Raw genomic sequence first — 57,671 nt, forward strand, 5'->3', positions numbered from 1 at the left:
ACCAGGCGCGGCAGAGCGTCGAGCAGCTCCGCGACACGCTCGTCGAGCGGTGCGCCGGGACCGTGGGCGACCTGACCGAGACCCTCAACCACCACCACGCGGCCGTGGGTGACCGCGTCGAGGCCGAGGCCGCCGCCGACCGCGCCTGCGCCGAGTACGCCGAGCAGGCCGCCGCCCTGACCGAGCTGGCCGGGGCGGTGGGCGGCGAGGCGCAGCAGGTCGCCGACCAGCTCGCCGCGCTGGAGGACCAGCGGCGGCAGCTCCGCCGCGACCTCCCGGCGGCGCGGGAGCGGGTGGCGAGCCTGCGGGAGCAGGTCACCAAGGCGGAGACGCTGCTGGAGACCCGCAGGGGACAGCTCGGCGGACGCGAGGAGGACGCCCGGCGCGCCGAGGAGGACTTCCTCGCCACGCTCGCGGCGCCGGGCGTGTGGACCGCGGCCGTCGGCCCGGCGAGCACCGAGGAGCCGGACGGGGACGGCGGCCAGGCCGCCGAGCTGGCCGGTCCGCCGCTCGACGACCTCGACGCCGCGGTGGCCGCCCTGGCCGCCGCGCCGGACCAGCGGGTCGCCTCCGAGGGCACGGTGATCACCAAGCTCCAGTCGCTCCAGACCGCGCTCGCCGGCACGCACGACATCGCCGCCGAGACGCACGCCGGGGTGCTCACGGTGACCGTGACCGGCGAGGAGGGGCCGCGCCCGGTGGCCGAGGCCGCGCACCAGGTGGCGACCCGGCTCGCCGAGCAGCGCGGCTTCCTGGGCGAGCGCTACCAGGAGATCTTCGCGACCTACCTGATCCGCGACCTCGCGGAGCGACTGCGCGGGCAGATCGCGGTGGCCGAGGACCTGTGCCGGCGGATGAACGAGGTGCTGGAGCGGGCCCGTTCCAGCCAGGGCGTGCACGTGCGGCTGGAGTGGCGGCCGTCGGCGGCCCTGGACGAGGGCACGCGGCAGGCGCTGGACCTGGTGCGGATGCCGTTCGCCCAGCGGACGGCCGAACAGGACGACGCCCTGCGCCGGGTGTTCACCGAGCGGATCGAGGCCGAGCGGGACGCCCACTCCGCCGGCTACGCCGAGATCCTGGCCCGTGCGCTGGACTACCGCACCTGGTACTCGTTCACCGTGCGGGTGCGGGACACCGGCCCCGACGGGCGGCCGCGAGACCGGCGGCTGCGCCAACTCTCGTCCGGCGAGACCCGACTGGTGTCCTACGTGACCCTCTTCGCCGCCGCCGCGTCCTTCTACGACGCCGTGGGCGCCACCCCGGCCGCGGAGGGCGCGACCCCGTCGCCGGGAGAGGGGATGGCGGGCCCGCTGCGGCTCGTGCTGCTGGACGAGGCGTTCGAGCGGCTCGACGACCCGACCATCGCCCGGCTGCTCGGCCTGCTCGTCGACCTCGACATGGACTGGATCATCACCTGGCCCAGCGGGTGGGGCGTGTCGCCCAAGATCCCCCGCATGCACATCTACGACGTCCTGCGGCCCAAGAGCGGCCGGGGCATCGCCTGCACCCACACCACGTGGGACGGCGCCGGCCTGGACCGCGAGGACCTGTGAGCGCGCCGGAGGTGGACCGGCCGGAGCTGGCGGGCCTGTGGGCGCTGGCGCGCGACGCCCTCGCCACGAACCGCACGGCGCTGCGGCTGGAGATCCCGGACCAGGCCACGGCGGACGCGGTGGGCGCCCTCCTCGGGCGCCCACTGCGCCACCCCGGCCGCATCTCGCTCTCCCTGAAGGTGCTGCGCGACCGGCTCGCCACCCACGGTCTCGACCTCGACCAGGTCCTGGCGGCCGTGCACGGCGCACCGGTCGCCGCCGCCTCGTTCGGCCGCCCCGGCGACGAACGCTGGCACCGCACGGAGGCCCTGCTCCGCACCGCCCTGGCCGACCACGGCCTCGCCGACGAACCCTGGGTCGACCAGTGGATCGACGGCGTCTACCGGTACGGCAAGCTCCTGCCCCAGGACCTCGCGATCCTCGCCGGCCCCCTCGCGGCGGTACTCGCCGTCCTCCACCTCGACCCGTCGACCCCGCCACCCCGCCGGATCGACCGCGCCGAACTGGTGGCCCTCCCCGAGGTGGCCGCCCTCGACGACGAGGCCCGCCAGGCCCTTCACCGCGAAGTCCTGCGCGCCGCCGCCCTCGCGCACGGCGTGCCCAACCCCCAGTCCACCACCGACCGCCGCCACCTCTGGTCCCACTGTGGCGTCACCGACCCGCACTAACAGAGAAGCCACATCTCACGGCACCCGGCCGGCGGCCGAGGGCGCGACCAAGGAGGAATCGCCGCAACGGCACCTCATCGGAGAATCACAACCGGCCTTTCGCGGCTACCAGTTGTTGCTTCCGATCAGCGCCATGCGTTGGCGCGATCGACAAACGAGAACGTGGCGAGGACGTCCATTGCCGTGTCGAGGTCGCGCCCCTCGGAATCACAGCCGGAGACCATGCGCGGCACCGCCTTGACCGTGTCCTGCGGAGGCTTGGCGCCCATGGGCTCTTGTGCGGCGGCGAGCCCCCCTTCATCGAAATCCACACCGCTGCGATCCTCACCGGCCGCAAAGGACCGGTGCTGCCTGCGGATGCGCACGTCTCACCAACTCCTACTTGGCGTTGCGATCCTCACCGGGTGCTGCGTGTTGTAGCCGTCCCACCCGTCCAGGGTGGATAGTTGCGATCCTCATCGACCCCGAAGGGCCGGTGCTGCCAGGGGACCCCTCCGGCCTGCCCGCGACCTGGAAGGTTGCGATCCTCACCGACCCCCAAGGGCTGGTGCTGCCGCGAGCGGGAGGTGGCCGAGATCAGCCGCGCGCTGTTGCGATCCTCATCGACCCCGAAGGGCCGGTGCTGCCCTGCCCGAGCAGCAGGGACGGGTTTCTCCACAGGAGAAAAACCGGAACTCAGCGTACTCGCGCCACCAACACGCCGGCGACGGACTTCGGAACCTCCCGGCATGTTGTGCAGCACTGGGCGTTCCGAAGCTGGCACAACCCTTCTTGGTTACACCAGAAACGAAGGACCAACAGTCGCTGGTAAGGCGAGGGGGGGACCACGCTGGGTCGGGAGGAGCTCGCACCGTGGGGGGTATGGGGGGGCTCGGCCCCCCAACAACATGACGGACGAGCAGGTCCGCGCTCTCCGCGGACACACATCCCCCGAGGACGTGGGCGCAGCAGGGTTCGAACCTGCGACCCCTTGCTTGTAAGGCAAGTGCTCTTCCGCTGAGCTATGCGCCCGGACGTCGGGGGCGGTGGCGGGCACCGACCCCCGACGCGGAAAACCTCAGGCCGACAGCGACGCGATCGCCTTCTTCCAGGCGTTCTGGTCGCGGGCCTCGCCCGGCTGGTTCACCTCGGCGAACCGGACGACGCCCTGCTTGTCCACCAGGAAGGTGCCCCGGTTGGCCATGCCGGCCTTGTCGTTGAACACGCCGTAGATCTTGGCGACCTCGCCGTGCGGCCAGAAGTCCGACAGCAGCGGGAAGGTGTAGCCCTGCTGCTCGGCCCACGCCTTGAGGCTGAACGGGGTGTCCACGGACACACCGATCACCTGCACGTCGTCGTTCTGGAACTCGGCGATCTCGTCCCGGACCTGGCAGAGCTCACCCTGGCAGATCCCGCTGAACGCGAACGGGTAGAAGACAAGCAGCACGTTCTTCCCGCCCCGGAACGAGGACAGGGTCACCTGCTCCCTGTTGTAGTCCGGGAGCGTGAAGTCCGGAGCCTCGGCACCGACCTCGATCGGCATGGAAGCACTCTCCTCTTGGTCTCACGGCTGGCTGCCAGCGCCAGCCTAGAGGCTGGGTCGTCCCGTCACGTCCTGGCGGTTGCGCTGGCGGCTCAGCGCCTGGTCTTCGGCTTCGCCTTCGCGCCGACCAGCCGGGTCCCCGACCAGTCCTCGGAGACCGAGACGGTGGAGGTGGGCGACAGGCCGGCGGTCTTGGCCGCGTCGGCGATGTCGCTGGGCTCCACGTAGCCCGATCGACCGGTCTTCGGGGTGAGCACCCAGACCACGCCGTCGTCCGCGAGCGGGCCGATCGCGTCGACCAGGTCGTCGGCGAGGTCGCCGTCACCCTCCCGCCACCACAGCAGGACGACGTCCATCACGTCCTGGGCGTCCTCGTCGAGGAGCTCGCTCCCGCACCGCTCCTCGATGGCGGCTCGAACCTCGTCGTCGACGTCCTCGTCCCAGCCGAGTTCCTGGACCACCATGTCAGGCTCGATGCCGAGCTTCTCGGCGACACCGATCTTGCCGGCGTCTCCCGCGGCGACCACGCCTTCTCACTCCTCCTAGTGCGCCAGTGCGGCGGCACTGCACCCCTGGGGCAGGTGGCCGCCGCACCTGTCGGTCGAAATCGGTCGCGGTTAGCGAACACTGGCAGTGGCCACCTGCGCAACCGCTCAGCCAGGGACACGCCGGACGGGTTCTCCCCGGGCGCCCCACGGGCGGGAGGACCACCCCTCGATCGGCCGATTGACAGTTACCCACGAGTAATGTCGCACCCGCTCGCTACGCGCGCGCGATAAGAGGGATGATGGACCGGATGGGCACCTGCCTATCCGTGCACAAGTCGACGACGCAGGCGAGGAGAACCCTTGGCCCCGCAGAACAACGGCGCCGGTAGCGCGGGCACCCCGGAGCGGGTGCGCGTCATCCGCGACGGACTGGCCGCCCACCTCCCGGACATCGACCCGGAGGAGACGGCCGAGTGGCTGGAGTCCTTCGACGCGATGCTGGAGGGTTCCGGCCAGCAGCGCGCCCGTTACCTGATGCTCCGGTTGCTGGAGCGCGCCAGGGAGAACCGGGTCGGTGTCCCGTCGCTGACCAGCACCGACTACGTCAACACGATCCCCACCGAGCAGGAGCCCTGGTTCCCCGGCGACGAGGAGACCGAGCGCCGCTACCGGGCGTGGATCCGGTGGAACGCCGCCATCACGGTCCACCGGGCGCAGCGCCCCGGGGTGGGTGTCGGCGGTCACATCTCGACCTACGCCTCCTCGGCGTCGTTGTACGAGGTCGGTTTCAACTGGTTCTTCCGCGGCAAGAACCACCCCGGCGGGGGTGACCAGATCTTCGTCCAGGGCCACGCCTCGCCGGGCATCTACGCCAGGGCGTTCCTGGAGGGCCGGCTCACCGCCGACCAGCTCGACGGCTTCCGCCAGGAGTACTCGCACGCCGGTCCCGGCGGCGGTCTGCCGTCCTACCCGCACCCCCGGCTGATGCCGGACTTCTGGGAGTTCCCGACCGTCTCGATGGGCCTCGGCCCGATGAACGCGATCTACCAGGCCCGGTTCAACCGGTACCTGCACGACCGCGGCATCAAGGACACCTCGCAGCAGCGGGTGTGGGCCTTCCTCGGCGACGGCGAGATGGACGAGCCGGAGTCGCGCGGCCTGGTGCACGTCGCGGCCAACGAGGGCCTGGACAACCTGACCTTCGTGGTGAACTGCAACCTCCAGCGGCTGGACGGCCCGGTCCGGGGCAACAGCAAGATCATCCAGGAGCTGGAGGCGTTCTTCCGCGGCGCCGGCTGGAACGTCATCAAGGTCATCTGGGGCCGGGAGTGGGACGCGCTGCTGCACGCCGACCGCGACGGCGCCCTGGTCAACCTGATGAACGTCACCCCTGACGGCGACTACCAGACCTACAAGGCCAACGACGGCGCCTACGTCCGCGAGCACTTCTTCGGCCGCGACCCGCGGACCAAGGAGCTCGTGGCGCACATGAGCGACCAGGACATCTGGAACCTCAAGCGGGGCGGCCACGACTACCGCAAGGTCTACGCGGCGTACAAGGCGGCCAGCGAGCACGTGGGCCAGCCGACGGTCATCCTGGCCAAGACCATCAAGGGCTACGGCCTCGGGCCGACCTTCGAGGCGCGCAACGCCACGCACCAGATGAAGAAGTTCACCCTGGACGACCTCAAGAAGTTCAGGGACACGCTGCGCATCCCGATCTCGGACGCCGAGCTGGAGCGCGACCCCTACCGGCCGCCGTACTACAACCCGGGACCGGACGCTCCGGAGATCCAGTACCTCCAGGAGCGGCGGCGCCAGCTCGGCGGCTACCTGCCGGAGCGCCGCGCCAAGGCCAAGCCGCTGGTGCTGCCGGGCGACAAGGTCTACGACGTGATCCGCCGGGGGTCGGGCAAGCAGGAGGTCGCCACGACGATGGCGTTCGTCCGGCTGCTCAAGGACCTGGCCAAGGACCCGGAGATCGGCCCGAGGTTCGTGCCGATCATCCCGGACGAGGCCAGGACCTTCGGCATGGACTCGATGTTCCCGACGCAGAAGATCTACAACCCGCACGGGCAGCTCTACACGTCGGTGGACGCCAAGCTCATGCTCGCCTACAAGGAGAGCGAGGGCGGGCAGATCCTGCACGAGGGCATCAACGAGGCGGGCTCGACCGCGTCGTTCACCGCCGCCGGCACGGCCTACGCCACGCACGGCGAGCCGATGATCCCGATCTACATCTTCTACTCGATGTTCGGGTTCCAGCGGACCGGTGACGGCCTGTGGGCCGCGGCCGACCAGATGGCGCGCGGGTTCGTGCTGGGCGCCACCGCCGGCCGCACCACGCTGACCGGTGAGGGCCTCCAGCACAACGACGGCCACTCGCTGCTGCTGGCGCACACCAACCCGGCCGTGGTCGCCTACGACCCCGCGTGGGCGTTCGAGGTGGCGCACATCGTCAAGGACGGTCTGCGCCGGATGTACGGCGAGAACGCCGAGGACATCTTCTACTACCTCACCGTCTACAACGAGCCGTACCAGCAGCCGGCGGAGCCGGCGGACCTCGACGTCGAGGGCCTGCTGCGCGGTCTCTACCGGTTCCGGCCGGCCGAGGGCTCCGGGCCGCGCGCCCAGCTCCTGGCCTCCGGTGTGGCGATGCCGTGGGCGCTCAAGGCGCAGCAGATGCTGGCCGAGGAGTGGGGTGTGCACGCCGACGTGTGGTCGGCGACCTCGTGGGGCGAGCTGCGCCGCGAGGCGGTCGAGTGCGACCGGCACAACCTGCTGCACCCGCAGGCCGAGCAGCGCGTGCCGTACGTGACCCGTGTGCTGGCCGAGTCGCACGGCCCGGTCGTGGCGGTCTCGGACTGGATGCGGGCCGTTCCGGACCTGATCCGGCCGTACGTGCCGACCGACATGGTCACCCTGGGCACCGACGGGTTCGGCTTCTCCGACACCCGGCCGGCGGCCCGGCGTCACTTCCTGGTGGACGCCGAGTCGATCACGGTGGCCACGCTGGCGGCCCTCGCCCGGCGCGGCGAGGTCGACAGGGCCAGGGTGGTCGAGGCCGCGCAGCGCTACCGGATCGACGACGTGCAGGCCGCCGGCCCGCAGACGTCCGACCCGGGCGTGGCCTGATCCCGGCCAGAAGGCCATGACCTGACGGCCCGCGCGTCCTCGTGACGCGCGGGCCGTCCGCGTTCCGCCCCCAACCGGCTCCCTGGCGTCCCCGGTTTTCCGGGTGACGCCGTCGCACCTGGTGGGCGAGGATCGGGTGGTGGCGGCGGGAACGGACCGCAGAGACGCCGGTGTGCCATGAGCCAACGGGACGGAGACCCGGAGGGCGGGCACGGGCCGGACGACGTGGTCGGTGGCGTCGACGGCGCGCGCGGCGGTTGGGTCCTGGCCGTGGTGCTCGGCCCGGAACGCGTGCTGTGGCATCTGGCCGGTGACGCCGGGGAGGTCCTCGCCCACGCGAGGTCCTGTGCGGTGTTGGGTGTCGACATCCCGATGGGCCTGCCCGAGCGCGGACGCCGCTCCTGCGACGTGGAGGCGGCCCGCCGGCTCGGGTCCGCCCGGTCGTCGGTGTTCCCCGCGCCGGTCAGGAGCGTGCTCGACCAACGCGACCACGAGGCGGCGTGCCGGGCGTCCCGTGTCGTGACCGGTAAGGCGATCAGCCTCCAGACGTGGAACATCATCCCGAGGATCAGGGAGTGGGACCGCCGCCTCCTGCCGACTGACCAGGACCGGATCGTGGAGGTGCACCCCGAGCTGTCGTTCAGGGCCATGGCGCCGTCGACGGCGTTCGCGGCCAAACGCACGGCGCGCGGCGTGGGGCAGCGGTTGGCCGCGCTGCGCCCGTTCGTGGACAGCGGCGTGGTGCTCCAGGATCTCCCGGGCGGCGTGGCTCTGGACGACGCCCTCGACGCGCTCGCGGCGGCCTGGTCCGCGCGCCGCTGGCGACAGGGACGCGCGGAAGCCCTCGGCGAGCCCGACGAGGTGGACGGGCGCGGCCTGCGGATGCGGATCGTGGTGTAGGCGCGAGCCAGGAGAGGACGCGGATGGAGCGAGGACGCTGGGTGGAGGTCGCGGACGGTGTGTTCGCGCGCCGGTACGTCGAGCTGGACCAGACGCTCGGCCTGGTCGTCGGCGGGGAGCGGTGCCTGGTGGTCGACACCGGCGGCAACGACCCGCAGGGCGAGGAGCTGGCGGCGGCGGTGCGGGAGGTGACGCCGCTGCCGTGGTCGGTGGTGGTCACCCACGCGCACTGGGACCACTTCTTCGGCACGGCCGCGTTCGGCCCCTGCGACGTGTGGGCGCATCCCCGCTGTCAGGAGGCGATGGCGAACTCCGCCGAGGCGCAGCGCGCCGACTGGGCGCGGCGCTACCAGGACGAGGGCAGGTCGGAGTTGGCCGACGCGCTGCTGAGCGCCACGCTGGTCCTGCCGGACCGGGAGGTCACGTCGAGGGTCGACCTGGACCTCGGCGGCCGGACGGTGACGTTGCTCCACCCGGGACGCGGGCACACCGACAACGACGTCGTCGTGCACGTCCCTGACGTGGCGGCGGTCTTCGCCGGCGACCTGGTGGAACAGGGCGCTCCGCCCTCGATCGGCGAGGACGCGTATCCGCTGGAGTGGCCCTCGGCGCTGGACGCCGTGCTCGCGATGGACCCCGTCGTGGTGCTGCCGGGGCATGGCGAGCCGGTCGACCGGGCGTTCACCGAGGCCCAACGCGACGAACTCGCGGCGCTCGCCGACCTGCTCCGCGCGGTCCGGGCCGGTGAGCTGTCACTCGACGCGGCGCTGCGCCGCTCCCCCTACCCCGACGACGTCACGCGTCCGGTGTTGGAGCAGGCGACCCCGGCATGACACCGGCATGACACCGGCATCACGCGGCACGGCGCCGCCGTCGACGTCCGGCGGACGTCGACGGCGGCGCCTCCCACCGACCCCTCGGTCGACCGCTCAGCGCTGGATCGCCTTGACCTCGGTGAACTCCTCCATGCCGTGCCGGCCGAACTCCCGGCCGTTCCCGGACTGCTTGTAGCCGCCGAAGGGCGCCTGGGTGTTGAACGCGCCGCCGTTGATGTCGATCGAGCCGGCGCGCAGCCGCCGGGCCACCGCCATGGCCCGCTCGGTGTCGGCGGAGAACACGCCGGCCGCCAGGCCGTAGATCGTGGAGTTGGCGATGCGCACCGCCTCGTCCTCGTCCCGGTAGGGGATCACCGACAGCACCGGCCCGAAGATCTCCTCCTGGGCGATGGTCATCTCGGGCGAGACGTCGCCGAAGACGGTGGGCCGCACGAAGTAGCCGCGCTCCACGCCCTCCGGGGCCTCCGGCCCGCCGAGGGCCAGCGTGGCGCCCTCCTCGACGCCCTTGCGGATGTAGCCGACGACCCGCTCGCGCTGCGCGGCGGAGACGACCGGGCCGAGCCGGGTCTCCGGGCTGGCCGGGTCGCCGGGCGCGTACTTGGCCGCCGCGGCGGCCGCGATCTCGACCGCCTCGTCGTGCCGGTCGGCCGGCACGAGCATCCGGCTCCACGCGGTGCACGCCTGGCCGTTGTTGAGGTAGCAGTAGGCGACGCCCAGCTTGACGGACCTGGCCAGGTCGGCGTCGTCGAGGATCACGTTGGCGGACTTGCCGCCCAGCTCCAGCGCCACGCGCTTGACGCTCTCGGCGGCCAGGGCGGAGACCCTGCGGCCGGCCCCGGTCGACCCGGTGAACGAGACCATGTCGACCAGCGGGTGGCTGACCAGCGCCTCGCCGACGACCGGGCCGGTGCCGTGCACGACGTTGAACACCCCGGCCGGCACGCCGGCCGCCTCGACGATCTCGGCGAGCAGGCCGGCGGTCAGCGGCGCCACCTCGCTGGGCTTGAGCACGACGGTGCAGCCCACGGCGAGCGCGGGAACGATCTTGGCGACGATCTGCTGCAACGGGAAGTTCCACGGCGTGATCGCCGCGACCACGCCGACCGGCTCGCGGACGACCAGCGAGTTGCCGATCTCCTCCTCGGCGGGGAAGCCGGCGGCCAGCTCGGCGAGGACGCCCTTGGCGATGCCCAGCGGGTTGGGCACCTGCGCCTTGCTGGCGAAGGTGATGGGCGTGCCGACCTCGGCGGTGATGGTGGCGGCCAGCTCGTCGAACCGCTCCTTCATGCCCTCGCGGACGCGGGCGAGGATCGCGGCGCGCTCGGCGACCGGGGTGGCCGCCCAGGCGGGGAACGCCTCGGCCGCGGCGCGCACGGCGGCGTCGGCCTCCTCGGCGGTCCCGGCCGGCACCGAGGCGATGACCTCCTCGGTCGCCGGATTGACGACGTCGATCCGTTCCCCGGAGCCGGTGATCCGCTCACCGCCGATCAGGTGGTCGGTGCGCGCAGTGACCGGAGCCGCCATGGATCCTCCCGTGGGCTTGTAACACATGACGCGGAGACAGCGACGAGAGTGTCACATCCGAGGGGGGTGCGCATCCACCCTCCCGGGGGACGACGGGACCGCACGCGCGCACCCGTGGCGGCACCACGGCGGGACAGATGTCGACATGACGACCCCGGGCAGCGCGCCGGCACGACCAGCGGGGACACGACGACGCGAAGGGCGGGGCCGCGGGCGGTGAGCCCCGCGACCCCGCCCCGTCGGCGGTCAGCGACCCCGGCCGGGGCCGGGGGCGTCCTCAGTCGAAGACCGGGTCCTCGGTCCGGGTGCGCTTCAGCTCGAAGAAGTGCGGGTAGCCGGCCAGCAGCCGGGCGCCGTCGAACACCCGGCCGGCGTCCTCGCCGCGCGGGATCCTGGACAGCACCGGTCCGAAGAAGGCCACGTCGTCGACGTGCACGACCGGGGTGCCCACGTCCATCCCGACCGGGGCCATGCCCCGCTCGTGGCTGGCCCGCAGCTCCTCGTCGTGGTCGGTGCCGGCGGCGGCCTCCGCCAGCTCGGCCGGCAGCCCGACCTCGGCCAGCGCGTCGCGGATCACCGCGTCGAAGTCCTTGACGCCCTCGTTGTGGATCCGGGTGCCCATCGCGGTGTAGAGCGGGCGCAGCACCTGCTCCCCGTGGTGCTTGGCGGCCGCGATCGCCACCCGCACGGGCCCCCACGCCCTCTCCATGATCTCCCGGTACTCCTCGGGCAGGTCCCGGCCCTCGTTGAGCACCGACAGGCTCATCACGTGGAAGTTCAGGTCGATGTCCCGGACCTTCTCGACCTCCAGCAGCCAGCGGGAGGTGATCCACGCCCACGGGCACAGCGGGTCGAACCACAGGTCAACCCGGAAGCGGTGGTCAGGGGTCGTAGCGGTCATGGGCCGGTCTCTCCGTTTCACCAGGCACGACGGTCACGTCGGGCGTCGGCACCCGCCCGAGGGGTGCTCCGTGCGTGTCCAACCACCGGCCGCCGCGCCGTGTTCCCGCCGGAACCCGAGCGCGCCAGGGGGACGGATCGTGATTGGATGCGCGCGGAAGCGAGTCGACCTGGACGAACGAGGTGGAACGTGGCGGCCCCGAACCTGACCCGCGAGCAGGCGCGGCAACGCGCCGAGCTGCTCGAGGTGGAGTCCTACGCCATCGAGCTGGACCTCACCGACGGCGCGGGACGCCCCGGCGAGGGCACCTTCCGCTCGACCACCACCGTGCGGTTCCGCGGCCGGCGGCCCGGCGCGTCGAGCTGGATCGACCTGGTCGCCGCCGGGGTGGACCGGGCGGTGCTCAACGGCGTCGAGCTGGACGTCGCCGACTACCGCGAGGACGACGGCATCGCCCTGCACGACCTCGCCGAGCACAACGAGCTGCTGGTCCAGGCGGACTGCCGGTACATGAACACCGGCGAGGGCCTGCACCGGTTCGTCGACCCGGTCGACGGCGGGGTGTACCTGTACACCCAGTTCGAGACCGCCGACGCCAAACGGATGTTCGCCTGTTTCGACCAGCCCGACCTCAAGGCGGTCCACGACATCGCGGTGATCGCCCCCGCCGACTGGAAGGTGATCTCGAACGCGCCGGTGGCGCGCACCGAGCCCGCCGCCGGCGGCGCGGTCCGGCACGTGTTCGCAACCACCCAGCCGATGTCGACCTACCTGGTGGCCCTGGTCGCCGGTCCGTACGCGGAGTGGCGGGACGAGTTCAGCGACGGCGAGGGCACGATCCCGCTGGGCCTGTACTGCCGGGCCTCGCTGGCCGAGCACATGGACGCCGAGCGGCTGTTCACCGAGACCAAGCAGGGCTTCGCGTTCTTCCACCGCGCCTTCGGCGTGCGCTACCCCTTCGGCAAGTACGACCAGTGCTTCGTGCCGGAGTTCAACGCCGGCGCCATGGAGAACGCCGGCTGCGTGACCTTCCTGGAGGACTTCGTCTTCCGCAGCCGGGTCACCTCCTACATGTACGAGCGGCGCGCCGAGACCGTCCTGCACGAGATGGCGCACATGTGGTTCGGCGACCTGGTCACCATGCGGTGGTGGGACGACCTGTGGCTCAACGAGTCGTTCGCCACGTGGGCCAGCGTGCTGGCCCAGGCCGAGGCCACCGAGTACCGCCACGCCTGGACCACGTTCGCCAGCATCGAGAAGGCGTGGGCCTACCGGCAGGACCAGATGCCGTCCACCCACCCCATCGCCTGCGACATCCCCGACCTCCAGGCCGTGGAGGTCAACTTCGACGGCATCACCTACGCCAAGGGCGCCAGCGTCCTCAAGCAGCTCGTGGCCTACGTGGGGCTGGAGAACTTCCTCGCCGGCCTGCGCGTGTACTTCGACAAGCACGCGTGGGGCAACGCGACCCTGGCCGACCTGCTGTCGGCGTTGGAGGCCGCCTCCGGCCGCGACCTGTCGTGGTGGAGCGCGCAGTGGCTGGAGACCACCGGCCTGAACCTGCTGCGCCCGAGGTTCGCCGTCGACGAGGAGGGCCGGTTCACCGAGTTCGCGGTGCTCCAGGGCCCGGCGCGCCCCGGGAGGGGCGAGCTGCGCACGCACCGGCTGGCGGTCGGCGTCTACGACGAGGACCCCGCGACCGGCAAGCTGGTGCGCACCCACCGGGTGGAGCTGGACGTCAGCGGTGACCGCACCGACGTGCCCGAGCTGGTCGGGAAGCCGCGCGGCAAGCTCGTCCTGGTCAACGACGACGACCTGACCTACTGCACCATGCGGCTGGACCCGGGGTCGCTGGCGACGCTGGTGGACCGGATCGGCGACATCGCGGACCCGCTGCCGCGCACGCTGTGCTGGTCGGCGGCGTGGGAGATGACCCGCGAGGCCGAGCTGAAGGCCAGGGACTTCGTGACCCTGGTGCTCGGCGGGGTGGGCGCCGAGAGCGAGGTGGGCGTGGTCCAGCGCCTGCTGCTCCAGGCCCAGACCGCGTTGAACTCCTACACCGACCCGTCGTGGACGGCCGAGGGCTGGCGCCGGTTCTCCGCGAGGGTGCTGGAGCTGGCCGTGGGCGCGGAGCCCGGCTCGGACCACCAGCTCGCGTTCGTCAACGCGCTGGCCGGCTCGGTGCTCGGCGACGAGCAGGTCGCGGCGCTGCGCGGGTGGCTGGACGGCTCCGCGGCGCTGCCCGGCCTGGTGGTCGACACCGACCTGCGGTGGCGGCTGCTCCAGGCGCTGGTCGCGCACGGCGCCGCGGACGAGGCCGAGATCGCGGCCGAGGAGGAGCGGGACCGCACCGCCACCGGCCGCCGGCAGGCGGAGCGGGCCAGGGCGCTGGTGCCGACCGCCGAGGCCAAGGCGGAGGCGTGGCGTCGCGCGGTGCATGACGACGAGCTGCCCAACGCCGTGAACGAGGCGATCATCAGCGGGTTCTCCCACCCGGCGCAGAAGGAGCTGCTCGCCCCGTACGTGGAGCGGTACTTCGCCGACGTCGCCGGCGTGTGGCGGCGGCGGTCCAGCGAGCGGGCGCAGCCGACGGTGGTCGGGCTGTTCCCGGCGTGGGCCGTGGACAGGGCCACGTTGGTCGCGGCGCACGAGTGGCTGGCCGACGAGCACCCTCCGGCGCTGCGGCGCCTGGTCACCGAGGGCAGCTCGGGGATCGAGCGGGCGCTGGCCGCCCGGGCCTTCGACCGGTCCTGACGTCCTGACGTCCTGATGCCGGGGCGCGGCCCCGGTTCCCCGGGCCGGCACTGACGCGTGGTGTGGTGGGTTCTCCCGCGAACGGGGGACCCACCACACCAATTTCCGGTAACGGCCCTACTACAGAGCGTAAGCTGGCGGCATGGCCGAGGTCGCGTCGCTGGTGTCGGCGTTCGCCAGCCTCCTGTGGCCGGTGCTCGTGCTCACGGCGCTGTTGCTGTTCCGTGGCCCACTGGCCAGGATCGTGCGCGCCGCGGCCCACCGGGAGGTGGAGATCGAGATCGGCGGCCAGCGGCTGACCATGCGGGAGCTGAACCACCAGCAGAACGAGCTGATCCAGGACCTCCAGCGGCAGGTCTCGACGCTACGCAAGGCGCTGGACGGGGCGGGCACGGCGCCCGCCGCTCCCGAAACCGCTCCCCCGGCGCCCGCGTGCGGTGAGCCGGTCGAGCTTCCCGCGCCCCGACCCGAGGGGGAGCCGTTCGCCGTGTTGTGGGTGGACGACAAGCCCGAGACCAAGGCGCTGCTGGTCGAGCAGCTCCGGGGCAACGGGGTCAGGGTCGACGTCACCAACAGCACCAGCGACGCGATGAACCTGTTGTCCCGCCGGCGTTATCGCCTGATCGTGACGGACATGGGCAGGGAGGAGAACGGCTCCTTCCAGCCGGACGCCGGGCTGGAGCTGCTCAGGGAGGCCAGGGACACCGGCGTGGACACCCCGGTCGTCGTCTACTGCATGCCGCACAACGGCACCCAGTACGGGGTCCAGGCGCACGGGCTGGGCGCCGTGGGCGTCACGTCCTCGGCGGTGGAGCTGTTCGACTACTTCCAGCGCTTCGGCCTGCTCTGAGGCTCGGCCAGCTCTCAGGCCCCCGGCGACACCGCCCCCTCAGTGGCTCAACGGCCGGGACGGCTGGTGGCCCGCCGGCCGTTCCCACGAACGAGAAGCGCCGTGCCCGTCGACAACGGACACGGCGCCGAAAGAACGCGAGGGTGGTCAGCGCCGCCGCTCGGGCGCGCGCCCGGCCTGGTCGCCGAGCATGCGCACGCCGCTCAGCAGACCGCCGGCCAGGTCGCCCTCCTTGAAGAACGCGACCATGCCCATCACGGCCAGGGTGCAGCCCCGGTCGGGCAGCCGCCGGTGCGCCTCCTCGCCGGTCACCACCTCGACCACGCGCTGGCCGGGCGACACCGCGATGAGCACGGCCCGCGAGGCGCCGTGGCCGATGCTGGCGTGCAGCGCCTCCGCCCTGGCCCTGCTGTCCTCGCCGAGGTCGCCGAGGTAGATGCTGAAGTCGAGCCCGGTGACCCTGCTGGTCACCGTCAGCGCCTCGTCGATCTGCGAGAGCTGCTGCGGGGTGAACGGCAGCCGGGGGCGGCCGGGCACGATCCGGCGGGCGACCGAGACGCGCCCGGTGGCCATCACGGCCTCGCCAGGGCCCAGCTCGGCCTCGTCGACCGGCTGACGCTCGCGGATCTCACCAGCTCCCACGGGCACCTCCCCGAGCGGTTCCGGCCGGCTCCCCGGCCGTCAGGGTCTCCTCGGCCGGCTCCGCGCCGGGCGCCGACGATCCCGCCGCGGCGCCGTGCCCCCCGGCGGACGCGCCGAGACCGGCCGGGTTGGCGGTCCACCACACCGGCTCGTACTCCCACTCCTGGCCAGGACGGTAACGCGGCCCACGAGTGAACTTCGGCCACAACGTCAACAGCGTGATCACGCCGTAGATGCCCAGCGGGATCAGCGCGAAGACGACGACGGTCTCCACGACGCTCACGGCCCGTACCGTAGCTGATCCACCACACCCTCGGCCGCTCGGACCCGCCGGAGGCGACGCCGACGTTCCCGCGACCCGGTCAGGTCGCGGCCCCGCCGACGGGGGTCGGCGGGCCGACGGGCCACGGCCGCGCCCGTTCCAGCTCGGCCGCCAACGCGAGCAGGACGGCCTCCCCCGCCGGTCGTCCGACGAGCTGCACGGCGACGGGCAGGCCGGCCCCGCTCCCCCCGGTCCTGCCCAGCGGCAGCACCACGGCGGGTTGCCCGGTGAGGTTGTAACCGGTCGTGAACGGGGTGAACCGCTCCTGCCTGGCGAAGTCCTCGGCGGGGTCGCCGGAGCCGGAGAACCAGCCGACGGCGGGCGGGAGGTGGGCCAGCGCCGGCGTGAGCACGACGTCGTGGGCCTGGTGTGCGGTCACGGCCGCCCTGGCCACGGTCTGCGTGACCTGGAGGGCGCGCAGGAAGTCGGGCGCGCTGGTCGCGCTCCCCCGCGCGCGCAGCCACCGGGTGAAGGGCAGAAGCTCGTCCTCCCTCGCGGGGTCGACGGGCACCGCGTGGGCGAGCACCGCCCACACCGTCTCGACCGCGGCGACGGCGTGCTCCGGGAACGGCGGCTCGACGTCCACGACCTCGTGGCCGAGGTCGACCAGCAGGTCCGTGGCCTCCGCCCACACCCGCAGGCACTCCGGGGCCACCTCCGCCCCTGGCACGGGCGGCCGGGCGTACCGGCCCACGCGGAGCCGGCCGGGTGGGCGACGCGCGTGGTCGAGGAAGGACCCGCCCGAGGGCAGCGGCGCCGTCCACGGCTCCCCCGGACGGTCGACGGCCATGGCGTCGAGCATCGCGGCGGCGTCAGCGACCGTGCGGGCGAGCGGGCCGATGACCGCCATCCCGGTGACGTCGCCGGCGAGCGGCCCCCTCGGCACGCGCCCCCTGGTCGGTTTGAGCCCGACGACGCCGCAGCAGGCCGCGGGGACGCGGATGGAGCCCGCGCCGTCGCTGCCCTGGGCGACCGGGAGCAGGCCGGCCGCCACGGCCGTCGCGGCGCCGCCGGAGGAGCCCCCTGCGGTGCGGGTCGGGTCGTGCGGGGTGACGGCCGGCGGCTGACCGGCGGGCTCGGTGTAGCAGGTGAGCCCGAACTCGGGTGTGCTGGTCTTGCCGAGGCTGACGGTGCCGGCGCGGTGGAGCGCCACGACGACGTCGTCGTCCACGGTCGGCACGAAGTCGCGGTAGACGGCCGAGCCGAAGGCGGTGCGGACGCCGGCGGTGAGGTTGAGGTCCTTGACGCCGGTTGGCACGCCGACCAGCGGGGGCAGCTCGGCGGGGTCGCCGGCCGCCATCACCGCGCGGCGCGCCTCCCTGGCCCGCTCGATCGCCCGGTCGGGGGTGAGGAGGGCGAACGCGCCGAGCCCGGCGTGGGCCTCGGCGCGGCGCAGGTGGTGCTCCACCAGCTCGACGGGGTCGAGTTGGCGACGGCGGACCGCGTCGGCCTGCTCCAGCGCGGTCAGCTCGTGCGGGTCGGCCATGCCACCTCCGTCGACGGGAGTCGAACAGGGGCTCGAACGGGAGAAGGATGACGCGGTCGTGATCCCGGACACACCCCCTCGGCAACAAGTTACCCGTCAGTAGCCGTTGCTGCGACAATCACCGCCATGCGAGCCCGCCGCCTCCGCCGGATGATGAACCTCTGGCCGCCGTTCCTGTTCGCCGGCGTCCGGGTCCTGGAGCTGTCCGACGACTTCCGCCACGCGCGGGTCCGGCTGCGCCAGCACCGGTGGAACAGCAACTACGTCGGCACCCACTTCGGCGGCTCGCTGTTCGCGATGACCGACCCGTTCTGGATGCTGCTGGTGCTGCGCAACCTCGGCCGCGACTACGTCGTGTGGGACAAGGCCGGGGAGGTCACCTTCGTGCGCCCGGGGCGCGGCGACGTCTTCGCCGAGTTCCGGCTCACCGACGAGCACCTGGCCGAGATCCGGGAGCGGACCGACGCCGACGGCAAGGGCCTGTTCTGGTTCGACACGGACGTGGTCGCCGCCGACGGGACGGTCGTGACGAAGGTGCGCAAGCAGGTCTACGTCCGGCGCAAGGACAGGGGCGCGATCCGACCCCGCGCGTCCAGCTCCGCCTGACGCTCGTCGGGACCGCGACCGGCCCCGGGAGCGGAGCGGACCTAGGTTGTGTCCTCAACGCTGGTGTGGCTGCTCTGGTGTGATCCCGCACGGTGGTGCGTGGGCACGAGTTGACCGACGAGCAGTGGCAGGCGATCGAACCGCTGTTGCCCGCCTCCGGGACGAAGGGGCGTCCACGGGGGGACGGCCGCCGGGTGATCAACGGGATTGCTTTTCAGGGCGACGACGGGTGGCGTGACGTGACCCCGGAACGGCATGGGCCGGGGAAGAGGTGTCGACCACCGGTTCTGGCGGTGGTCACGCACCGGAACCCTGACCACTCTGGGCCGACCCGCCACCCGCCGAGCCGGTGGTCGCGGTCAACGGCTACCCCAGCCGATCCGCTCCTCCCTGCGCCGACGACATCTCTCAGGCGACGATTCCCGAACGCCGTGACCAGCAGGCCCACCGACTGCGCCGCGGCCGGACAGGGGGGCGCCCACGCGCCCACCGGCCTTCGACCGCACTGCCTACCACCGCCGCACTGTGGTTGAGCGGTGCGTCAACCCGTCTCACGCGGTTCCGCGCGATCGCGACCCGGTTCGACAAGACCGCGACCTCCTACCAGGGCGTGATCGATCTGGCCACGCTGCTCATCACGCTGTGAGGCCACGCCCTAGGCCCGCTCCGGCGCGTCCGCCCCCGTCCTGGCCAGGGGCACGCCCGCCACCAGGGCCGTCACGGCGACCAGCCCTCCGGCCAGCACGAACACCGTGCCGAGCGACGTCGCCTTGGCCAACGGCCCGGCCAGCCCCGCGCCGAGCGGCATCAGACCCCAGGTCAACACCCGGTAGGTGCTGGAGACCCTGCCCATCATGTGGCCGGGGGTCAGCCGCTGCCGCCGGGTCGCGGACAGCACGTTCCACACGCCGACGCCCGCGCCGACGACGAGGTAGCCGGCCCAGGCCGTCACCGGGTGCGGCGCCAGCCCCAGGACGACGAACCCGGCGGCGAGCACCACCAACGCGGAGATCATCACCCGGGACTCGCCGAGCCGGGCGACCAGCCCCGGCACCGCCCGCGCCGCGCCGATCGTGCCCACGGCCATCGCCACCATCAGCGTCGGCACCAGCGCCTCCGGGATCGCCAGCACCTCGATGGCGTACAGGGCGGTGACCGCGTTCACCGCGCTCGCGGCGATCGCCGCCGCGACGACGACGCCCACCAGCGCCCGCAGGCCCCGGTGCCCCAGCAGGTAGCGCCCGCCCTCCACGATCTGGGCACGCAGCCGCGCGCCGCCGCCTGTCGGCTCGCGGTCGGGCACCACATCGGGCAGGCTGGCCACCAGTGCCGCGGCCACGACGAAGGACAGCCCGTCCACGGCGAAGCAGGTCGCGGGCTCCCAGGCGAACAACAGGGTCGCCGCCAGCGGCCCCGCCAGGTCGACGCCGACGGTCTCCGCGCCGATGAAGCGCCCGTTGGCCGCGTCAAGATCGGCCGGCCCGGCGATCTCGACCAGCAGGAGCTGGGACGCCGAGTCGGCGAAGGTCTCCGCGGAGGTCAGCACGAACGCGACGCACACGAGCGCCCACACCCCGGCGTGGCCGGTGAACGCCGCCGCGGCCAGGCCGAGGGTGACCACGGCCCGCACCGCGTGGGCGATGAGCACGACGCGCCGGGGCCGCCAGCGGTCGACCAGCGCCCCGGCCGGCAGGGCGACGAGCAGCCAGGGCAGCACCTCGGCGACGGCCACCGCCGACACGGCCAGGGGATCCCTGGTGGTCACCGCCGCGAACAACGGCAGCGCGACGACGCGGACGCCGTCGCCGACGAGCGACACCGTCCACGCCGCGAGCAGGCGGCGGAAGGCCGGCGTGCGCACGCCGCGCGCGGCCGGCGCGGCGTCGAGGGAGCCGGCGGAGGAGGAGTCGCCGGAAGCAGCTGCCGAGCCCGGCGCTCCGGCGTCCGGCGTGCCGGACACCGCGCCCGACTCGGTGCCCGACTGGGTGCCCGACGCGCTGGCGGGCGCGGCACCGGGCGCGGTCTCGGGGGCGGCGTCTGGTGGCGGTCCTGCGCTGTCCGCCCGGACCCCGGCGTCCGTGCCCCGCTCGCCCATTCCGCACCCACCCCGCCGTCGTCCGCCACTCGCGCGCCGCCCGGCGGGCCCGCGCCCGCCGGACCGACCCGATGTCTGTCCAGCGCCTGTCGACCGTACCTGGGGGCGACAGCGCGCTTGCGCAGAGTTACCGGCCTTCACTCGACCAGCCCACTCGCCGAGCCGAACGGCCCCGGGCCGGACGGCGGCGAACGGCGGGCAGGTTGGCGGCTTGTCCCCCGACTTCCCGGCTCCTAGCTTTTCACCTGTCCGGGTCTTGCGGAATGACGCGAGAGATCCTCAGTACGACTGCTGCCCCCAGGAGGACCGGCTATGCGGATCGTGACGTCCACCGTTCAGAGCAACCTTTTCACCCGTTCGGGGTTTGCCCTTCCCGCCGGCGACGACGCGTCGCGCCCCGGCGGAAGCAGGCCCTCCCTGGACCGTTCGGCCGCGACCGCCGTCGCCCACGCCAGCCGGGGCGTCCGGATCCACGCCCTCGCCGACACCGCCGACACCGCCGCCGTTGAGCGCGGCGTACGCATCCACGCCACCACCGACAACACCGACATCACCGCGGAGAGCGGCGTACGCATCCACTCCGGAGTGAGGATTCACGCCGGAGTGAGGATTCACGCGGGGGTGAGGATCCACGCCGGTGTGCGCATCCACCGGTCGCGTGGAGTTCGCATCCACTCGGGTGTCCGCATCCACCGCGCGGAGGAGCGCGGGGTCCGCATCCACGCGGACCTCACCCGGGGCGTCCGGATCCACGCCCACGCCGCCGACACCCGGCGGGGTGTCCGCATCCACGCCGCCGCGCGCGGCGTGCGCATCCACGGCGCGCGCGGGGACTTCGCGCTCGCCGCATGACGCCGGCGGCGTGCCGCCGCCGGCCCGGCCGATTCTGGGGTGAGGCCGGTCAGGCGGCGGGCTCGCCGAGGTAGGGCAGCCAGAGCGGATCGGCGTCGGGCACTCCGGCGAGCAGCCGCCAGTGCGGCCCCCTGGGCGCGGTCGGGGTCACCCGCAGCCGCCAGCCCAGCTCCGACAACAGCTTGTCCGCCTTCCTGTGGTTGCACCGGGCGCAACTGGCCACGCAGTTCTCCCACGAGTGCGCGCCACCCCGGCTGCGCGGCACCACGTGGTCGATGGTCTCGGCCCGGCCCCCGCAGTAGGCGCACCGGTACCGGTCGCGGTGCATCAGCCCCGCCCTGGTCAACGGCACCCTGGCCCGGTAGGGCACCCGGACGAACGTGCTCAGCCGGATGACCGAGGGCACCAGGATGCTGTCGGTGGCCGAGTGCAGCACCAGGCCGGCGGGGTCGCCGTGCACCACCTCGGCCTTGCCGCACACCACGAGGACGATCGCGCGGCGCAGCGGCAGCGCCGTGAGCGGCTCGAAGGTTGTGTTCAACAGGAGGACGCGCCGCCGGCCCCACGCGGGGGCCCCACTGGCCGTGGCCTTGTCCGCGACGATCCCGGCCACCGGCCCCGTGGTCAGCGTCGGGGGACGGGGCTGCGGGCACGCCAGGGTCCGCGGCGCCGGCCCTCCGGGGGCGCCGATTCGGGTCGGTTGTCGGTCGGGCACGCGACCACCTCCACCGGTCCCGGGGCTGGAGGGCGCGGAACGATCCGCACCCGAGCCAGCACCCCGTGCCGGAGGACCCATCCCGCGTGGGACAGGCCCACCGGTGCTGCCGCCTAGTCGACCACAAACCAGCCCCGAAACGCACGCGCGATCCGGGACGTGTCGAGCAGGCCACACCGAACGCGGGGAGAATGCCGCGTTGGCGTCCCCCTCGGCCCCTCCCCCTGGCTAGGGTCGGTCGCGTGACCGACGCGCCCGCCTCCGACGTGACCTACCCGCCCGCCGAGCGGCTCGACCTCGTCGAGGACCTGCACGGCCACCCGGTCGCCGACCCGTACCGCTGGTTGGAGGACCCGAGCGACCAGCGCACCGCGGCGTGGTCCGCCGCGCAGGACGAGCTGACCAGGGCCCGGCTCGACGCGCTGCCCGGCAGGGAGCGGGCCGCGGCGCGGCTGACCGAGCTGGTCAGCGCCGGCTCCGTGACCGTGCCGCTGTGGCGCGCCGGCCGCGCCTTCTTCCTGCGCCGCGAGCCCGGCCAGGAGCACGCGGTGCTGTACGTGCGGGAGCCGGACGGCGTCGAACGGGCGCTGCTCGACCCGATGGCGATGGACCCGTCCGGGCTGACCACCCTCGACAGTTGGGCGCCGAGCCTGGAGGGCAGGCTGCTCGCCTACCAGGTGTCGGTGGGCGGCGACGAGGAGTCCCGGCTGTCCGTGCTCGACATCGACACCGGCGAGCTGGTCGAGGGCCCGATCGACCGGTGCCGCTACTCCGACGTCGCCTGGCTGCCCGGCGGCGAGGAGTACTTCTACGTGCGCCGGCTGGCCCCGAGCCTGGTCCCGCCGGACGAGGAGCAGTTCCACCGCCGCGTGTGGCGGCACCGGGTGGGCTCCGACCCGGACGCCGAGGACGTGATGGTGCACGGCGAGGGCCTGCACCACACCTACTACTACGGCGTGCGCGTCTCGCGTGACGGCCGCTGGCTCGTGGTCAGCGGCAGCAAGGGCACGGCGCGCCGCGACGCCGTCTGGATCGCCGACCTGGCCGCCGCCGACGGCCCCGCGCCCGCGATGCGCGAGGTGATCAGTGACGAGCGCGACGTGCGGTGCGGCGCGTGGGTGGAGCGGGACGGCCGGCTGTACCTGATGACCACGCTCGACGCGCCCCGGTGGCGGCTGTGCGTGGCCGACCCGGCGACCCCGGGGCCCGAGCACTGGACCGAGCTGGTCGCCGAGGAGCCCGACTCGGTGCTCGACGCGGTCCGCTGGCTGCCGGGGACGCCGGACACCGGCCCCCGCCTGGCGGTGCTGCGCACCCGGCACGCGGTCGCCGAGGTGCACCTGCACGACCCGGTGAGCGGGGAGCGCACGGAGACCGTGGCGCTGCCCGGCACCGGGTCGCTGACCGGGCTGACCACGGTGGACGACGCCACGGACCACAGCGCCGACGTACTGTGGCTGGGCTGGACGGACTTCCTCACCCCGCCCTGCGTGCACCGGCACCGGCTCGGCGACGAGGGCACCGAGCTGGTGGAGGCCGCGCCGGGCGCCGTGCCCGCGCCCCCGCTGCGCACCCGCCAGGTCGAGTACGCCTCGGCCGACGGCACGGTCGTGCGGATGTTCCTGATCACCCCGACCGAGCGCCCCGACCAGCCGCGCCCGGCGATGCTCACCGGCTACGGCGGCTTCTCGCTCAGCCAGGAGCCCGCCTACCGCCCCACCGCGCTGGCCTGGGTCGCCGCCGGGGGCGTGTGGGCGCTGGCCTCGCTGCGCGGCGGCGGCGAGGAGGGCGAGGAGTGGCACCAGGCGGGCATGCGGGAGCGCAAGCAGAACGTCTTCGACGACTTCCACGCCGCGGCCGAGCACCTCGTCGCGACCGGGTGGACCACCCCGGAGCGGCTGGCGATCGTGGGCGGCTCGAACGGCGGCCTGCTGGTCGGCGCGGCGCTCACCCAGCGGCCGGAGCTGTACCGGGCGGTGGTCTGCTCGGCGCCGCTGCTCGACATGGCGCGGTATGAGAAGTTCCTCATCGGCCGGATCTGGCACGAGGAGTACGGCAGCGCCGACGACCCCGAGGCGTTGGCCTGGCTGCTGGCGTACTCGCCGTACCACAATGTGCGGCCCGGGGTGAAGTACCCGTCGGTGCTGTTCACGGTTTTCGACTCCGACTCGCGGGTGGACCCGGCGCATGCGCGCAAAATGTGCGCTGCGCTGCAACACGCGACCGCGGCGCACCCCGACGAGCACCCGGTGCTGCTGCGGAGGGAGACCGACGTGGGCCACTCCTCACGCTCGGTGAGCCGGACCGTCGCGCTCGCGGTGGACCAGCTCGTCTTCCTCGCCGACGCCACCGGCCTTGACCTGGAGAGACCCTGACCGTGCCGACCGACCAGATCGACGTCCCGAACGTGGACCTCAACGGCGTGACCAAGGCCGCGCAGGACCCGGAGAAGGTCGTCAGCTACCTGGCTGCCAACCTCCCCGGCCTGATCATGAACGCCGGCCAGATCGTGCTGATCATCGTCATCGCGTTCCTGGTGCGGTACCTGATCCACCGCCTGATCAACCGGCTGACCAGCGGCCGGTCCGACGGCAAGGCCCCGCTGCTGCTGGCCCCGCTGAAGGAGCGGGCGACCGAGGGCCTCGGCCCGCTGCTGTCCGAGCGGCGGGCGCAGCGCGTGAGAACCATCGGCTCCGTCCTGAAGTCGCTGACGTCGTTCCTGGTCCTCGGCATGGCCGCGCTGATGGTGCTGGACAAGCTGGGCATCCCGCTCGCGCCGATCCTCGCCTCGGTCAGCGTCGCCGGCATCGCGCTCGGTTTCGGCGCGCAGAACCTCATCAAGGACTTCCTGTCCGGGATGTTCATGATGATGGAGGACCAGTACGGCGTGGGCGACGTCGTCGACCTCGGCCCGGCCACCGGCACCGTGGAGGCGGTGGGCCTGCGGGTCACCACGGTCAGGGACGTCAACGGCACCGTCTGGTACGTACGCAACGGCGAGATCCTGCGGGTCGGCAACTCCAGCCAGGGCTACGCCGTGGCCGTGGTGGACCTGCCGGTCTCGCACAGCACCAACGTGGGCCGGGCCACCGAGCTGGCGGGGGCGGCGGCCGCCGAGGCGACCGGGCAGGCCCCGCTGTCGGAGGACGTCCTGGAGCCGGTCGAGGTGCTCGGCGTGGAGAAGGTGACCGCGGAGAGCATCACCCTCCGGCTGACGGTGAAGGTGCGGCCGGGCCGGCAGTGGGCCGTGCAGCGGGCGTTGCGCGCCCGCATCAAGGCCGCGTTCGACGAGGCCGGGTTCGAGCCGCCGATCGCGGTCACGCGGGGAGGCTGAGGCCCGCCAGATCCCGAGGGGGCCGTCGTCGATCCCATGATCGGCGGCGGCCCCGTCCATCGGACTCTCGTCTCTGGGCTTCCCTCCCTGGGGCTTCCGCCCGCGGGCCCCTCCGTGCGGCTCCCGTCCTCGGACCTCCTCCCGTGGGACTCCCGTCCTCGGACTTCCTCCCGTAGGGCTCCCGCTCTCGGGCTTCCTCCCGTAGGGGTCCCGCTCTCGGCTTCCGCCCTCGGGCCTCCCTCCGTGCGGCTTCCGTGCGTGCGGCTCCCGCTCTCGGCTCCCGCCCTGCGGCTTCCGTCCGTGCGGCTCCCGCTCTCGGCTCCCGCCCTCCGGCTCCGTCCGTGCGGCTCCCGCCCTGATCGAGCACAAGGTCACGCCGCACCCGGCGGGACGGCCACCCACGCCGCACGTCCCCGCACGTTCTGCCAACAACCCCACGAGAAGGCCCGCGCTGGCCGCCGAACGGCACACACTGCCCGCGGATTCGCCCAAAACACCGTTACCTAGGGGGACCCCCTGATTTCACGATGGCAGGTGGGGCTGACGTTTCCGGGGCACCGGGCCGTCGCCGGAAGGGTGAACGTGGGGCCGGTCGCATCGCGGGGCAGGAGGGAAATGTTCTTGTGGCCGCCCACGTTGACCTCTCGACGACGTCGTAGGCAAGGATGGGGAATCGTGGGCGCTCCGGAGAACTTCTACCTGGCCGTGGGTGGCGAGCCGACCTTCCGCCGCATCGTCTCCCGCTTCTACGCCGAGGTGGCCCGGGACGAGCTGCTGCGGCCGATGTACCCCGAGGAGGACCTCGGCCCCGCCGAGGAGCGCCTGCTGCTGTTCCTCATGCAGTACTGGGGCGGCCCGCACACCTACTCGGAGCGTCGCGGCCACCCCCGGCTGCGGATGCGCCACGTGCCGTTCAAGATCGGCCCGCTCGAGCGCGACGCCTGGCTGCGCTGCATGCGGATCGCCGTGGACGAGGCCGGCCTCGACGAGGAGCACCGCGCCCAGCTCTGGACGTACCTGGAGACCGCGGCGAACAGCCTCATGAACTCCTGGATCTGACGTCGCGGAGCGGTCTCGCACGCCCCGAGAAGAGTGGCGCTGGTCACGGAACGGACGCAAGGTTGATCACCCGGACGGGGCGAGCGAGATCGGGTTCTGATGGCAGGATGACTCACCGTGCGACGATCGGCCGACCTACGCAACGAGATCGCCGACGACCCGACCTGGTGGCGGAACGCGATCTTCTACCAGGTGTACGTCCGCTCGTTCGCCGACTCCGACGCCGACGGCGTCGGTGACCTGGAGGGCATCCGCGGCCGGCTCGGCTACCTCGAACTGCTCGGGGTGGACGCCCTGTGGCTCAGCCCGTTCTTCCGGTCGCCGATGGTCGACCACGGCTACGACGTCACCGACCCGAGGGACGTGGACCCGCTCTTCGGCGACCTGGCCGCCCTCGACCGGCTGGTGGCCGACGCCCACGCCCACGGCATGCGGGTGACACTCGACCTGGTGCCCAACCGCACCAGCGACCAGCACGCGTGGTTCCAGGCGGCGCTGCGGTCCGCCCCCGGCTCGCCCGAGCGCGGCCGCTACGTCTTCCGGGACGGGCGCGGCGCCGGCGGCGAGCTGCCCCCGAACGACTGGACCAGCATGGTGGGCGGGCCGGCGTGGACCCGGCTGCCGGACGGGCAGTGGTTCCTGCACCTGTTCACCCCGCGCCAGCCCGACCTCAACTGGGCGCACCCGGACGTGTGGACGGACCTGGAACGCACCCTGCGGTTCTGGCTCGACCTCGGGATCGACGGGTTCCGCGTCGACGTCGCGCACGGCATGGCCGGCGCGGTGGACGCGCCCGAGGGCGCGGGGGGCCTGTTGGTGGCCGCCGAGACCCCGACCGGTTCGCCGGAGGACGACGCGCCGCGGTTCGACGTCGACGGCGTCCACGAGATCCATCGCCGGGTCCGCGCGGTGCTCGACGAGTACCCGGGGCGCGTCGCCACCGGGGAGGTCCGGGCCGACGGGGGCGGCGCGCTCCCCCTGCCGGACGGGCTGCACCTGGGCTTCGACTTCCGCCTGCTGGCGACGCCGTTCGACGCCGACGCGGCGCGGGAGGCGATCGAGCGCTCGCTCGCCGCGGCCTCGGCCACCGGCCGCCCGCCCACGTGGACGCTGTCCAACCACGACGTGGGCCGGCACGTGTCCCGCTACGGCGGGGGCGACGCGGGCACCCGGCGGGCCAGGGCGATGGCGTTGGTGGAGCTGGCGCTGCCCGGGGTCGTCTACCTCTACAACGGCGAGGAGCTGGGCCTGCCGGACGTGGACCTGGCCGGGTGGGCCCGGCAGGACCCGATCTTCCACGGCACCGGGGGCGCGCGGCGGGGCAGGGACGGCGCGCGCGTGCCGCTGCCGTGGGAGGGCGAGGTCGCGCCCTACGGGTTCACCACGGGCGCGAGCACCTGGCTGCCCATGCCCGAGGACTGGGGCCGGCTCACGGCCGAGGCCCAGTTGGAGGACCCCGACTCGATGCTGTCGTTGTACCGGCAGGCGATCGAGCTGCGGCGGACGCACCCGGCGTTCGAGGGCGACGAGATCGAGTGGTACGGCGCTCCGCCCGGTTGTTTCGCCTTCCGCCGCAAGGGCGGCGGGCTGATCTGCGCGTTGAACACCTCGGGTGGCCTGGTGCCGCTTCCCCCCGGCGATGTGGTGCTGGGCAGCGGTCCGCTGGAGGACGGGCAGCTCCCGCCGGATACCGCCGTGTGGCTCGTCTGACGGGGTTCGGGGCCGCCCGACCGCCTGCGGCTCGCCGCTCAACGCTCGGCGCTTGTCGCCCTCGGTCGGTGCGCGCCGCGCCTGACGCGATCTCGTCGGGCGCGATCCGTCGGGCGCGATCTCGTCGGGTGGCACAGCGTGAGCTGGCGCGTGCCGCGCGCTGACACGGCGTGAGCAGGCGCGCGGACGCGTCCGAAGGGTGGGAAAACCGCTCGCCCGAGCGAGGGAGCGCCACGCAGGATGGCCCGGATGTCCGGGACGCCCACCGCGGCTCGCGCCGCCCTGCTCGTGCTCGTCGCCTCGGTGCTCTTCGGCACCACCGGCACCGCCCAGGCCCTCGGGCCCGGCGGCCTCGACCCGCTGGTGGTCGGAGCCACGCGGGTGGTGCTCGCCGGCGCGGTGCTCGTGGCCCTGGCGTGGGCACGCGGAGCGTTCCGCGCCGCGCCCCGGGTCGACTGGCGCACGCTGGTGGCCGGCGCGGTCGGCGTGGGGCTGTACCAGGTGGGGTTCTTCACCGGGGTGCGGCTGGCCGGGGTCGCGGTCGGCACGGTCGTGGCGCTGGGGTCCTGCCCGATCTGGGCGGGGCTGGTGGCGTGGGTGGTGACGCGTCGCGCGCCGGGCCGGATGTGGGCCGTCGCCACCGCGCTGGCCGTCGCCGGCGTGGTCACGCTGGTGCTCGCCGGAGCGCCGGCCGGCGGCGGGGACGGCGTGTTGCTGGGGTGCGCCCCGGCGCTGGCCGCCGGTTTGGGCTACGGGATGTACACGGTGGCGGGCTCGCGGATGATCGCCGCGGGCCAGCGCTCGGACGGCGCGATGGGCCTGATGTTCGGCGCCGGCGCGGTGTTGCTGGTCCCGGTGCTGGTCCTGCGCTGGCCGGGCGGGCTGGAGAGCGGGGCGGGCTGGCTCACGGTCGGCTACCTGGCGCTGGTGCCCACGGTGCTGGCCTACCTGCTCTTCGGGGCGGGCCTGCGCGTGTTGCCGGCTCCGACGGTCGCCACCCTCAACCTCGCCGAGCCGGTGATCGCCGCCGCGCTGGGTGTCGCCGTGCTCGGGGAGCCCGTCACCGCCGGTGGCGTCGTCGGCGCGCTGCTGGTGTTGGCCGGGCTCGGGGTGCTCGCCCTGCCGGCTCCGGGCCGACGGGCCGAGAAGGAGCCGGTCAGCGCCGGCTGATCCGGAGGTCCCCGCCCCAGCACACCGGGCGCGGGTGGTGGGGAGAGCGACGGCGGGAGTCACACGCTCGCCACGCAAATCAACTCTTCCGGGTGAGGTTCACTCGGCCACCGAGCGGGGAACCCCCGGTGAGATGGGGGCACCGTCCCCCGGTCCGACGGCAGCCGACGACCGAGCGTGCGAGGGTCGTCCACCGCTCGGCGCAGCGGGTCGACCGCTCGTCTCAGCGAACTGCCAGGTCGGGGTCACCTCGCGCGGCGCGACACCGCCTCCCGTCTTCACTCGACCTGGTGTCACCCCACTCGAACCGGCTACTGCGGTGGCCGGGCCATCACCCCGTGGGTAGCGTCGCCGCTCGCCACTCCGACCACTCACCGAGCAAGGAGCACACCCGGCATGGTGAAAACCCTGGAGGAATGGGTGAGATCGGATATATCCCCCTACCGAGAGAAACCACTCTCCTGGCTCTCGCAGTACCACTTCTTCCGTGATCCCACCCGCCCGGCGTACAGCGACCCCGACTTCTTCTTCTCCCCCGCCGACGGCGTCCTGCTCTACCAACACCTGGCCAAGCCGGACGAGCCGGTGGTCGACATCAAGGGCCGCCCCTACACCCCGCGCGACGCCCTGTGCGACCCCGCGTTCGACCGCCCCGCGCTGGTGATCGGCATCTTCATGACGTTCTTCGACGTCCACGTCAACCGCGTGCCCTACTCCGGCCGGTTGTCCCACCGGTTCGTCGAGCCGGTGAGCACGCACAACCTCCCGATGCTGGACATGGAGAAGAACATCCTCGACGACCTGCGCGTCGACCTCGCCGCCGCCGACTACCTGCACCGCAACCAACGCGTGGTCAACCGGGTGCACTCGCCGCGCCTGGGCCAGGACTACTACGTGCTCCAGATCGCCGACCAGGCGGTCAACCGGATCACCCCGTTCGACCCGAGGCAGAACCGGCGCTGCCGGCAGGGGCAGCGCTTCTCCCAGATCCGGTACGGCTCGCAGTGCGACCTGGTCATCCCGCTGTCCGACCGGTTCGCGTTCGAACCGGTGCAGCGCACCGGGCGGCACGTCGAGGCCGGTGTCGACCCGCTGGTCCGCGTCCGCCCGCTGGACCAGCCGGACCCCCGGGACCGGCCGGACCCGCTGGACGGGCCGGAGGGGGGACGGGCGCGATGACCATCGAACTGGACGGGGGGTGGCGGACGGCCGAGGCGGACTGGCACAACCCGACCCGGTTGCCGCAACCGGCGTTCCTGCTCAACGTCCCGCTCTCGCTGGTCGCCGAGGAGGTTTCCCGGGGGGACGAGGAGGAACCCGCCGACGCCGCCCCCGGGGCCAGGCCGCCGCTCGACCGGCACCGCGCGATGAGCCAGTTCCTGGAGCTCTACCGCGACCTCACCGCCGACGCCCTGGTCTACCTGCTGCCCACGCCCCGGCTGAGCGGCCTGCGCGACCTCGCCCGCGCCGCGCACCTGGGAGTCGTGCTGGAGCATCTGCCGAGCGGCGACGTCGTGGTGCTGGCGCGCGGCGCCACGCGGGAGCGCCGGGCCGCGGTCGAGGTCGGCCGCTCCTTCTTCGAGTCCCTCGGCTACCGGGTGGTCGAGCCCGTGGGGCGCTTCGAGGGCGAGGCCGACCTGAAGCACCTCAGGGACGACGTGTACGTCGGCGGGTACGGCGCGGGGACCGGCCCCGAGGTCCACGACTGGCTGGAGCGCGCCTTCGACCTGAGGGTCGTGCGGCTGCGCGTGGCCGACCCGACGCTGCCGCACCTCGACCGGACCGTGCTGCCCCTCACCAGGGAACGGACCCTGGTGTGCGTCGAGGCGCACGACCGGGACGAGATCCGCCGGCTCGAACGGCACACCGAGGTGGTCCCCGTTTCCGCCTCGGCCTGCCGCGCCGGCCTGTGCGCCTCGGTCCGGGTCGACAACACGATCCTCAACGCCTCGCACCTGCACCAGCTCCGACCGGGCAGCGCGGAGCACGCCGCCGAGCTGGCCAAGAACCGGGCGCTGGAGGACGCCGCCGCGCCGCTGGCGTTGGAGGTCAACCACGTCAACCTCAGCGAGTTCGCGGGGGCGGGAGTGGCGCTGTCCAGCCTCGTCCTGCACCTCAACCGGTACTCCTACCGGTTCGAACTCATGTGAGGCGGGGCCGGGCCGCCCGTTGGGGCGTTCGCCCGGCCCCGAACGTGTTCCGAGGCCCGCCCCCCGACCGCGGGTGGCGGGCAGGGCGGACGGGCTGGGTCCTCAGACGAGCAGCGGAAGCAGGGCGTGCCGCCGCCGCACGACCGCCCCGTAGCGGGCGTCCAGCCGCAGCCACGAGTCCGTGGCGCTGACCCTGACCAGGTCATCGGCGCCGGCCGGGCCGAGGAACCCCATCCCGGACAGCGCGAACAGGCACCGCAGCGGGACCTTCACCTCGAACCCGCCGCCGCTGACCACCAGCACCGGCTGGTCGAGCAGGGACGCGGGCGGGGTGCCGTGCGGGCCCTGGTTCTCCCTGGCCACGGCGGCTCCCCTGTCGGTCAGCTCGCTGACGACCGAGGCCGGCAGGTCGTCGACCCGTCGCCAGCCCTCGCCCGGCGGCAGCGCCGACCGCCACAGCAGGTCCCTGGGCGGCCCGGGGTCCAGGCGCGGCCCGCCCACCACCGCCAGCGCGGCGAGCAGCTCGTTGCCGGAGACGGTCACGTCGGCCGGCTCCACCTCGCCGGTCACCGAGCGGGTGACCAGGGCGTCGAACGGCGTCGACGCCCAGGCGTCCAGCAGCTCGGGCCGGCCGGGGCGGGCCCGCAGCCGGACCACCGCCTGCGCGTCCAGCCGGACGGCGCGGGCCACGAACGCGCCGAGCGCCTCGCGGTCGGCGGCGTCGGGCACCAGCAGCTCAGGCAACGCCGCCCCCCGCGTGGAAGCCGGCCAGGAAGTCCCGCTCGGTCTCGGTGAGCCGGCGCGGCCGGGTGTTGGCGACGTCGTAGGGGGCCATCAGGGTCTGGGCGCTGGCGACCACCTGGTCCTCGTGCGACCGTCCACTATGGACGGTGTAGTCGAGGGTGAAGGAGGCCACCCTGAGGTCGCGGACCGCGATCCGCACGCACACCGGCTCCCCGGTGAACACCAGCGGCGCGTGGTAGTCGACCGCGAGCCTGGCCACCACCATGCCCCGCGCCAGCCCGTCCACCCCGTGCCGCGCCGCCTCGACGAACAACATCGCGACCCTGGCGTCCTCCAGCAGCGTCACGGTGTTCGCGTGGTTGACGTGCCCGAAGGCGTCCATGTCCGACCAGCGCGGTTGGACCTCGGTGACGAACGCGCCCAAGAAACAACGCCTCCTCGCGGCGATCATGAGCCCATCAGGGGATTGCAGCCCCTAACGTACTCACGATCGTCGGACGCCGACCCGCGCCGGGGGGGTACCCGGCGCGGGTCGGCGGTGTCCGTCAGCCCGGCGTCGACCGGACCGGTGGCGGTCGACGCGGGCGCGTCGACCCCGGCGGCCCGTCCTCAGCGGACCATGCTGCGGACCTGGCGGGCCGCCACCGACAGCGTCGGCAGGTCCAGCCGGCCGGAGTCCCTGATCGCGCGCAGCGCGGCCCTGGCCCTGGCCAGCCGGGAGGCGTTCGCCTCCTCCCACCGGGCGATCTTCTCCTCGGCGTCGTCCCCGGGGTCGCTGCTGCGCAGCGCGTCCAGGGTGATCGCCCGCAGCGACCCGTACAGGTCGTCGCGCAGCGCCAGCCGCGCCAGCGCGTGCCAGCGGTTGCCGCGCTGGAGCGCGCTCACCGAGCTGAGCATCTGGTCGATGTCCAGGTGGGCGGACAACGCGTAGTACAGCTCCGCGGTCTCCTGCGGGCTGCGCTCCACGCCCAGCTTCTCCCGCTCGGCCAGCTCGGCCACCTCGGTGACGTCGAGCAACCCGTAGGTGTAGAGCAGGGTCGCCACCCGACGCGCCAGGGGCTCCGGCACGCCCTGGTCGGTCAGCCGCTGGACGTGCTCGACCACGGCGTCGCGCTCCCGGCCCCGCAGCAGGTCGGTCACGTGCGGGGCCAGCTCCCCGACCACGGGGGCGAACCGGCTGATCTCGGCGCCCACGGCCAACGGCTGCGGCCGGTTCGACAGCAGCCAGCGGGAGGCCCGGTCGAGCAGCCGCCGCGTCTCCAGCACCATGGCGTCGGTGACGTCGGTGGGCACGACGTTGTCGAGGGCGTCGATCTCCCGCCACAGCGAGTTCAGGTCGAAGACCCTGGTCACCACGGAGAACGCCCGCACGGCGTCGGTGGCGCTGGCCGTCATCTCCTCGGCCAGCCGGAAGGCGTAGGAGATGCCGCCCCCGTCGACCACCTCGTTGACCAGCAGCGTGGTGGTGATCTCCCGACGCAGCGGGTGCCCGGCGACCGCGTCGCCGAACCGCTCCCGCAGCGGCGCGGGGAAGTACTCGGGCAGCCGCCGCGCGAACGCCTCGGCGTCCGGCAGGTCGCTGGCCAGCACCTCCTCCTTGAGCGCCAGCTTGACGTGGGCCAGCAGGGTGGCCAGCTCCGGCGAGGTCAACCCCTGCCCCGCCTGGTCCATCGCCTTGAACTGGGCCGGCGTCGGCAGGGCCTCCAGCGCCCTGTCCAGGCCGCGCCGCTGTTCGAGGTCGCTGATCAGCCGGGCGTGCACGGTCAGCATCGACGCGGCGTGCGCCCTGCTGACGCCGAGCACCGCGTTCTGCCGGTAGTTGTCGGCGAGCACCAGGTGCGCGACCTCGTCGGTCATCGCGGCGAGCAGCTCGTTGCGCTCGCCCGGCTCCAGCCGCTCCGCGTCGACCATGCGGTCCAGCAGGATCTTGATGTTGACCTCGTGGTCGGAGCAGTCCACGCCGGCCGAGTTGTCCAGGGCGTCGGTGTTGACCTTGCCGCCGGCCCTGGCGAACTCGATCCGGCCGCGCTGGGTCAGGCCGAGGTTGCCGCCCTCGCCGACGACCTTCACCCGCAGGTCGGCCCCGTCGACGCGGACCGCGTCGTTGGCCTTGTCGCCGACCTCGGCGTGCGTCTCGGTGGAGGCCTTGACGTAGGTGCCGATGCCGCCGTTCCACAGCAGGTCGACCGGGGCCAGCAGGATCGCCTTGATCAGCTCGGGCGGGGACAGCCGGCTCACGCCGTCCGGCAGGCCCAGCGCCTCCCTGACCTGCGGGCTGACCGGGATCGACTTCAGGGTGCGGGGGAAGACCCCGCCACCCTTGCTGATCTTGCTCCGGTCGTAGTCGTCCCACGAGGAGCGCGGCAGCTCGAACAGGCGCTTGCGCTCCCGGAACGACACCGACGGGTTCGGGTCGGGGTCGAGGAACACGTGCCGGTGGTCGAACGCCGCGACGAGCCGGATGTGCTCGGACAACAGCATCCCGTTGCCGAAGACGTCGCCGGACATGTCGCCGACGCCCACGACCGTGAAGTCCTGCGACTGCGTGTCCACGCCCAGCTCACGGAAGTGCCGCTTGACGCTCTCCCACGCGCCCCGCGCGGTGATGCCCATCGCCTTGTGGTCGTAGCCGACCGAGCCGCCGGAGGCGAAGGCGTCGCCGAGCCAGAAGCCGTAGGAGGCGGCGACCTCGTTGGCGATGTCGGAGAAGGTCGCGGTGCCCTTGTCGGCGGCGACCACCAGGTAGGCGTCGTCCCCGTCGTGCCGCACGACCTGCCGCGCCGGCACCACGTGGTTGCCGACCATGTTGTCGGTCAGGTCCAGCAGGCCGGAGATGAACATCCGGTAGCAGGCGATCCCCTCCTTGAGGAACGCCTCCCTGTCCAACCCGGGGTCGCCGGTCGCCGTCGGCGGGCGCTTGACGACGAAGCCACCCTTGGCGCCGACCGGGACGATCACCGCGTTCTTCACGGCCTGCGCCTTGACCAGGCCCAGGATCTCGGTGCGGAAGTCCTCCCTGCGGTCGGACCAGCGCAGGCCGCCCCTGGCGACCGGGCCGAACCGCAGGTGCACGCCCTCCACCCTCGGCGAGTACACGAAGATCTCGAACCGGGGCCGGGGCTCCGGCAGGTCCGGCACGGCCTGCGGGTCCAGCTTGAACGACAGGAACGGCCGGGCCTGGCCCGCGCTGTCCGTGACGAAGTAGTTCGTCCGCAGCGTCGCCCTGACCAGCGTCAGGTAGCTGCGCAGGATCCGGTCGGCGTCGAGGCTGGTGACCTCGTCGATCATCCGGGTGATCTCGGCGGCCAGCGCCTCGCCCTGGCTGGCCCTGGTCTCGTCGGACAGCGCCGGGTCGAACCGGGTCTCGAAGAGCTGCACCAGCGCGGTGGCCACCTGGGTGTGGCCGAGCACCGCGTCCTCGATGTAGTCCTGGCTGTAGGGCGTGCGGGCCTGCCGCAGGTACTTGGCGTAGGCGCGCAGCAGCGCCGCCTGCCGCCAGCCCAGCCCGGCCCGCAGCACCAGCGCGTTGAACCGGTCCACCTCGGCGTCGCCGCGCCACGCGGCGGCGAAGGCCTCCTGGAACCGGGCCTGGAGCTCGGCGGGGTCCTCGGCGGCGATGCGCTCCAGCGCCGCCGGCTCCAGGCGCAGCCCGAAGTCGTAGATCCAGCACTGGACGCCGTCCTCGCGGACGACCTCGTACGGCCGCTCGTCGACGACCTCGACGCCCATCCGCTGGAGCACCGGCAGCACCGCCGACAACGTGACCCGCTGCCCGGCCAGGTACAGCTTGAACCGCCGCTCCCCCGGCTCGGCCTCGCCCGGCACGTAGAAGTGCATGCCCAGGTCGCCGGGCTCGCCGGTCAGCGCCTGGAGGCGACGCAGGTCGGCCAGGCCCTCACCGGCGGTGAAGTCCTCCTTGTACGCCTCGGGGAAGAGCGTGGCGTACCGCTGCCCCAGCTCGGTGGCGGACTCCCCGCTGACCACGCCCTGCGTGCCGTCCGGCCCGTGCTGCTCCGCCAGGACGGCGTCGATCATCAGGTCGTCCCAGCTCCGCACGGAGGCGGCCAGCTTGTCCTGGATGCGGGTGGTGTCCGGCTCGAACTGCCGGCCGGGGTCGGTGTGCACCGTGAAGTGCACCCGCGCCAGCGCGGACTCGCCCACCCGCGCGCTGTACTCCAACGAGCTGCCCTGGAGCTCGGCCAGCAGCACGTCCTGCATGGCCAGCCGGGTGGTCGTGGTGTAGCGGTCGCGCGGCAGGTAGACCAGGCACGAGTAGAAACGGCCGTAGGGGTCGCGCCGCAGGAACAGCCGCAGCTTGCGCCGCTCGGCCAGCGCCAGCACCCCGGTCGTCGTGTCGTACAGCGAGTCCGGGTCGGTGGAGAACAGCTCCGTGCGCGGGTAGTTCTGGATCACCTCCAGCATCCGCTGACCGGAGTAGGACTCCAGCGGGAAGCCGGCGCGGTGGATGACCTCGCGCACCCGGCGCTCGATGACCGGGATGTCCAGCACGTCCTCGTGCAGGGCCGAGGTGGTGAACACGCCCAGGAACCGGTGCTCGCCGGTGACGTTGCGGTCGGCGTCGAACGTCTTGACGCCCACGTAGTACGGGTAGACCGGGCGGTGCACCGTGGACGGCGCGCTCGCCTGGGTCAGCACGAGCAGCTCAGGCGCCAACGCCTGCGCGGCGCCGTCCGGGCCGGTCGTGAAGCTACGGGCGGCGAGGCTGTCGCGGCGCAGCACCCCCAGGCCGGAGGCCAGCACGGCGCGCAGCGCCTTGTCGCCGCTCTCCGGGTCCTCGACCAGCTCGTAGTGCCGGTAGCCGAGGAAGGTGAAGTGGCCGTCGACCAGCCAGCGCAGCAGCTCGGCGCCCTCCTGGGTCTCGGCGGCCGGCAGCGGCGGCGGGGTGCGCTCCAGCTCGTCGGCCAGGGCGCGCGCGGTGCCGGTCATCTTGTCGGTGTCCTCGACGACCTCGCGGACGTCGTTGAGGACCGACTGCAACCGCTGCTCCAGCTCGCGGGCCCGGTCCGGGTCGGTGATCCGGTCGACCTCGATCAGCATCCACGACTCGGCCAGCGCGTCGTTCGGCGGGCGCTCGGGGTCAGCGGCCGGCAGCACCTCGCGCAGGCCGCCGGCGACGTCCCTGCGCACCACGACGATGGGGTGCACGACGCGCTGGACCTGCACGCCCCGCCGGGCCAGCTCGGCGGCGACCGAGTCGACCAGGTAGGGCATGTCGTCGGTGACGACCTGGATCACGGTGGCCGGGCAGGACCAGCCGTCGGCGGTCGGGTCGGGGTTGAACACCCGGACCACGGGCCGGCCGGGCACCCGGGAGACGGCGATCTCGTGGTGCGAGCGCACCGCGCCGACGAGGTCGGCCGGGCGGTCGTCGACGACCTCCTCGGCCGGCACGTGCCGGTAGTACAGCTCGATCAGGTCCGCGAGCTCGGGAGCCGTGTCGGCGGCTCGTCGGAGGAGTTGCTCGCGGCCCTGCTCCGGACTCGCCGTCCGCTCGGGGCCGTCGGTTCTGCTGTCGGATGGGGACGGGGCTGAACTCGCCGAAGTCGAGGACATCGTTGCTTGTGGCTCCACGCGCTCTCCGGCACTCCGCTGTGCCAGGACCACCTCAACCCTAACCAGCCGCGATCGGACGGGGGGCAACGGGCGGTGGCGGCGTCCCAGCCGGCTGGAGTGGTCTGCGCCACGTCGACGCGGGGCGAATCGGTCTCGTGATCGATCACGCGACTGGTCTACTCACCAGTACCCCGTACGCGGGGGACGAAACACCCGTCGGGCGCCGTGCGGGATCTTGACGCGACACGCCGTCGCGAGCCTTTCCTCGGCGTGTCGCCTCCCTGTCGTGACCGCCGTCGACACCGTCGCTGTCGGCGGGGGACGCGCGGGGGGAGACGCCTCAGTAGCGGGAGTCGGGTGGGATCCACACCGGGCCGTGACCCACGTCGCTCGCGCGGTGGCGGGCCCCGGGGTCGACCGACGGACGCGAGGTGGGTGCCGCCGGCAGGTCGGCGCTGAAGCGGGCGAGTTCGTCCAACGAGCCGATGCCCGGCAGGCCGGCGGGCGCGCCGGAGGTCGCCTGGTGGCTCGGCGGAGGGGCCGTGGGCGCCGACGGTGTCGACGGTGTGGTGCTCGGGGGCTCGACCCGCCAGGGGACCGGGTCCGCGAGCGCGGCCAACGCGGAGTCCTGGCCGTCCCCGCCCGCCGACGGGTCGCCGGCCGTCGCGTGGCGACCCGTCCCGGAACGGGCGCGGCCCCCCGGGTCCTCCGCGCCGTCGACGGTGAGCCGGGGAAGACTCGGCAGGGTCTGCTCGGCCTCCGCCTCCACCGCGTGCTCGGCCCTGGCTCCGCCGAGGGACGCGGAGAGCGCGCCGGGGCGCGGCTCCAGCGGCGGGGTCGAGGCCACGGCCGGCGCGACATCGGCCGTTCCCCCGACGTCCTGCCCGTCGGGGTCGGCGAACCGCTCCGGCTGCTCCCGCCGGCCGACCTCGTAGGCGACCAGCGCCTCGGCGAGGAGGTCGGCGAGGCTGTTCTCGTCCACGTCGGCGGCCGGCAACTCGGGGATCTCCTGGTGCGCGCGCTCGTCTCCGGCTCCGGAGGGCACCGCTTCGAGGTGACGCCGACGGCCGCGCCCGGAGGCGTCCGCATCGTCCGCCGCCGCGTCCTCGGCCAGCTCGGGTCCACCCGTCGACGGCGTGTGGGCGGCCGACGAGGCGAGAAGATCCCCGTGCGAGGGGGTCTGCTGTGGTGCGTGGTCCGGCTCGCGGTGGGTCAGCGTGTCGGTTTCCCGGCTCCCCCGCTCCTCTCCGGGAGCCTGCCCGGCGGGCGGGTTCTCGCGGTTCCCCGCGTCCGGCGCGGGCTGGTCGGCACGAGCCAACGCCGCCAGCAACGCCTTGGCCAGCTCCTCGGGCGCTCCCGACCTGCCGACCAGGTCCACCAGGGCCGGGGACACCCGCGACTCCGGCTCGGGGCCGGGGAGCGGGTCCGGCTCCGGGGGACGGGGCAGCGGCGAGGGCCCCGGACCCGGCGGAACGGGCTGCGGCTCGGGCGTCGGCGGGATGGGCGAGGGCTCCGGGGTCGGGGGGATCGGCGATGGCTCCGGCATCGGCGGCACCGGCGACGGCTCGGGGAACGGCTCCGGCTTCCGCTGCTCGTCCTCGCCGGTCGCGCGCGGGGGCGCGGCCGGCCGTCCCTGGCGCCCCTCGCCGGCGACGCCTCCGGACGGGGACGAGGACAACGGCCACGCGCCGCCGGCGGCGGCCAGCCTCCCCGAGTGCTCGGCGGTCGAACTCGCCCACCGGTCCGCCCGGTCCTCCGCGCCGATCACCGGCAGGAGCACCGTCATCGCCTCGGGCTCGTCGTCGGGACGCGCCGGCGGCGCGGGCTCCGGCGACGACCCGGCGGCGCGCTCGGCGTTCGGGTCGTCGTTCAGGTCGTCGTTCAGGTCGTCATCACTGCGGTGTCTGCCGCGACGGCTTCTCGGCACGGCGGCCGCCCTCTCCGGGCCCGCCGCGCCGGCCGCCCGCCCGGTGGTGGTGTCACCGACCTCCGCGGGCTCGGCGCGTGTCGTTCCCCGCTGCGCCGGCGGAGCGGACAACCCGAGCGGCGACGTGCCCTCCTGCGCTGGGTTCTCCCCCTCGACCACAGTGTCCACCACGGCGGCGGGGGCCACCGGGGTGTCGGCGTCGGCCTGGTCGGCGTGCTCCAGCTCCGCGGCGCGCCTGCGGCGCCGGCCCCCCTGCCGTCGGGGGATCACCTTCCACCCCGGGCCGTCGTCGTCGGCGCTCCTCCGCTTGCGCGCGGGGACGGCGGCCTTCTTGGGTGGCGGGACGTCGGCGGCCGGTTCGGCGGGGATCACCGGAAGGACCACGGTCAGCGCCGCGGCCGGGTCCTGCTCCGGGACGGCTGAGGCCGTCCTGGCCTCCCTCAGCGCCTGGCCCGCCACCCGCAGCAGCTCCGCGCCGTCCAGGCCCGGCCGGTGTTCGGCGATCCCGACCCGCACCCCCACCCTGGCGCCGTTCGCGGCCGCGGCCCAGTCGGCGTCGGCCACGCCCACCCGGAACCGCTCCGCCCAGCGCTCCGCCTCCGCCCGGTCGGCCGCCAGCAGGACCGCGAACTCCCCGCCGCCGAGCCTGGCCAGCTCGGCCAGGGCGGGCGCGGACCCGCGCAGGCTGGCGGACATCCCGCGCACGGCCTCGTCGCCGGTCTCGACCACGCCGCTGGGTCGACGCAGGTCGAACAGCACGAGGGTGACCGCCTCCGCCGGGCGGGGGCCGGTGACCACGGCGTCGAGCCGCCGCAGGAACCCCTCCCGGTTCCACAGGCCAGTCAGCTCGTCGGTCTCGGCCGCCGCCAGCTCGGCCAACGACACCGCCGCCGGCCGCGCCGGCGTGGAGGCGTGGTCGGCCGGCGACACCGGACGACGGCGCATCGCCTTGACCTCGCGCCGCGCCGCGGCGAACTCCTCGGCCAACCGCACCCGCACGCCGTGCACGGCGCGCTGGCGCCGGCGCTCCGCCGTGTAGGCGTCACGCAGGCAGGACAGGGCCTCGGCGAGCTCCTCCCCCTGCTCGTGCACGGAGGACAGGGCGACCAGCGCCTCCGCCCTGAGCTGGTCGAGCTGGTGCCGGGCCGCGAGGTCCGCCGCGTCGTGCAGCAGGTCCCTGGCCGCGTCGAGTTCGCCGGCGGGCAGGAACGACCGGGTCGCCAGGGCCACCCGCAGCCAGCCCGAGGACTCCGCGCCCGGCGCGCGGACCGGGCGCTCCAGGACCGGGCGGGCCGCCTCGACGGCCTCCTCCGGCCGGTCGGCGTCCAGCGACGCGCACACCAGCTCCAGCGTGAGCCGGGCGCTGACGTGCCCGCCGTCGTTGGCCGGGTCACGCAGGTCGCCGAGCAGGGACAGGCCCTCGCGGGCCGCCGCCACCGCCGCCGTCAGGTCTCCCCAGCGCCGGTGGTGGGCCGCCGTGACCGCCCGCACCATCCCCCTCGACAGCAACCGGACGTCACCGTCGAGCCGGGTGTCGGACTCGTACAGCCGGTCCGCCTCGGCCAACGACTCGGCCAGCTCCTGGCCCCTGCCGAGGTGGGCCAGGCAGGCGGCGAACTGCACCAGCGCGGAGGCCCGCACCGCGTCGGGGACGCCGGAGGCCTCCAACACCGGCCGCAGCACGGCGAACCCGGTCAGGGGCGCGCCGGCCGCCCGCGCGGCCTGCGCCAGCTCCACCCGCAGCGACCAGGCCAGCTCCGGGTCGTCCCCCACCTCGGCCGGGCGCAACGCGGCGACCGCGCGTTCCGCGGCCGCCACGCCCCGGCCGAGGCGGTTGAGGACGAACACGACGAGCAGCTCCGACCGGAGCCGCGTCGACTCGTCGCGGCGCACCGCCGCGGTCCGCGCGGCCCGTTCGCCGAGCACGAGCGCCAGTTCGGGCGCGCGCCACCGCAAACGCCAGGCGGGCTCGAACAGCTCGCCCGCCCCGTCCTCCGTCGGCGCTCCGCCCCTGGCCGCCACTCAGGTTCGCTCCGCTTCCTGGTCAGTCCCTGGTGAGCTTCCGGTAGGTCACCCGGTGCGGCCGGGCCGCCTCCTGGCCGAGCCGCTCGATCTTGTTCTTCTCGTAGCCCTCGAAGTTGCCCTCGAACCAGAACCAGCGGGCGGGGTCCTCCTCGGTCCCCTCCCAGGCCAGGATGTGGGTCGCGACGCGGTCGAGGAACCACCGGTCGTGGGAAATGACCACGGCGCAGCCGGGGAACTGCTCCAGCGCGTTCTCCAGCGAGCCCAGCGTCTCCACGTCCAGGTCGTTGGTCGGCTCGTCCAGCAGGATCAGGTTGCCGCCCTGCTTGAGGGTCAGCGCCAGGTTGAGTCGGTTGCGCTCACCGCCGGAGAGCACCCCGGCCGGCTTCTGCTGGTCGGGGCCCTTGAAGCCGAACGCGCTCACGTAGGCGCGCGACGGCATCTCGACCTGGCCGACGTGGATGTAGTCCAGCCCGTCGGAGACCACCTGCCACACCGTCTGGTCGGGGTCGATGCCGGCCCGGTTCTGGTCCACGTAGGACAGCTTCACCGTCTCGCCGACCCGCACCTCGCCGGAGTCCGGCTGCTCCAGGCCCACGATCGTCTTGAACAAGGTGGTCTTGCCGACGCCGTTCGGGCCGATCACGCCGACGATGCCGTTGCGCGGCAGGCTGAACGACAGCCCGTCGATCAGGACCCGGTCCCCGAAGCCCTTGCGCAGGTCCTGGACCTCGACCACGACGTTGCCCAGGCGCGGGCCCGGCGGGATCTGGATCTCCTCGAAGTCGAGCTTGCGGGTCCGCTCCGCCTCGGCGGCCATCTCCTCGTACCGCTGGAGTCGGGCCTTGGACTTCGCCTGCCGGGCCTTGGCGTTGGAGCGCACCCACGCCAGCTCGTCCTTGAGGCGCTTCTGGAGCTTGACGTCCTTCTTGCCCTGGACGGCCAGCCGCTCCGCCTTCTTCTCCAGGTAGACGGAGTAGTTGCCCTCGTAGCCGTGGGCGCGGCCCCGGTCCAGCTCCAGGATCCAGCCGGCCACGTTGTCCAGGAAGTACCGGTCGTGGGTGACGGCCAGCACGGTGCCCGGGTACTGGGCGAGGTGCTGCTCCAGCCACAGCACGCTCTCCGCGTCCAGGTGGTTGGTCGGCTCGTCCAGCAGCAACAGGTCCGGCTTGCTCAGCAGCAGCTTGCACAGCGCGACCCTGCGCCGCTCGCCACCCGACAGGTGCCGGACCTCGGCGTCCGGCGGCGGGCAGCGCAGCGCGTCCATCGCCTGCTCGAGCTGGGAGTCCAGGTCCCACGCGTCGGCGTGGTCGAGCTCCTCCTGGAGCCGGCCCATCTCCTCCATCAGCTCGTCCGAGTACTCGGTCGCCATCTTCTCGGCGATCTCGTTGAACCGGTCGAGCTTCTGCTTGATCTCGCCCACACCCTCCTGGACGTTGCCCAGGACGGTCTTGTCCTCGTTCAACGGCGGCTCCTGGAGCAGGATGCCCACGCTGGCGCCGGGCGCCAGGTACGCGTCGCCGTTGTTCGGCTGGTCGAGCCCCGCCATGATCTTCAGCACGCTCGACTTGCCGGCCCCGTTCGGGCCGACAACGCCGATCTTCGCGCCGGGGAGGAAGTCGAGGGACACGTCATCGAGGATGACCTTGTCCCCGTGCGCCTTGCGCACCTTCCTCATGCTGTAGATGAACTCGGCCATGGCCGCGATCGTAGAGCGGTCGGCCCCGGCGAAGCACCGCGGTGGCCCGTCTCGTGCGATCGGGGGACAAACCTCACCAATCCAGCCGTCTCCCACACCGCACCGTCACCAACCGCCCCACCACCGCTCCCCCGCACAACCCCACCGCGTGTCGCCCTCCCGACCCGCCCCACCACCCGCCCACCCCCTCCCCGAGCGGACCAGACCGACAGGGGGGAGGGCCCCTCCCCCCACCCCTCCCTCCCCCGTCCCCGCCCCTGGTGATTGGTCTTCGCCCCTGATGGTTGTGGTCGGTGTTTTGTGGGTGTGGTTCGGCGCGGCAGCGGACAGCGGTGGCTGGTGTGGCGGCCGCGGGGTTGGCGTGATGCGAATCGGGGTGCTCGGGCGCAGGAGGTGGCAGTGCCCTGCACGGGTTCTGGGGAAGACCGTCCGCTCGCGCAGCCGTGCGGCGAGAGCTTCGTGGGCTTCGGGACGAGTCGCATCGGGTGGGCCTGGCGTTCGCCGCTCCCCTCTCCCGGGCGCGGGGAGCGGCGGACGCGTCAGGTCAGGGGATCATCGCGAGCTGCGCGGCCTTCTCCTCCTCGGGTGGGACCGCGTCGCGCGGTTCCGCCGGTGGGGCGTGCTCGGGGCTGCCGTTGGCCACGAGGGCGGGGCCGGCGCGGCGGCGCACGGGGATCACCGCGCAGCGCCCGAGATCGATGCCCATCGCCGTGGCTTCGAGTTCCGTGCGGTAGCGCGTCTGTCCCTCGATCTCGTACTGGCTCGTGAACAGTCGACCGGTCACGACGACGGGGTCTCCCTTCTCCAGGGTGGCCGCCGCGCCTTCGGCGAGTCGCCGCCAGCAGCTCACGTCCAGGTAGAGATGGTCTCCGTTGGACCAGTCGCCGGCGGTCCGGGAGAACCTGCGTTCCGTGGTGCCGAGCCGGAACCGGACGACCGCGACACCGTCGCGGGTTCGCCACTGGCGCGGCTCGCTCACCACCTTGCCCACCACGGTCACGTGCGTCTCGTACATGGCGTCCTCCCTGATCAGCCCTGGTCAGCCCTGTCAGCCGTTCGGTTCTCTGGTCTTCGCCGGTCCGACAAGAGCAGGTTGGGCCATGGACGGACGCCGCGCCAGGACCGTCTCGCGAGCTGTGGACAGGTGGGGCGGCTGTGGATAACTCGGGCCTCGGACAGGTGGTGCGCGTCGTTCCTGTCGGGGGTCTCTGGTAGTGCGCGCCGCGAAGTGAGTGAGCACTCACTCCTTGACTGAGTGAGCGCTCACTCAGTACGGTCGGGAATCGTGAACGCCCAGCAAGCACGCCGCCGTCGCGCCCCGGCCATGTCCCCGGAGGACCGCAGGGAAGCGATCGCGGAGGCCGTCCTACCGCTGCTCGCCGAGCACGGCGTCGCCGTCACCACGAGCCAGATCGCCGAGGCCGCCGGCATCGCCGAAGGCACGGTCTTTCGCGTCTTCAAGGACAAACAGGAACTGCTCGGGTACTGCGTGCAGGCGGCGCTCCGCGTGGAGCCGTTGCTGGAGAAGCTCCAGGAGATCCCCCGCACCTCCGATCTTCGGGCGCTGCTGAAGGCCGTCGCCGACACGCTCAGCGGCCACTTCCGCCGGACGGGGGCCCTGCTCCACGCGCTCGCCTCGTCGGGATGGCGCCCCGAGCGGCCCTCCCCCGGCGAGGAGCAGGAGTGGCACCGGAAGCGGCTGGACCAGACGCGGCGGATCACCGAGAGCGTCGCCGAGATCCTGTCGGCCGAGGCCGACCGGCTGCGCGTGCCGCCGAAGACGGTGGCGGGGATGTTCCTGGGCCTGGTGTTCACCGACGAGATGGGGCGGCGCGCGTTCGGCGAGACCGCCCCCGCCAGCACGGACGAGCTGATCGACGTGTTCCTGCACGGCGTGCTCGCCCGCTGAGCCACCACTTCCGAGGGGGAAGCAGACAGTGACCGACCTGATGATCGAGGCCGACGACGTCGGCAGGAAGTTCGGCGACGTGGCCGCGCTGGACGGCATCAGCCTCCAGGTGCCGAGAGGCACGGTGCTGGGGCTGCTCGGCCACAACGGCGCCGGCAAGACCACGCTGGTCAACATCCTCAGCACGGTGTTGCCGCCGAGCAGCGGCAGCGCCCGCGTCGCCGGGCACGACGTCGTCCGCCAGGGTCACGAGGTGCGACGCCGGATCGGGCTGACCGGCCAGTTCGCCAGCGTCGACGAGCAGCTCACCGGCGAGGAGAACCTGGTGATGATCGCCAGGCTGCTCGGCGCGAGCCGCGCGGAGGCGCGTCAGCGCACCGCCGAGTTGTTGGAGACCTTCGACCTCACCGCGGCGGCCAGGCGCAGGGCCAGCACCTACTCCGGGGGGATGCGGCGTCGGCTCGACCTGGCCAGCAGCCTCATCGGCCACCCGGAGGTCGTGTTCCTGGACGAGCCGACGACCGGGCTGGACCCGGCGAGCCGGGTCGCGCTGTGGGAGGTCGTCGAGCGGCTGGTCGACGACGGGACGACGGTTCTGCTGACCACGCAGTACCTGGAGGAGGCCGACCGTCTCGCTGACGCGATCACGGTGCTGTCGGAGGGGAAGGTCGTGGCCTCCGGCACGGCGGCGCAGCTCAAGGCCGACGTCGGGCAGCGGAGCGTGACGGTGGTGTTGCAGGAGCCGGGGGACGCTCCGACGGCGCTGCGCGCGCTGCGCGAGGCGGGTCTGAGCCCGTTGCACGACGCCGAGCGGCGCGCCCTCACCACGCCGGTGGAGTCGTCCCGTCAGCTCGCGGTGGTCGTGCGCGCGCTGGACGAGGTCGCGATCGACTTCGTCGAGCTGACCCTGCACGAGCCCACGCTCGACGACGTGTACCTGACCCTGACCGGCCGCCAGGCCGCCTGACCGGAGGAGAGAACGCGGATGTCGACGATGACCGCGGAGCGTTCCGACGTGCGCCGCGCCGCCTCCGGCGGCCCTCGCTGGCACGGGAGCAGCGTGTTCACCCAGGTGATGGTGTTCGCGGGGCGTTCGCTGCGCGCCCTGCGCGAGCCACGGCTGCTGATCATGAGCCTGATCCAGCCGTTCATCATGCTGGTGTTGTTCAGCCAGGTGTTCCGGGGGATCGCGAACGGCCCCGGCTTCCCGGCGGGCGCGAACTACATCGACTACCTGATGCCGGCGATCCTGGTGACCACGTCGACGCAGGCGGCGATGGGGGCGGGGGCTGGCCTGGCGAACGACCTGCGCAACGGGGTGCTGGCCCGGTTCCGTGCGCTGCCGGTGCGGATGGTGAGCGTGCTGGTGGGTCGCAGCCTCTACGACCTGGTGCGCAACACGTTGCAGCTCGGCATCCTGCTCGTGGCCGCCGCGGCGCTGTTCGGGTTCGCGCCCGCCGGCGGCGTGGTGGGCACGGTGTCCGCGCTGGCGTTGGCGTTGTTCGTCGGCTGGGGCGTGTCGTGGGTGCTGATCGCCCTGGCGACGTGGCTGCGCAACGTCGAGGTCATGCAGATGGTCGGGTTCGTCGCGATGTTCCCGCTGATGTTCGCCTCCAGCGCGTTCGTGCCGATCGACGGCATGCCGGGCTGGTTGCAGGCGGTCGCCAGGGTGAACCCGTTGACCTACGCGGTGGACGCCTCGCGGGGACTGGCCTTCGGCCACGCGTCCCTGTCGTCGGTGGCGGGGGCGGTGGTGACGAGCGCGGTGCTGGCGCTCGTCGGTGGCGTGCTGGCCGCCAGGGGGATCCGTCGGCCGTGAGGTCGACGCCGGACGCGGCGCTCGGGGCGGGGCGCCGCGTCCGGCGTGTCCGCGGTCAGGCGCGGGGACCGCGGTCGGTCTCGGCGAGCTTGGCGAGCATGGCGTTGTAGGCGGTGAGGTCGGCGTCCCCGTCGGCGTCGGCGCGGCGGTCGGTGCGGCGGGCGGCGCGTTCGTCGGCCCTGGCCCACTGCACGACGAGGGCGATCACCACGACGATGACGGGGAACTCGCCGGTGGCCCAGCTCAGGCCGCCGCCGAGGCGTTGGTCGCCGAGCAGGTCGGTCACCCAGGGCAGGTTCAGGTCGCGGTAGAAGATCTCGCCGATGACCGAGCGGGACATCATGAGCGCGATGCCGAAGAAGGCGTGGAACACCATCGCGGCGAACATGAGCCCGATGCGGGCCAGGGGCGGCAGTGGCCTCGGCGAGGGGTCGACGCCGATCACCGGCCAGAAGAACACGTAGCCGGCGATCAGGAAGTGGGCGTTCATGGCCAGGTGCGCCCAGTGCTCGCTGAGGGCGACGTCGAACAGGCCGGAGAAGTAGAGGCCGTAGAACGAGCCGACGAACAGCACCAGCGCGACCAGCGGGTGGGTGAGCACGCGGGAGATCGGCGAGTGGACGAACGCCAGCAGCCACTCGCGGGGGCCAGGGGGCGCGTCGCGGCCGGCGGGCTTGATCGCGCGCAGCGCGAGCGTGACGGGCGCGCCGAGGACCAGCAGGATCGGCACGAGCATGGACAGGATCATGTGCCCGCCCATGTGGACGCTGAACATGCCCGGGGAGTAGCGGCCGATCCCGGAGGAGGTGGCCATCAGCAGGCTGAGGGTCCCCGCGATCCACGCGATGGTGCGGCCGACCGGCCACCGGTCGCCGCGGCGGCGCAGTCGGATCACGCCGGCGACGTAGAGGCCGGCGAGCACGAGCGCGGCGGTGCCGTAGACGAGGTCGAAGCGCCAGTCGAAGAGCAGGCGGGTGAGGGTGGGCGGCCCGTGCAGCTCGTAGCCGATGAGCCGTTCCATGCGGTCGGGGACGAAGCCGAGCGAGCCGGGGGGCGGTGTGCGGCCCAGGGCGACGGACAGGCCGACGGTGGCCAGCATGACCAGGACCTCGACCGCGCCGAGCTGGAGCAGCGTGGTCGGGCTGCCCCTGTCCACGACGGCCCGGACGGCGCGGCGGCGCTGGGTGTAGCCGAACCAGAACAGGGCGAGCAGCGCGCCGATCTTGGCGAGGACGAGCCGGCCGTAGTCGGAGGTGAGCAGTTCGCCGATCGGGAGCCGGACGAGCGCGTTGATGACGCCGGACAGCGCCATGGCGATCCAGCAGACCAGGGCGACCAGGGAGAACCGGCGGGTGGCCAGGGCGAGGTGGTCGCCGCGGCGGGCGGCGTGGGCGACCAGCGCGACCAGGCCGCCGATCCACAGCGACGCGCCGAACAGGTGGTAGAGGAGGCTGTTGGTGGCCAGGTCGTGGGCGCCGCCGGAGGCGGAGTGGCCGGAGACCACGACGGGCAGCAGCCCGCCGAGGGACAGGCCGAACAACACGGCGGTCCAGCCCCAGGACAGCACGAGCCGGCAGCCGATCGCGACGACGAGCGCGATCACCGTGGTGATGGTCCAGGCCTTGGCCTGTTCGACGGCGTCGACCAGGTCGACCAGGACGCGCGGGCGCAGCATCTCGGTGACGGGTCGGCCGGCGACGTCGGCGGCGATGAACGGGACGAGCAGCGCGGAGCCCAGGAACCACACGAACGCCGACCAGCCGGCGGTCCGCAGCGCGGCGTAGCCGTCGACGGAGAGCGTGCCGGACTTCTGGGGCGGCACCAGGAAGGCCGCGAACAGCAGGGAGCCGACGCACACGACGGCGCCGACCTCGGCGATGACCTTCGCGACGGGCAGGCCCAGGCGGGTGAAGGTGCCGGGGTCGGGCAGCCCGAGGGTCTCGAACACGTCGCCGGCCGTGACCGAGGTGATCGCGGCGGCCAGCACGGCGGCCAGCGCGACGCCGGGCAGCAGCAGTGCGACGACGCTCAGGAGGGGGCGGCGGGGTCGGGGCCCTGCCGGGCCGTCGGTGGGGACGGCTGCTGGGGCGTCGGTGGACACGCGACGAGGGTAGGCAGCGGCGGAACGGGAGGACACCGCCGGCCTGAGCAACCGTGGCCCCTGTCACCGGTTCGGCCGCCGGCCACCCGTGTCACGCCGCTAACGTTGCGCCTCGTGATGTCGCGTCGCCGTGTCCTCCGACTCGTCGCTCCGCTCGTGTTCGCGGCGGTGGCGCTCGCCGGGTGCGGTCGGGAGGTGTCCGGCGACCCGACGGCGGCGGCGGGCTTCCGTCCGGGTGAGGCGAGTGGCGGGCCGAGGCCGACGACGGCGGTCTCCGGGGCGCCCCAGGTCAGCAGAGCCTCGGCGCCGAGGGGCGTGGACGGTGTGGACCCGTGCGGTCTGCTCCAGCCCGCGGACCTGGGCGCGCTCGGCGGCGCGAAGGGTGAGCCCCGCCGGGGTGAGCCCGTGCCGGACGGCTGCTTCTACTCGCTGGGCGGGGGCGCCGCACACGACTCGGTCGCCGTCGGCTTCTTCAAGCCGCTGGACCAGGTGAAGGCGGAGCAGCCCGGTGGGCGGGAGTTCGACACCGAGGGTTATCCCACGTGGTTCCGGTGCCGGGTGGACAACGGCTACCAGACGTGCACGGCCGCTGTCGGGGTGCGACCGGATCGCACGTTGTTGACCGTGTTGTCCAAACGGGACACCTCGGCCGACACGGTCCGTGATGCCCTGAACGCGGTGACGGTGGCCGCCCTGCACCGGCTCCCCACGGCATAACCGCTGGTCACCACGGTAGTGTGATCCGTGGGGACACGAGCTGGTCGCTCAATGGTCGCGAGTGGCTAACAACCACTCACACCCGACTAACGCCGGCGACCGGAGCGGCGATTACCACCTCGGGTGACGGCGAGCGCCGCTCGGCATGTCACCCGCTGCCCTCGTAGCTCAGCTGGACAGAGCAAGAGACTTCTAATCTCTGGGTCGCAGGTTCGAGTCCTGCCGGGGGCACCAGGTCAACGATCGAACGGCCGCGCGGTAACGGGGCCGCGGGCAACAGTGGGCATCGCATGAGCGGCGTCGGTGTCAGCGATGTCAGCGGTGTCGTCGAACGTGACGCGAATCGCCCGGATCTCCGTTCTCGCGCGTTCGAGCGTCAACGGGTGCGGTGGCGCCGGCGTTCCCCGTGTGTGCCATGGTTGGGCCCGTGCCGGTGACCAGAACGCCACGAGGCGTGATCGGAGTGGGTTATGAGGGCCAGGACGTGGAGTCCTTCGTCCGGGCCCTGACCACGACCGGTGTCGGCACGCTCGTCGACGTGCGTCTCACGCCGATCTCGCGCAAGCGGGGCTTCAGCAAGCGCGCTCTCGGAGCGGTGCTCGCGGACGCGGGAATCGAGTACCGCCACCTCCGCTCGCTCGGCAATCCGAAGGCGAACAGGCCGGGATTCGCTGGCACGGAGCGAGAACTGTTCGAGGCGCGCGAGCGTTACGGTCAACTCATCCGCACTCCCGAGGCCGGGGCCGCTCTGGACGAACTCGCGCGGCTGGCGCGAAACGGCCTGGTCGCGGTGATGTGTTTCGAGGCTGATGAGCGGCGCTGTCATCGGGACGTGGTGCTGGGCGAGCTTCACCAGCGTCTTCGGCCCGTCGGCCTCCACGGGTGACGCGGCGGGCAGAACACGCCGAGAACGCTGTAGGCCTGTTGTCGCTTGGCCTGGTTCCCCACGAAGAAGATGACGTCCCTGTCATCGCCGCACATCTCGTTTCGAAACCGCTGTCGCAGCCGGGCGGCGAGTTCCGCGTCGTCGATGTCTCCCCATTTGCGCTGCGCGATGACCCAGTCCTCGTCGAGGATCTGTTGACGGTGCGTGCCGCACGTCCGTTCCTGGCAGCGGTATCGGTACCAACCGCGCATTCGCGGCGCTTTCGGTGCGACTCGCGGCGTGTCGTCCAGGTCCGGATGCCGCAGATAGTGCGCGATCTTCGACTGTTCGTCCTCGGACCAGCCGGGGTGGTGTTCGACGTTCACGTCGAGGATGCTGCTGGAACGAACAGCCGCCAGCGACCTCGCGGGTGGATTCGTCCGGAACTTTTCGAGGACCTCGCACATCGAGTCGCCCACGAACGGGATCACGTGCGACAGCCGGTTTCTCCACCCCTGGATGCTCCCCTCGACGGTGATGCTGGGCAGGTCCGGCAGCCAGCTCTCGATTCTCGGATCACGCCGGGAGGGTTTCGCGCGTAACGCGACGACGTCGTACTTGGCGAACCGCTGGTCCGGTCGGAGAAGATGCCAGACCACCGGATACAGCCGGACCCAACCGGGGTGTTCGAGGTCCAGTCGGAGTCCGGCGACGCACACGGTTTCCCCGTACGTCGCGTGCGGGTTCGGCGCCGCCTTCACCGTGACCACGAGCCGCAGAGGCCGCCACTGGTCATTCTCGGGTTTCCGGTCGTCCGCGTGGTCCAGCCCGAACAACGTTCCCTGCGTCATTCCGCCTCCCCGTGCGGCCGCGAGGTGGAACTCCTGTTGCCCAGCGTGCCGGCGTCACCTGGCCCTGTCGTTCCGCCAGGCGAAGGATGATCGTTTGCTGGTCGCTCTTCCGGCGGCTTCCGGCCCGGCGGCGCGGTGTGCGAGGTGGCACGGGCGGCGGGACGCGAGGGGGGCGGTCGATCTGCCGCTCGCGGAACGCGCGTGGGGAAAGTGGTTGCGGAGCGCGGGAAGGATGGGTGTCGCTGGAGTTGGGCCGCTCGGGGGAGGCATGCGGCGTGGTGGGCGTTCCGTTGGAGGTTCCCGACGAGTTGGCGGCGGCTCATCGGAAGTACAACGGTGAGTCGGGGCGCGTGTGGATCGAGCGGTTGCCGGAGCTGGCGGCCGGATTCCTGGAGCGGTGGGGCCTCCGTCGCGACGGGCCGGTCGCCCATGGGCTCGCCGCGCTGGTCCTGCCCGTGACGAGGCAGGACGGCACGCCAGCGGTCCTCAAGCTCCAGCCGGTGACCGAGGACCACGTCGGCGAGCCGGTGGCGTTGCGGACGTGGGATGGGCGGGGCGCGGTGCGCCTGCTGGACCATGATCCGGAGACGGGCACGATGTTGTTGGAGCGGTTGGACGCGAACCGGTCCCTGGCTCACGTGCCGGACGACATGGTGGCCCTGCGGACGCTCTCCGAGGTGCTGGCCCGGCTGGTGGCCGTTCCCGCGCCGGCGGGTCTGCGCGCCCTGGGCGAGATCGCCACGGCGATGCTGGAGAACGCGCCGCGGGCGCTGTCGGTCCTCGGTGATCTCGACCATCGTCGTCTGCTGGGGATCTGCGCGGGGGCGGCGCGCGAGCTGGTCGGTGAGCCAGGCGATCGACTCCTGCACTGGGATCTGCACTACGACAACGTGCTCGCGCCGCTGCCGGGATCAGGGCGTGATCCGTGGCTGGCGATCGATCCTCAGCCGCTGGCCGGCGATCCGGCGTTCGAACTGCTGCCCGCGCTGCACAACCGGTGGGACGACGTGGTCGCCGCGGGAGACGTGCCGCGCGCGGTCCGCTGGAGGTTCGACCTGATGACCGAGGTGCTGGGGCTGGACCGACGCCGGGCGGTGGGGTGGACGTTGGGACGGGTGCTCCAGAACTGCCTCTGGGACGTCGAGGACGGCCGGACCGCGCTGGCTCCGGTGCAGGTCGCCGTCGCCGAGGCGCTGCTGCCGGGTCTAGCCAAGTAATTCCTGGTTCGGTCAGGGGTCGTTGGCGGTCAGTGATCGGGGGACGGGTTGCCGGGTGGCCCGGTTGTGCCCGATCGCGGGAGACGTGGCCCTTGCCGGCGATCATCAGCAGACCGGGCGGTCGGCGAGTGGACCCGGGTCGTGGTCGCAGATCGCCGTGAGCACCTGCCACTCATTGATATGGCCTGTTTGACCAGCGGTAACGCCGCGCACGAGCGACGGTTGCAGCCGGACTGGCCGGGCGGATACGGGAAAGCGCCAGGCATCCGGGAGGGGCGGGAGCCGCAGCCGCCGAGCCTCGCCAGGTGATCCGAGCAATGCCGAGGTCACCGCGAGGGTGACCAGCTCGGCATCGGCCGGTCTGGGGTGGTCTGCCGATGCGTGACCTACCCGCGAGGCGGTCGTCGATCTTGATGGAGAGCGCGGCGTGAAGGGTGTTCAGGTCTGTCGTCGCATACAGATCTTGGGCAGCCTTCGTCCGTCTCCGGCTACCGCCTCGACCTACGCATGACTCGGCCAGCCCGGCGGGGTCAGGTGGCGAGGTCCCCGACGGCGGGTGATCATGGCTTTCCCCGGTGCCCGATCCGGTGGCCGGCGGCTCGGAACCGGCCCGAAACGCCGTGGGACAACTTGTCGCAATGGTTGGGTTTTTGCAAGACTTCGCCGCATGAGTCCAGTCCGGAGGGGCAAAGACCTGCCGATCTACAACCGGTTGCAGGTCCTGCGCGCCGAACGGGGACTCACCAGGGCGCAGCTCGCCGAGGCGGTCGAGGTGAACCCGCAGACGATCGGCGCGCTGGAGCGGGGCGACCACTACCCCAGCCTCGACCTCGCCTTCCGGATCTGCGCCGTGTTCGGGCTGCCGGTCGAGGCGGTGTTCAGCCGCACCCCGTTCCAGCCGCTGTCCGAGCAGGTCTACGGGGGCTGGGGCGAGCGGGCCTGAGCCGGGTCCGCCGTCGCGGACGGGGGACGAGCCGGCAGGTGAACGGCCGTCACCGGTTCGAGGGGAAAGGAGCGGGCGGCGCCCGATCTCCGGTTGCCCGCCTGGTCACCCCGGGTTTCCCTGACGGCGAGAACTGCCCGGAGGGAGCGACCATGCCAACCCGGAACGTCGTGCGTGCCATGGTGGTCGGGTTCGCCGCCACTTCCCTGCTCACGGCCGGCTGCGCCAGCCGGTCCGAGGAGGGCGGCGCACCGCAGGCCCCGATGACCACCCACGCCAGCATGCCGCCGAGCAACAGCTCGCCGCCGCCGCTGGCCAGCCGACGCGCGAGCGCCTCCGCGGCCACGAGCGCGGCCGCCGGGCCGAACAAGATCGGCGAGAACGACCTGCGGCGGGCGGTGGAGGCGGCGCAGGGCCGCTCCTCCGACGCCCGGCTGCTGGCGGCGGAGCCGGAGACCGCGGAGGGCAGGAAGGTGTGGCGGGTCGCCGTGCTGACCAACGAGCCCGCCGTCGCCGCCTACGACGTCGACCCGCGCACGTTCAACGCGCGCCAGCGCAACCAGCCGCCGGCCGACCAGCCGTGGACGCGGTTGCGCGAGATCGCCAGCGTCGACTGGACCGACGCGGTGGCCATCGCGACCGAGCAGACCCAGGGCACGCTCGCCAGAGTGCGGCTGGACAACGTGGCCGACCAGCCGGACCGTCCGATGTGGAAGGTCACGGTGCTCAGCGAGGACCAGAAGGTCGAGTACGAGATCGACGCGCAGAACGGGAACGTGCTGCACCGGGAGATCGACCGGCGTGAGGGCGACGACTGGAGCTAGCCGACCGGGGTGAACACCACCGGCAGCTCCAGCAGGCCGTGCGCGCGGTAGGACGGGCGCCACCGCGGCCCGGTCTCGGGCAGGTCGGGGGCGAGGTCGGGCAGTCGTGTCAGCACGGCGCCGAGCGCGACCTGGGCCTGCACCCTGGCCAGGGTGGCGCCGAGGCAGAAGTGGACGCCGTGGCCGAGGCTCACGTGCTGGTTGTCCGTCCGGTGGATGTCCAGCTCGTCGGCCCGGTCGAACCGGTCGGGGTCGCGGTTGGCGGAGGCCAGCGCCAACAGCACGGTGTCGCCCCGGGGGATGTGGACGCCGCCGATCTCCACGTCCTCCAGCGGGAACCGCCGGATCGCGAGCAACGTCGGCCCGTCGAAGCGCATCAGCTCGTCCACTGTGGACGGGATCAGGTCGGGGCGGGTCCTGAGCCGGTCGGCCAGCGCGGGCCGTCGGAGGACGGCGAGCACGGCGTTGCCGATCAGGTTGGCCGGGTTCTCGTAGCCGGCCATCAGGGTGAGGAAGGCCAGCGAGGTCAGCTCGTCCTCGGTCAGCCGGTCCTCGGCGTCGCGCGCGGCGATCCAGGACGAGAGCAGGTCGTCGCCCGGGTTCCGCCGCTTCCGCGCGACCAGGTCGGCGAGGTGGCGGGCGATCTGGCCGATGGCGGCGCGCATCTCCTCCTTCGCCCGCGCCGGATCGTCCCGGTTGGGGGCGAGCATCGCGCTGGTCCAGCCCCGGAAGTCGGCGCGGTCGGCCTGGTCGACGCCGAGCGTCTCGCAGATCGTCATCGCCGCGAGCGGCACGGCGAAGTCGTTGACCAGGTCGGCCCTGCCGCGCGGGGCGACGGCGTCGAGCAGCTCGTCCGCGATCGCCTGGATCCGGTCCCGCATCCGCTCCACGTAGCGGGGGGTGAACGCCCGGGAGACCAGGCGGCGGATCCGGGTGTGCTGCGGCGGGTCCATGTTGAGCAGGTTCGCGTCGAGGGCCGGCGGCAGCCCGAACCCGGTGAAACCCCGACCCTCGGCGTTGGCCTTGTCCAGCGAGAGCCGGGGGTCGGCGAGCGCGGCTCTGACGTCGGCGTAGCGGGTGACGAGCCAGGCGGGGGCGCCGTCGGGCGTCGTGATCCGGTGCACCGGGGCCTGTTCCCGCAGTCGGGCGTAGCCGGTGTGTGGATCGGCGATGAACTCCGCGTCGAAGGGCATGGGCGGGGCGTCGGTCATGGCGGGGCCACCTCGGGTTCCTCGGGTGCGGGATGACGGGCGGGGGCGACGGGTCAGCGCGCCTCGGCCAGGGCGGCGCGGACGACGGGCGAGCGGCGGTAGGCGCGGGAGACGCGCACCAGCCAGGCGATCTCCGTGCTCAGGTCGGCGCCGCCGGGCTGCTCGTGGCCGTCGGCGGGCGGGTCGCCGGTGGGCGGGCTGCCCCGCGCCTTGTCGCGCACGGCCGCCGCCAGCCGGGCGGCCTCGACGACGGCGAGCAGGTCGTCGGCGGGCAGCCCCGCCGCCCTGCCGAGCCGGTCGGCCACGGCCGCCACCCGGCGGTCGAGGTGGGGCCGCAGCGCGAGGCGGCCGTCGCGGATCTCGATGACCCGCCGGTAGAGGTGGAAGTCGAGGTCGCGCAGGCGCAGCCACTCCAGCGCCCGGAAGACCGGGGGGTCCAGCACGACCTCGGGGCTGGAGCGCAGGGCGACGGCCCGCCACAACGGGGTGAGCCGCTGGTAGTCGAGGTAGCGGCGGGCCAGGGCGGGGAGCCCGGACAGGTGGGGTCCCCAGGCGGGCACCGTCAGGCCGATGACGACCAGGAGGGCGCCGACGCTGGCGCACAGCGGGGCCAGCACCTCCCAGGGGCGCATGTCGAGGCCCACCAGCGGCGCGACGACGTTGGCGATGCGGACCGCGCAGTAGCCGAGGCCGACCGCGGCGCCGACGGCGGTGGCGCGCAGGCCCCGCCGCAGCCAGGGTCGGGGCGCGTCCCGCGCGTAACGCCAGCCGATGCGCGTCGTGTCGACGAGTCCGACGGCGAAGGCGGACACATAGAAGACGAGGTACAGGGCGTAGTTCGGGTTCGCCGAGTAGTGCACGACGAAGTCGGTGCTGCGTTCCTCGCGCGGCGCGGTCGTGCCGAAGAGCACCGTCATCACGGCCAACGCCACGGCCACGCCGAGGAGACGGCGGCGGACCTTCACCACCGCCCGCTCGCGGGGGTGCACCCAGAACAGCAGCATCACCTGGACGGTCGCGCTGAACGCGACGACGCAGCCCTGGGAGACGAGGGTGGACAGGTTGGGCACGCCGACCAGGCGGTCCAGTCCTTCCCACACCGAGGGGGACGAGACCGTGAAGACCACCGCGAGCAGGAGGAAGGCGACGCACACGGCGGTCAGCGCGGGGTTGCCGGCCTGGCGTCGCCGGTCCCGGAGCTTGTAGAGGAAGGCCGTCCACGCGGCGGCCGCGCACAGCGGGTAGAGGACGTGGTGCACCCCGTCACTCCGCCGTGGTGTGTTCCAGCGAGCTCTCGATCCTGGCGACGACGCCGGCCTCCTCGGGGGGAACGGCTCCGGCCGGTGGGGCCGGGGCGGGCCCGCCGCGCCGCGCCCGTTGCAGGATCATGGAGGCGATCATCTCAGCCTCCTGCTCCTCCTCGGCGGTGTAGTGCGTCCGTCCGAGGACGCGCGCGACCATGCGCGGGTCCAGGTGCGGCAGCAGGAGGCGGGAGGCGTCCTCGCCCAGCACGGGGGCGGCCTCGTGCTCGCACAGCAGGTGGCCGAGTTCGTGCAGCACGATGTGTTCCTGGTGCAGTGGGCTGGTGCGCTCCTCGTAGAGGACGTACTCGGCCGTCCTGGTGGAGATCCACAGGCCGCAGGGCCCTCCGGTGGGCATCGCCAGCGGCAGCAGGTGGATGACGCGGCCCCTGACGCGGCCGATGCGCTCGCACAACGCGCGGACGTCGAACGGCTCCGGCATGTCGAGCGCGCGCACCTGCTGCTCGCAGCGTCGCCGCAAGCGCTTGCGATCCATGCGGTCACCGCCCAGGTCCCGGTCGTGTCGCTGCCACACCGCGACGACCGTCCTCATGACCGAGGGGCTTCCCGCGCCGTGGTGCCTCTCAGTCTCCCCCGTCCGAGTCCTGGGACAAGCCCTCCAACTCGCGCACTCGTTTGATCATTTCCACGATGGAGTCGAGGCTGCGGGAGGAC

General features: G+C 73.1%; 47 protein-coding genes and 2 tRNA genes (2 of these 49 cut by a window edge). 26 read left to right on the forward strand and 23 right to left on the reverse strand.

The features are described from left to right. Positions 1-1,553: the 3' end of a TIGR02680 family protein gene (locus LX15_RS17090; protein ID WP_253670597.1), read on the forward strand. The gene continues 2,692 nt to the left of window position 1, outside the view; 1,553 of the gene's 4,245 nt are visible here — the last part of the coding sequence; its start codon lies off the left edge, out of view; the stop codon is at positions 1,551-1,553. Further along, the gene (locus LX15_RS17095; RefSeq protein WP_253670598.1) at positions 1,550-2,221 is read left to right on the forward strand and encodes a TIGR02679 domain-containing protein; all 672 of its coding nucleotides are present in this window, start codon (positions 1,550-1,552) and stop codon (positions 2,219-2,221) included. The genes LX15_RS17090 and LX15_RS17095 overlap by 4 nt, the downstream gene beginning before the upstream one ends. 125 nt (positions 2,222-2,346) lie before the next feature. Here LX15_RS17095 and LX15_RS17100 read toward each other — a convergent pair whose 3' ends face one another. The 4 genes from LX15_RS17100 to LX15_RS17115 all read right to left on the reverse strand — a co-directional run bounded on the left by LX15_RS17100 (position 2,347) and on the right by LX15_RS17115 (position 4,270). After that, positions 2,347-2,586, reverse strand: a complete 240-nt coding sequence (locus LX15_RS17100) for a hypothetical protein (RefSeq protein WP_253670599.1) — start codon at positions 2,584-2,586, stop codon at positions 2,347-2,349. 574 nt (positions 2,587-3,160) lie between these two features. Continuing rightward, a tRNA-Val gene (locus tag LX15_RS17105) sits at positions 3,161-3,232 on the reverse strand. 46 nt (positions 3,233-3,278) lie between these two features. After that, positions 3,279-3,743: a peroxiredoxin gene (locus tag LX15_RS17110; protein ID WP_253670600.1), complete on the reverse strand. Its 465-nt coding sequence runs from the start codon at positions 3,741-3,743 to the stop codon at positions 3,279-3,281. A gap of 92 nt (positions 3,744-3,835) precedes the next feature. Next, entirely contained in the window at positions 3,836-4,270 is a 435-nt protein-coding gene (locus LX15_RS17115; RefSeq protein WP_253670601.1) for a DUF3052 domain-containing protein, read from the reverse strand. 321 nt (positions 4,271-4,591) lie between these two features. Between LX15_RS17115 and aceE the strand changes: the two genes are divergently transcribed. The 3 genes from aceE (at position 4,592) to LX15_RS17130 (ending at position 9,099) form a co-directional block, all read left to right on the forward strand. Continuing rightward, positions 4,592-7,366 carry a pyruvate dehydrogenase (acetyl-transferring), homodimeric type gene (gene aceE, locus LX15_RS17120; protein ID WP_253670602.1) on the forward strand — a complete coding sequence of 925 codons (2,775 nt, stop codon included), beginning with the start codon at positions 4,592-4,594 and terminating at the stop codon, positions 7,364-7,366. Positions 7,367-7,543: 177 nt separating this feature from the next. Further along, entirely contained in the window at positions 7,544-8,266 is a 723-nt protein-coding gene (locus LX15_RS17125; RefSeq protein ID WP_253670603.1) for a DUF429 domain-containing protein, read from the forward strand. 23 nt (positions 8,267-8,289) lie between these two features. Then, positions 8,290-9,099 carry an MBL fold metallo-hydrolase gene (locus LX15_RS17130; protein WP_253670604.1) on the forward strand — a complete coding sequence of 270 codons (810 nt, stop codon included), beginning with the start codon at positions 8,290-8,292 and terminating at the stop codon, positions 9,097-9,099. Between the two features lie 96 nt (positions 9,100-9,195). On the opposite strand, the gene LX15_RS17135 is transcribed toward LX15_RS17130, so the two are convergent. Then, complete coding sequence (locus LX15_RS17135; protein WP_253670605.1) at positions 9,196-10,626, reverse strand: aldehyde dehydrogenase family protein; 1,431 nt, start codon at positions 10,624-10,626, stop codon at positions 9,196-9,198. Positions 10,627-10,903: 277 nt separating this feature from the next. Beyond that, on the reverse strand, positions 10,904-11,527 hold the full coding sequence (locus LX15_RS17140; RefSeq protein WP_253670606.1) for a mycothiol-dependent nitroreductase Rv2466c family protein: 624 nt from the start codon (positions 11,525-11,527) through the stop codon (positions 10,904-10,906). Between the two features lie 189 nt (positions 11,528-11,716). On the opposite strand from LX15_RS17140, the gene pepN reads away from it, so the two are divergent. Further along, positions 11,717-14,281 carry an aminopeptidase N gene (gene pepN / locus LX15_RS17145; protein ID WP_253670607.1) on the forward strand — a complete coding sequence of 855 codons (2,565 nt, stop codon included), beginning with the start codon at positions 11,717-11,719 and terminating at the stop codon, positions 14,279-14,281. A 142-nt stretch (positions 14,282-14,423) separates the two neighbouring features. Further along, positions 14,424-15,131, forward strand: coding sequence for a response regulator (locus tag LX15_RS17150; RefSeq protein WP_253670608.1), 708 nt, complete (start codon positions 14,424-14,426; stop codon positions 15,129-15,131). 147 nt (positions 15,132-15,278) lie between these two features. Here LX15_RS17150 and LX15_RS17155 read toward each other — a convergent pair whose 3' ends face one another. From LX15_RS17155 to LX15_RS17165, 3 genes are all read right to left on the reverse strand, one after another. Further along, on the reverse strand, positions 15,279-15,773 hold the full coding sequence (locus LX15_RS17155; RefSeq protein ID WP_253670609.1) for a DUF5130 family protein: 495 nt from the start codon (positions 15,771-15,773) through the stop codon (positions 15,279-15,281). Further along, positions 15,760-16,056 (reverse strand): aa3-type cytochrome oxidase subunit CtaJ, encoded by a 297-nt coding sequence (ctaJ, locus tag LX15_RS17160; RefSeq protein WP_253670610.1) that lies wholly within the window; start codon positions 16,054-16,056, stop codon positions 15,760-15,762. Before ctaJ ends, LX15_RS17155 begins: the two co-directional genes overlap by 14 nt. 79 nt (positions 16,057-16,135) lie before the next feature. Then, the gene (locus LX15_RS17165; protein ID WP_253670611.1) at positions 16,136-17,581 is read right to left on the reverse strand and encodes an amidase; all 1,446 of its coding nucleotides are present in this window, start codon (positions 17,579-17,581) and stop codon (positions 16,136-16,138) included. A 126-nt stretch (positions 17,582-17,707) separates the two neighbouring features. Between LX15_RS17165 and LX15_RS17170 the strand changes: the two genes are divergently transcribed. Continuing rightward, positions 17,708-18,187: a DUF4442 domain-containing protein gene (locus LX15_RS17170; protein ID WP_253670612.1), complete on the forward strand. Its 480-nt coding sequence runs from the start codon at positions 17,708-17,710 to the stop codon at positions 18,185-18,187. A 95-nt stretch (positions 18,188-18,282) separates the two neighbouring features. Continuing rightward, positions 18,283-18,720: a transposase gene (locus LX15_RS33575; protein WP_372502743.1), complete on the forward strand. Its 438-nt coding sequence runs from the start codon at positions 18,283-18,285 to the stop codon at positions 18,718-18,720. Positions 18,721-18,842: 122 nt separating this feature from the next. On the opposite strand, the gene LX15_RS17180 is transcribed toward LX15_RS33575, so the two are convergent. Further along, positions 18,843-20,282, reverse strand: a complete 1,440-nt coding sequence (locus LX15_RS17180) for an MFS transporter (RefSeq protein WP_253670613.1) — start codon at positions 20,280-20,282, stop codon at positions 18,843-18,845. Positions 20,283-20,594: 312 nt separating this feature from the next. Here LX15_RS17180 and LX15_RS32545 point away from each other — a divergent pair, with 312 nt between their 5' ends. Next, a complete protein-coding gene (locus tag LX15_RS32545) occupies positions 20,595-21,134 on the forward strand; it encodes an LbetaH domain-containing protein (RefSeq protein WP_301304755.1) in 540 nt (179 codons plus the stop codon). Between the two features lie 49 nt (positions 21,135-21,183). Here the strand turns inward: LX15_RS32545 and LX15_RS17190 are convergent, their stop codons facing one another. Further along, a complete protein-coding gene (locus LX15_RS17190) occupies positions 21,184-21,747 on the reverse strand; it encodes an HNH endonuclease (protein WP_253670646.1) in 564 nt (187 codons plus the stop codon). Positions 21,748-22,091: 344 nt separating this feature from the next. On the opposite strand from LX15_RS17190, the gene LX15_RS17195 reads away from it, so the two are divergent. The 7 genes from LX15_RS17195 to LX15_RS17225 all read left to right on the forward strand — a co-directional run bounded on the left by LX15_RS17195 (position 22,092) and on the right by LX15_RS17225 (position 31,272). Next, a complete protein-coding gene (locus LX15_RS17195) occupies positions 22,092-24,224 on the forward strand; it encodes a prolyl oligopeptidase family serine peptidase (RefSeq protein WP_253670615.1) in 2,133 nt (710 codons plus the stop codon). Positions 24,225-24,271: 47 nt separating this feature from the next. Beyond that, positions 24,272-25,183: a mechanosensitive ion channel family protein gene (locus LX15_RS17200; RefSeq protein WP_372502744.1), complete on the forward strand. Its 912-nt coding sequence runs from the start codon at positions 24,272-24,274 to the stop codon at positions 25,181-25,183. A gap of 675 nt (positions 25,184-25,858) precedes the next feature. After that, entirely contained in the window at positions 25,859-26,242 is a 384-nt protein-coding gene (locus LX15_RS17205) for a globin (RefSeq protein WP_253670616.1), read from the forward strand. 117 nt (positions 26,243-26,359) lie between these two features. Further along, positions 26,360-27,952: a glycoside hydrolase family 13 protein gene (locus LX15_RS17210; protein WP_253670617.1), complete on the forward strand. Its 1,593-nt coding sequence runs from the start codon at positions 26,360-26,362 to the stop codon at positions 27,950-27,952. A 249-nt stretch (positions 27,953-28,201) separates the two neighbouring features. Next, complete coding sequence (locus LX15_RS17215) at positions 28,202-29,122, forward strand: DMT family transporter (RefSeq protein WP_253670618.1); 921 nt, start codon at positions 28,202-28,204, stop codon at positions 29,120-29,122. A gap of 396 nt (positions 29,123-29,518) precedes the next feature. Then, positions 29,519-30,301: a phosphatidylserine decarboxylase gene (locus LX15_RS17220; protein WP_253670619.1), complete on the forward strand. Its 783-nt coding sequence runs from the start codon at positions 29,519-29,521 to the stop codon at positions 30,299-30,301. Beyond that, positions 30,298-31,272 (forward strand): amidinotransferase, encoded by a 975-nt coding sequence (locus LX15_RS17225; protein WP_253670620.1) that lies wholly within the window; start codon positions 30,298-30,300, stop codon positions 31,270-31,272. The genes LX15_RS17220 and LX15_RS17225 overlap by 4 nt, the downstream gene beginning before the upstream one ends. A gap of 102 nt (positions 31,273-31,374) precedes the next feature. Here LX15_RS17225 and LX15_RS17230 read toward each other — a convergent pair whose 3' ends face one another. From LX15_RS17230 to LX15_RS17255, 6 genes are all read right to left on the reverse strand, one after another. Then, positions 31,375-32,016 carry a DUF8185 domain-containing protein gene (locus tag LX15_RS17230; protein WP_253670621.1) on the reverse strand — a complete coding sequence of 214 codons (642 nt, stop codon included), beginning with the start codon at positions 32,014-32,016 and terminating at the stop codon, positions 31,375-31,377. Then, on the reverse strand, positions 32,009-32,440 hold the full coding sequence (locus tag LX15_RS17235) for an acyl-CoA thioesterase (protein ID WP_253670622.1): 432 nt from the start codon (positions 32,438-32,440) through the stop codon (positions 32,009-32,011). The genes LX15_RS17230 and LX15_RS17235 overlap by 8 nt, the downstream gene beginning before the upstream one ends. 185 nt (positions 32,441-32,625) lie before the next feature. Beyond that, positions 32,626-37,590: an NAD-glutamate dehydrogenase gene (locus LX15_RS17240; RefSeq protein ID WP_253670623.1), complete on the reverse strand. Its 4,965-nt coding sequence runs from the start codon at positions 37,588-37,590 to the stop codon at positions 32,626-32,628. A 340-nt stretch (positions 37,591-37,930) separates the two neighbouring features. Next, the gene (locus LX15_RS17245) at positions 37,931-41,539 is read right to left on the reverse strand and encodes a diguanylate cyclase domain-containing protein (RefSeq protein ID WP_253670624.1); all 3,609 of its coding nucleotides are present in this window, start codon (positions 41,537-41,539) and stop codon (positions 37,931-37,933) included. Positions 41,540-41,561: 22 nt separating this feature from the next. After that, positions 41,562-43,238, reverse strand: a complete 1,677-nt coding sequence (gene ettA / locus LX15_RS17250) for an energy-dependent translational throttle protein EttA (RefSeq protein WP_253670625.1) — start codon at positions 43,236-43,238, stop codon at positions 41,562-41,564. A gap of 544 nt (positions 43,239-43,782) precedes the next feature. Then, complete coding sequence (locus LX15_RS17255) at positions 43,783-44,253, reverse strand: single-stranded DNA-binding protein (protein WP_253670626.1); 471 nt, start codon at positions 44,251-44,253, stop codon at positions 43,783-43,785. A 270-nt stretch (positions 44,254-44,523) separates the two neighbouring features. Here LX15_RS17255 and LX15_RS17260 point away from each other — a divergent pair, with 270 nt between their 5' ends. From LX15_RS17260 to LX15_RS17270, 3 genes are read left to right on the forward strand one after another with little or no spacing between them, the layout of a single operon-like run. Then, entirely contained in the window at positions 44,524-45,147 is a 624-nt protein-coding gene (locus tag LX15_RS17260) for a TetR/AcrR family transcriptional regulator (protein ID WP_253670627.1), read from the forward strand. Between the two features lie 28 nt (positions 45,148-45,175). Next, positions 45,176-46,114 carry an ATP-binding cassette domain-containing protein gene (locus LX15_RS17265; protein WP_253670628.1) on the forward strand — a complete coding sequence of 313 codons (939 nt, stop codon included), beginning with the start codon at positions 45,176-45,178 and terminating at the stop codon, positions 46,112-46,114. 18 nt (positions 46,115-46,132) lie between these two features. Beyond that, the gene (locus tag LX15_RS17270) at positions 46,133-46,966 is read left to right on the forward strand and encodes an ABC transporter permease (protein WP_253670629.1); all 834 of its coding nucleotides are present in this window, start codon (positions 46,133-46,135) and stop codon (positions 46,964-46,966) included. A gap of 55 nt (positions 46,967-47,021) precedes the next feature. Here LX15_RS17270 and LX15_RS17275 read toward each other — a convergent pair whose 3' ends face one another. Continuing rightward, the gene (locus LX15_RS17275; protein ID WP_253670648.1) at positions 47,022-48,998 is read right to left on the reverse strand and encodes a bifunctional copper resistance protein CopD/cytochrome c oxidase assembly protein; all 1,977 of its coding nucleotides are present in this window, start codon (positions 48,996-48,998) and stop codon (positions 47,022-47,024) included. A gap of 186 nt (positions 48,999-49,184) precedes the next feature. Between LX15_RS17275 and LX15_RS17280 the strand changes: the two genes are divergently transcribed. From LX15_RS17280 to LX15_RS17290, 3 genes are all read left to right on the forward strand, one after another. Continuing rightward, the gene (locus LX15_RS17280; RefSeq protein ID WP_253670630.1) at positions 49,185-49,784 is read left to right on the forward strand and encodes a DUF3558 family protein; all 600 of its coding nucleotides are present in this window, start codon (positions 49,185-49,187) and stop codon (positions 49,782-49,784) included. Between the two features lie 157 nt (positions 49,785-49,941). Then, positions 49,942-50,018: transfer RNA gene (locus tag LX15_RS17285), tRNA-Arg, on the forward strand. A 193-nt stretch (positions 50,019-50,211) separates the two neighbouring features. After that, positions 50,212-50,670 carry a DUF488 domain-containing protein gene (locus LX15_RS17290; RefSeq protein ID WP_253670631.1) on the forward strand — a complete coding sequence of 153 codons (459 nt, stop codon included), beginning with the start codon at positions 50,212-50,214 and terminating at the stop codon, positions 50,668-50,670. On the opposite strand, the gene LX15_RS17295 is transcribed toward LX15_RS17290, so the two are convergent. Further along, positions 50,634-51,500: a DUF8757 domain-containing protein gene (locus tag LX15_RS17295; RefSeq protein ID WP_253670632.1), complete on the reverse strand. Its 867-nt coding sequence runs from the start codon at positions 51,498-51,500 to the stop codon at positions 50,634-50,636. The genes LX15_RS17290 and LX15_RS17295 overlap by 37 nt on opposite strands. Before the next feature lie 275 nt (positions 51,501-51,775). Here LX15_RS17295 and LX15_RS17300 point away from each other — a divergent pair, with 275 nt between their 5' ends. The 3 genes from LX15_RS17300 to LX15_RS17310 all read left to right on the forward strand — a co-directional run bounded on the left by LX15_RS17300 (position 51,776) and on the right by LX15_RS17310 (position 54,484). Beyond that, the gene (locus LX15_RS17300; RefSeq protein WP_372502745.1) at positions 51,776-52,717 is read left to right on the forward strand and encodes an aminoglycoside phosphotransferase family protein; all 942 of its coding nucleotides are present in this window, start codon (positions 51,776-51,778) and stop codon (positions 52,715-52,717) included. Positions 52,718-53,384: 667 nt separating this feature from the next. Then, complete coding sequence (locus LX15_RS17305; protein ID WP_253670634.1) at positions 53,385-53,660, forward strand: helix-turn-helix transcriptional regulator; 276 nt, start codon at positions 53,385-53,387, stop codon at positions 53,658-53,660. Positions 53,661-53,812: 152 nt separating this feature from the next. Then, positions 53,813-54,484, forward strand: a complete 672-nt coding sequence (locus LX15_RS17310) for a PepSY domain-containing protein (protein WP_253670635.1) — start codon at positions 53,813-53,815, stop codon at positions 54,482-54,484. Here LX15_RS17310 and LX15_RS17315 read toward each other — a convergent pair. The 4 genes from LX15_RS17315 to LX15_RS17330 all read right to left on the reverse strand — a co-directional run. Continuing rightward, positions 54,481-55,695: a cytochrome P450 family protein gene (locus LX15_RS17315; RefSeq protein ID WP_253670636.1), complete on the reverse strand. Its 1,215-nt coding sequence runs from the start codon at positions 55,693-55,695 to the stop codon at positions 54,481-54,483. The genes LX15_RS17310 and LX15_RS17315 overlap by 4 nt on opposite strands. 53 nt (positions 55,696-55,748) lie before the next feature. Next, positions 55,749-56,954, reverse strand: coding sequence for an MAB_1171c family putative transporter (locus tag LX15_RS17320; RefSeq protein WP_253670637.1), 1,206 nt, complete (start codon positions 56,952-56,954; stop codon positions 55,749-55,751). Positions 56,955-56,958: 4 nt separating this feature from the next. Continuing rightward, positions 56,959-57,492, reverse strand: coding sequence for an ImmA/IrrE family metallo-endopeptidase (locus tag LX15_RS17325; protein WP_253670638.1), 534 nt, complete (start codon positions 57,490-57,492; stop codon positions 56,959-56,961). An 88-nt stretch (positions 57,493-57,580) separates the two neighbouring features. Then, positions 57,581-57,671: the 3' end of a helix-turn-helix domain-containing protein gene (locus tag LX15_RS17330; protein ID WP_253670639.1), read on the reverse strand. It continues 347 nt past the right edge of the window; 91 of the gene's 438 nt are visible here — the last part of the coding sequence; the start codon falls outside the window, past its right edge — the gene reads right to left on this strand; the stop codon is at positions 57,581-57,583.

Origin of the sequence: Streptoalloteichus tenebrarius (genome assembly GCF_024171885.1) — a bacterium.
GTDB classification, from domain to species: domain Bacteria; phylum Actinomycetota; class Actinomycetes; order Mycobacteriales; family Pseudonocardiaceae; genus Streptoalloteichus; species Streptoalloteichus tenebrarius.

What these genes read in the sequence shown, in the direction of transcription:
- LX15_RS17110 (WP_253670600.1), bottom strand. Translation starts at nt 3,743, where the DNA reads ATGCCGATCGAGGTCGGTGCCGAGGCTCCGGACTTCACGCTCCCGGAC.
- LX15_RS17125 (WP_253670603.1), top strand. Translation starts at nt 7,544, where the DNA reads ATGAGCCAACGGGACGGAGACCCGGAGGGCGGGCACGGGCCGGACGAC.
- LX15_RS17130 (WP_253670604.1), top strand. Translation starts at nt 8,290, where the DNA reads ATGGAGCGAGGACGCTGGGTGGAGGTCGCGGACGGTGTGTTCGCGCGC.
- LX15_RS17135 (WP_253670605.1), bottom strand. Translation starts at nt 10,626, where the DNA reads ATGGCGGCTCCGGTCACTGCGCGCACCGACCACCTGATCGGCGGTGAG.
- LX15_RS17140 (WP_253670606.1), bottom strand. Translation starts at nt 11,527, where the DNA reads ATGACCGCTACGACCCCTGACCACCGCTTCCGGGTTGACCTGTGGTTC.
- LX15_RS17150 (WP_253670608.1), top strand. Translation starts at nt 14,424, where the DNA reads ATGGCCGAGGTCGCGTCGCTGGTGTCGGCGTTCGCCAGCCTCCTGTGG.
- LX15_RS17165 (WP_253670611.1), bottom strand. Translation starts at nt 17,581, where the DNA reads ATGGCCGACCCGCACGAGCTGACCGCGCTGGAGCAGGCCGACGCGGTC.
- LX15_RS17170 (WP_253670612.1), top strand. Translation starts at nt 17,708, where the DNA reads ATGCGAGCCCGCCGCCTCCGCCGGATGATGAACCTCTGGCCGCCGTTC.
- LX15_RS17180 (WP_253670613.1), bottom strand. Translation starts at nt 20,282, where the DNA reads ATGGGCGAGCGGGGCACGGACGCCGGGGTCCGGGCGGACAGCGCAGGA.
- LX15_RS32545 (WP_301304755.1), top strand. Translation starts at nt 20,595, where the DNA reads ATGCGGATCGTGACGTCCACCGTTCAGAGCAACCTTTTCACCCGTTCG.
- LX15_RS17215 (WP_253670618.1), top strand. Translation starts at nt 28,202, where the DNA reads ATGTCCGGGACGCCCACCGCGGCTCGCGCCGCCCTGCTCGTGCTCGTC.
- LX15_RS17220 (WP_253670619.1), top strand. Translation starts at nt 29,519, where the DNA reads ATGGTGAAAACCCTGGAGGAATGGGTGAGATCGGATATATCCCCCTAC.
- LX15_RS17225 (WP_253670620.1), top strand. Translation starts at nt 30,298, where the DNA reads ATGACCATCGAACTGGACGGGGGGTGGCGGACGGCCGAGGCGGACTGG.
- LX15_RS17240 (WP_253670623.1), bottom strand. Translation starts at nt 37,590, where the DNA reads ATGTCCTCGACTTCGGCGAGTTCAGCCCCGTCCCCATCCGACAGCAGA.
- ettA (WP_253670625.1), bottom strand. Translation starts at nt 43,238, where the DNA reads ATGGCCGAGTTCATCTACAGCATGAGGAAGGTGCGCAAGGCGCACGGG.
- LX15_RS17255 (WP_253670626.1), bottom strand. Translation starts at nt 44,253, where the DNA reads ATGTACGAGACGCACGTGACCGTGGTGGGCAAGGTGGTGAGCGAGCCG.
- LX15_RS17270 (WP_253670629.1), top strand. Translation starts at nt 46,133, where the DNA reads ATGTCGACGATGACCGCGGAGCGTTCCGACGTGCGCCGCGCCGCCTCC.
- LX15_RS17280 (WP_253670630.1), top strand. Translation starts at nt 49,185, where the DNA reads ATGTCGCGTCGCCGTGTCCTCCGACTCGTCGCTCCGCTCGTGTTCGCG.
- LX15_RS17295 (WP_253670632.1), bottom strand. Translation starts at nt 51,500, where the DNA reads ATGACGCAGGGAACGTTGTTCGGGCTGGACCACGCGGACGACCGGAAA.
- LX15_RS17305 (WP_253670634.1), top strand. Translation starts at nt 53,385, where the DNA reads ATGAGTCCAGTCCGGAGGGGCAAAGACCTGCCGATCTACAACCGGTTG.
- LX15_RS17310 (WP_253670635.1), top strand. Translation starts at nt 53,813, where the DNA reads ATGCCAACCCGGAACGTCGTGCGTGCCATGGTGGTCGGGTTCGCCGCC.
- LX15_RS17315 (WP_253670636.1), bottom strand. Translation starts at nt 55,695, where the DNA reads ATGACCGACGCCCCGCCCATGCCCTTCGACGCGGAGTTCATCGCCGAT.
- LX15_RS17325 (WP_253670638.1), bottom strand. Translation starts at nt 57,492, where the DNA reads ATGGATCGCAAGCGCTTGCGGCGACGCTGCGAGCAGCAGGTGCGCGCG.